Source organism: Sphingomonas sp. UV9 (assembly GCF_004101245.1).
In the GTDB taxonomy this organism is placed as follows: Bacteria; Pseudomonadota; Alphaproteobacteria; order Sphingomonadales; family Sphingomonadaceae; genus Sphingomonas.
Map to the genome: position 1 here is coordinate 713,483 of NZ_SCIN01000001.1, position 57,671 is coordinate 771,153.

The window sequence follows — 57,671 nt, forward strand, 5'->3', positions numbered from 1 at the left end:
ATGTCGACCGCGACGATCTGCGGTTTCGGTTTCTCAGTGCGATCCACAAGGTCGGTCACGACCAGCTGAAGGCGCTGGTCACGGTCGATCACGAGCATGTCGAGAATTTCCTCGCCTTCGACATCGCCAGCGGCCGGATGATCGCGACCGCGATGCTGGCGGCGGACGACACGCTCAGCCGCGCCGAAGTCGCTCTGGCGATCCGGACCGACTATAAGCGGCTCGGGATCAGCTGGACGCTGCTCGATCACGTCGCCGCGTTCGCGCAGGGAAAGGGGATCCAGACGCTCGAGTCGATCGAAAGCCGCGACAATCACCAGGCGATCGATCTGGAGCGCGAGCGGGGCTGGATCGCGTCGGCCTGTCCGGGCGATCCGGCGTCGATGGTCCTCAGGATCACCCTGGCGCCGCCAGCCGCCTGACCCGCGCGACCGTCCATTTCGTCGCCTCCGTGACCATCACGGTGGCGACGGTGGCGGCAAGGCAGAAGCGCAGCGTCCCCGCCGACACCAGCGACGTCCCGAGGACTCCGCCGAGCGGCGGCCACGCCATTGCGGTCGCCTGCAACGCCAGCGCGATGCCGACGCCGAGCAGCAACCACGCGTTCGAGAACAGCGGCTCGCGGACTATCGATCGGCGCTCGCTGCGCATGCACAGCACGTAGACGTTCTGGAACAGCACGGTCATCAGCAACACCGCGTTCTGGATCTCGGCGAGCGGTCGGCCCTCGGCGCGCATCTGCGCCACGAGGTACAGCGCGAGCCCGGTCATCAGCAACGCCGGGGGGATCATCAGCGCGATCGCGCTCCGGTCGAGGATCGGCGCGCTCGGCGGGCGGGGCGGCTGGCGCAGTTCGTCGCCCTCGCCCCGGCCGAAGCCCAGCATCACGTCCTGCGCGCCGTTGGTGACGAGGTTGAGCCACAACAGCTGCACCGCGGTCAGCGGCATCGGCAGGCCGAGCACCACCGCACCGATGAACATGCCGATCTCGGCAATCCCGGTGGCGAGCAGGATGATGACGATCCGCCGGACGTTGGCATAAGTGACGCGCCCCTCCTCGATGCCCGCGACGATCGACGCGAAATTGTCGTCGGCGAGCACGAGGTCGGCGGCGCCGCGCGCGACGTCGGTGCCGGCGAGGCCCATCGCCACGCCGATATGCGCCGCCTGAAGCGCGGGCGCGTCGTTGACGCCGTCGCCGGTGACCGCGACCAGTTCACCGCTGGCCGCCAGGATGCGGACGATCGCCAGCTTCTGCACCGGCTCGATCCGCGCGAACACACGGCCGCCTAGCACCAGCGCGGCGAGCCGTTCGGGCTGGCTTGCAAGATCGGTCATCTGCGCGCCGGTGACGACCTGCTCTGTCGCGACGTCGAGCCCGAGCCCGCGGGCGATCGTCAGGGCGGTGCCCGGATGATCGCCGGTGACCATCCGCACGCCGATCCCCGCCTCGGCGCAGCGCGCGATCGCGGCGGGGACTTCGGGGCGGACCGGGTCGATCAGCCCGATCCAGCCGAGCAGCACCAGGTCGGTCGGCGCGGTCGGATCGGTGGTCGTCGCGCCGTCCGACGCGGCGACCGCGATGACGCGATAGCCTTCGCCGGCCATCGCCGTGGCGGCGGCGAACGCGGCGGGGTCGATCGCGCGACACATCTTTCGGATGACCTCGGGCGCACCCTTGGCGAACACGCGCGCGCCCTGCCCCTCGGCCACCGCGACGGTCGAGAATTTGCGGACCGGTTCGTACGGAAGCGCCGCGGTCCGCACCACCGCATGGAGCGCGGCCAGATCCTCGCCGCCCTCGCCAGCGAACCGGAGCAGCGCGACGTCGACCGAATCCCCGACCGGCGCGCCGTCCGGGCCGATCGATGCCTCATTGCACAGCGCAGCGGCGCGGCGCATGTCCGCCAGACTGTCCGCAGGCCAGTCGGCGCCCGCGAAAATCCGTCCGTCGGCGAGCAGTACCTTTTCCACCGACAGGATGTTCCGCGTCAGCGTGCCGGTCTTGTCGCTGGCGATGATCGTGCACGCACCCAGCCCCTCGACCGCGGGCAGCGAGCGGACGATCACCTTCCGCGCCGCCATCCGCCGCGTTCCCGCCGCCAGCGCGACCGTCACCGCGATCGACAGGCCTTCGGGTATCGCCGACACCGCCAGCGCCACCGCGAGCAGCAGGATCTGGTCGCCGGGCCGCCCCTGCATCAGCAGGACGAGCGCGAACGGGATGATCAGCGCGATCGTCGCGATGCTGATCTGCCGCGCCAGCCGGTCGAGCCGGACGACGAGCGGTGGCGGCGTCGCCTTGGCGGTCCGCAACGACGCGTCGATCGCCCCCAGCGCGGTGTCGGCCCCGGTCGCGACGACGACGCCGGTGCCGCGCCCCTGCTCGATCATCGTGCCCGCCAGCACCATCGTGGTGCGCTCGCCCGGCGGGGTGCGCTCAGGCAACAGCGCCGTCTCGTCCTTCGCGACCGCCACCGACTCGCCGGTGAAGGTCGACTGGTCGACACGCAGCGCGCTGCTCGACGACAGGCGGATATCGGCGGGCACGGCCATGCCACTCTCCAGCGCGACAACATCGCCGACCACGATCGCGCGCGCGTCGACCACCGACATCGCACCGCCGCGCAGGACGGTCGCGGTCTGCCCGATCATCCGGCCGAGCGCGGCGAGGCTGTCAGCCGCCTTGCTCTCCTGCACCGTGCCGATCGCCGCGTTGACGAGCAGGACGACACCGATGAACCCCGCATCGGTGCGATGGCCAAGCCCGAGCGAGATCGCCGCCGCCGCGATCAACAGATAGATCAGCGGACTGTTGAACTGCCGCGCGAACAGCAGCAGCGTCGAGGGCACGGGCGGTGGCGCGAGTTCGTTCGGACCGTCACGGAGCAGGCGCCCGGCGGCGTCCTTCGTGCTCAGCCCCCCTGCGCTTGTATCAAGCAGCCCCATCACGCGTGCAGCAGGCATCGCATGCCATGATCGCGGGGCGGGCCGCTGGTCGTGCAGCTGGTCGATCGGGTGCTCGGCGATCATTGCCCGCTGGCTTCCACGATCGTCACGGGGGTACCGGTGCCGGCACTCGCCAACGTCTCGCGCGTCACCAGCAGCGTCGTGCCGGGCACCGTCACAGTCGCGAGCGCAGCGCGGAAGCCTTCCGCCAGATGCCCCTTGGCGCGGTCCTCCGCGGTCAATTCGGCGGTCCCGGGATCGCCCGCCCGCGCGTCGCCGGGCAATGGCAGCCGCAGCCAATGCTCGCCGTCCGCATCGATCGATTGCAGCGTGAACGCGGAGGTCCGCTCGATCGGCGCGTCGAACGCGATCGCGCCGGAGCCGATCTCGATACCGTTGCGCAACACGACCACCCGCTTGTCGCGCCCGCTGATCACGATCGATACCGGGCCCTTGGGCGACCGCGCCGGATTCCACACGAAGTCCCCGCCGGTCGATCCCGCCGACGTCAGCATGCCCGGCTTGGCGGCCACCACCGGAACGCGCGCGTCCTGCGTGATGACGACGGTGATCCCCAGCCGGGTGATCCCGAACAGCAATTTGGCGAACGCGGGCGGCAGCCGGATGCAACCATGCGACGCGGGATAGCCCGGCAGATTGCCTGCATGCATCGCGATCCCGCCCCAGGTCAGCCGCTGCATGAACGGCATCGCTGCGTCCTTGTAGAGGTTCGACACGTGATCCGCGTCCTTCTGGAGCACGGTGAAGACCCCGGTCGGCGTCGCATGGCCATCGCTGCCGGTCGACACGGTCGAGACCCCGATCGCCACGCCGTTGCGGTAGGCATAGGCCTTTTGCGTGGCGAGGCTGACGATCACCGTCACGGGACCGGCCGGCGCAATCTCGGGCGCCCAGAGATATTCGCCGGGCTTGAGCTGCTCGATCCGGCCGTCGATGCTCGGGGGCATTTGCGCCGAAGCGGTGGCGGCGAAAACAAGGGCGAGCGCGAGGCTGCATGTCAGGCGGCGCATCGTCATGATGGATTCCGATCGAAGAGGTGTCGCCGAACACGGCGGTCGACCGGACGCTAGCGATCGCACCGCGCCGGCATCACCATCGGAAACTACGCACCGAATTGTCACGATCCTCCCCCGCAAGGGGGAGGATCGTTTAGCCGTCCGCCTGATTGCTTTTACACCGCGCCGCCGATGAGCATCCCGATCGCCGCGGTCGCTGTCATCGCGAACGCGCCCCAGAACGTCACGCGGACCGTACCGCGCCAGACGATCGCACCCCCGGTCTTCGCGCCGATCGCACCGAGCAGCGCCAGGAACAGCAGCGAGCCCAGGCCAACCGCCCAAACGAGCAGCCCCGGCGACACCACGAACACCGTCAGCAACGGCAGCGCCGCGCCGACCGTGAAGCTCGCCGCCGACGCGAACGCCGCTTGCACCGGCCGCGCGCGCGTCCCGAGCGGGATGTCGAGTTCGTCGCGGGCGTGCGCGCCAAGCGCATCCTTCGCCATCAACTGCGCCGCGACCGTCGTGGCGGTAGCCTCTTCGACCCCGCGCGCGACGTAGATCGCCGCGAGTTCGGCCAGCTCGCCGCCCGGATCGTCGACCAGCTCGCGCCGCTCCCGCGCGAGTTCGGCATTCTCGGTATCCGCCTGTGCGCTGACCGAGACATATTCGCCTGCCGCCATCGACATCGCGCCAGCGACCAGCCCCGCCGTCCCCGCGATGACGATCGCGCTCGTTTGGTCCGCACCCGACGCGGACGCCGCGGCGACGCCGATGATCAGGCTCGCGGTCGACACGATCCCGTCATTGGCGCCGAGCACCGCCGCGCGCAGCCAGCCGATCCGGTCGACGACATGGCGTTCGCCGTGGCTGGAGATCGCGCGTGCCATCACGCGATTTCGAGCAGATTCTCGACCTTCACCGCGCCCGGCGCTGCCCAGGCGGTGCGCTCGGCGACCATCCGGTCGTGCGGGGAATCGACCGAGCCGGTGAGCCGCACCGTGCCGCCGTCGACCGACACCTTGATCGTGTCGCCGTCGAAGAACCACGAGCGGTGCAGTGCGGTGCGGATATCGTTGCTGACGTCGGTGACGTCGACGCGCGGCTTCAGCGTGATGTGGTTGACCACGCCGACCACCCCCGCGAGCGGCCGCACCGCCGCCTCCGCTGCGTCCCTCTGGAAATGCCAGTGCACCTCGCCGCGCAGGCTGACCCAGCCGTCCTCCACCTGCGCCTTGATGCTATCGTGCGGGACGGTCGTATCCCAGGAAAGCCGCTCGACGATCGCGCTGGCAATCGCCTCGTCGCCGCGCTTGAAGCGGTCCTCCAGCTGGACTTCGATCTGCTCGGCGACCGCTTTCACCCCATCGACGCGCGCCGCGGCCCGTTCGGCGGCGTATTTCGCCGCGTAGCTGCCCGCGTGACCACTCAGCGTGACGACGCCGTTGTTCGCGGTAACGCCGATATGCCCGGCGGGCACGCTCGGATCCCAGTTGAGTTCGGCAAGGACGGCTTTCTGCAATCTTGCGTCGTGGGACATGACACGCTCCTGAAGACAGCGCGGAGAGGCCCGAGCCGATGCCCGCAAGCCTATCGATGCCGCCGATCGCCGACAGCATCGGGAACTACGCATGCCGCCTTACTGCGTATTTTCCGATCCTTTCACGCATCCCCCCGAACGCCGAAAGCACGGCCAAAGAGGGAGACCGCGCATGACCTATTCGACCCTGATGGTGCATCTCGATGGCGGGCGCCCCAACGCTGCCCTGCTCGATGTCGCGGCGACGCTCGCCGACCGGTACGACGCCGCGGTGATCGGCATCGCCGCGTGCCAGCCGGTCCAGATCGGGGCGTGCGACGGCTATCTTGGCGGCGACTATGCGGTGATCGAGCGCGATATCGTCGCCGGCGAACTGGCCCGCGCCAAGACCGAGTTCCACGCACACGAACGGCTTTCCCGGCACACGCTCGAATGGCGCTCGATCCCGACGCTCGCCAATATCGCGCACGTCGTCGCGGAAAATGCGCGGTCCGCGGACCTCGTCATCACCAGCGCAGGACCCGGGTTCGCCGACCTTGCGACGCATGCCGATACCGGCGACCTGATCCTGCGCGCAGGCCGCCCGGTGCTGGTCGTTCCCGACGGCGCCGCCACCGCGACCTTCGAGACGGTCATGGTCGCGTGGACCGACACGCGCGAATGCCGCCGCGCGATCAGCGATGCGCTGCCGATGCTCCATACCGCCGACCGTGTCGTCATCGCCGAAGTCGCGATCGACGCGATCGACGCGCGCGGGCCGATCAACGATGCCGCGGCCTGGCTCGCGCGCCACGGCGTCGATGCGGACAAGATCGTCGCGCGGATGAAGGGCACCAGCATCGATACGCTCGCCGACGAGGTCGAGGCGGATCTCGTCGTCGCCGGCGCCTATGGCCATAGCCGGATCCGCGAATGGGCATTTGGCGGCGTGACCCGGACGCTGTTGCTGCGCGACCGGCGCTGCACCTTGTTGTCGCACTGAGCCATGACCGGCGGCAGCAAGTATTTGCGGCCGTTCGCGGCCGTGAACCCAAGATTAGCGATCGGCGGGACAATCTTGTCGGCGATCACGATCGTCGAAGGAGTATTGGCGTATAGTGGATATTTGGCTTAACATGGGTCATGTTCCGATGTCGGAGGTCGAAACCTCGACGCCCGACGGATCGGAACCGTTCGTAGAACAAGGCCCGCGTCTCAATGACTTGCCGTTTCGTGCCACGAGCAACCGCACCGCCCGCATGATCGCGTCCCAGTCCCCCGACGATGCAGCCATATCCGTCGCGCGCGGCGATGCGATGCTGGCCGAGGAACTGGGGCTGCTGATCGACGGCGCGACGACCTACGCGATCTACATGCTCGATCCGCAGGGCCACGTGACGATCTGGAACCGCGGCGCCGAGCGGATCAAGGGCTGGGCCGAGGCGGAGATCATCGGCCGCGACGTCGCGATCTTCTACCCCGCCGACGATATCGCCGCGGGCAAGCCCGAGGCCGACCTCGCCCGCGCGCATGCCTGCGGCCGGATCGAGGAAGAGAGCTGGCGGGTGCGCAAGGACGGCTCCGAATTCCTCGCCGCCGTCACCATAACCGCGCTCCACGACGAGGCCGGCGCGCTGCGCGGGTTCGGCAAGGTGATCCGCGATATCACGCACGAGAAGGCCGCCGAGGCCGCGATCGTCCGGCGCGAGCATCACTTGCGCTCGATCCTCAATACCGTGCCCGACGCGATGATCGTGATGAACGAGAACGGCATCGTCGCGTCGTTCAGTGCGGCCGCCGAACTCGTCTTCGGCTATGCGGCGAGCGAGGTGGTCGGACAGAACGTCGCGATGCTGATGCCGCAAGCCTATGCGCGCGATCACGACGCGCACCTGCGCAAATACCGCGTTGTCGGCGAGCGTCACGTGATCGGCAACGTCCGCCTCGAACGCGCGATGCGCAAAGGGGGCGAGACGTTCCCGATCGAACTGGCGGTGGGCGAGGCGTCGATCGGCGGCGAGCGGATCTTCACCGGCTTCATACGCGACCTCACCAACCGCCACGCGACCGAGCGCCGGCTGACCGAACTCCAGTCCGAACTCGTCCACGTTTCCCGCGTCAGCGCAATGGGCACGATGGCATCGACCCTGGCGCACGAGATCAACCAGCCGCTGACCGCGATCGCCAATTACCTGGAGGCGACGCGGGCGATGATCGGCGACAGCGATGATCCGTTATTGGCCCCGCTGTTGGCCGATGTAGCCGAGGCGCTGGATCTGGCGGCGGCGCAGTCGTTGCGCGCGGGGACGATCGTCCGACGGCTGCGCGCGTTCGTCGACGGCGGCGACACCGGGTTTCGCGACGAACGGCTCGACCTGCTCCTCGAGGAGGCGACCAGCCTTGGCCTGCTCGGCGCGCACGAGGCGGGGATCACCGTGACCAGGCACGTCGCGCCGGGCGACGTCATGGTGCTGGTCGATCGCATCCAGATCCAGCAGGTCCTGGTCAACCTGATCCGCAACGCGATCCAGTCGATGGCCTGCTCGCCCGTCAAAGTGCTGACGATCGCCACTGCCCCCGAACGCGAGGGCTGTATGCAGATCACCGTCGCCGACACCGGGACGGGCATCGACACCGCCGTCCGCGCACGCCTGTTCGAGGCGTTCGCGACCACCAAGGAGGACGGCATGGGACTCGGCCTGTCGATCTGCCGGACGATCGTCGAAGCGCATGGCGGGCGGATCTGGGCGGAGGGCGTCGCCACCGGTGGCACCGCGTTCCATTTCACCGTGCCGCTCGCCGCATTCCCCGTACCAGACGAAGGCGACACCGATGACTGAGCCAGCCCGCACGGTCCACATCGTCGACGACGACGAGGCGATCCGCCAGTCGGTCGGCTTCCTGCTGCGCAAGGCCGGCTACGCGGTCGAGACCTATCCCGCGGGCACGCATTTCCTCAAGGCCGTGACACGCGAGACGCGGGGCTGCGTGTTGCTCGACGTCCGGATGCCCGATCTCGACGGGTTCGCGGTGCAGGCGCGGCTCGCGCAGACCGGGATCGCGCTGCCCGTCATCATGCTGACCGGCCACGGCGACGTGACGCTCGCGGTTCGCGCGATCAAGGCGGGCGCGATCGAATTCCTCGAAAAGCCGTTCGAGCGCAGCGCGCTGCTGGCGGCGATCGAGTCCGCGCTGGCCCACGCCGCCCGCTCCGACCGCGAGCACCTCGCCGCCGCCGATGCGGTCGTCCGGCTCGCCGCGCTGACTCCGCGCGAACGCGACGTGCTCGACGGGATGGTACTCGGCCGCCCCAACAAGCTGATCGCCTACGACCTCGATATCGCCACCCGCACCGTCGAAGTCCACCGCGCCAACTTGATGGAGAAGCTGGCGGCACGCAGCCTGTCCGACGTCCTGCGCATCGCGTTCGCGGCCGGATTGGGGGAAGCGGCCGAGCCCGCCTGACGCTCCCTCTACCCCTCGCCTTCTACGTACAGACGGGACGAAGTACGCGTGTCATCCACGGTCGGGACAAAGGACCGCCCGATGACCGACCAGCGCACCTACATCCATGACGGCATCGGCGTTTCGCTGGTCGACGGCGACCCGGTGATCCGCCGCGCGCGCCAGATCATGCTGGTTTCCGAACGCTACGACGTCCGCTCGTACGCGACCTGCGCCGCGCTGCTTGCCGACCCGCGATCGCGCGACGTGTCGTGCATCGTCGTCGATGTCGCAGGTGACGGCGAGGACGGCCGCGGCGTCGACGCGCTCCAGGCGATGCGCGCCTCGGGCTGGCGGGGAAAGGCGATCCTGCTCGACAGCGCCCTCCCCCTGCCCGCGCTGATCCACGCCGCCGAACGCCACGGCGACCGCATCCTCGACCGCACCACTGGCGACGCCCCCCTGCTTACCGCGATCGCCGCCTCGATCGATCGCGGCTGGTCCACCTGGAACGCCGAGGGCTGACGGGAAGACCGTCGGTGTGCGGCCCCGCGCGCTAACTGGCGAGCTTGAGCGTGAGGCGAGGCCGGGCGGTCGCTTTGCACCGCGTCGGCGGTGTCACCACACGCTCGACCCGAAACACACGCCGCCGGGTCGCAGCCACCGGTTCGGCGATCGGGCACGGCAGCGTCGCGGCGAGTGCCGCCAGCGTCTCGCCATACAGCCGCGCGAGCGTCTCATGTGCAAGCCGCGCGCACGGCCCGGCCGCGGCATCGGCCATCACCCGGGTGGCGTCGAGGCGGCGCTGGAAATAGAGCATCTCGGTGTGGATAGCGTTCATGGCGAAGTCCCCGCCGGCCAGCCTTCGCCGCCGCACGATGCGGGTATCGAAGGGTTGATCCGTATCAAGACAGTAGCGCGGGTGGACGAAGCCGTCGGGACTCGGAAAGCACGTACCTGGCAACGGCGTCAGGCGAGCGCGGCGGCGTGGAGCGCGATCTGCGCGTCCTCCTGCGAGGGCATGATGCGGATCTCGAGCCCCGGCACCCACGCCAAGCCCGCACGGATCGCCTGGCCGGTCGCCGCATCGTTCTCGCCGATCCCGCCGGTCAGCACGAGCATGTCGGCACCCCCGAGCGAGGCGATCATCGCGGCGACCTGCTTGCACACCGACCGCTCGAACATGCGGATGGCGAGGTCGGCATGGGCAGTTGCGGCGGCGCGGAGAACTCGCATGTCGCCAGACAGCCCGGATACGCCAGCCATACCCGATGCGTGATCGACCAATGTGGCCAGCGCCGCCGCGTCCAGTCCGGACTCGCGCAGGAGATACAGCAGCATGCCCGGATCGATATCGCCGGTCCGCGTCGCCATCATCACGCCGCCCGACGGGGTCAGCCCCATGCTGGTGTCGATCGAGCCGCCATCGCGAAGCACCGCCGTCACGCTCGCACCATTGCCGAGATGCGCGATCACCAGCCGCGGGGGCATGTCCTCGCCGAGCTGGCGGACAATCGACTCGCAGGACAGGCCGTGGAAGCCGTACCGCCGCACCCCGCCCGCCCGATACGCATGCGGGATCGGCAGCGTTCTCGCGACGTCCGGCATCCCCGCATGGAACGCCGTATCGAAACACGCGACCTGCGGCACGCCCGGATAGCGTGCCTCCGCCGCCCGGATCAGTGCGAGCGATGCCGGCCCGTGCAGCGGCGCAAACGCACACGCCGCCTTCAGATCGGCCATCACTGCATCGTCGATCCGACAATGCGCGTCGCGGTGCGGGCCACCGTGGACGATGCGGTGGCCGATCGCCGCCGGCGTCGGCCATCCTCGCAACGCCGTCTCGATCGCGTCGAAGAACCGCGCATGATCGTCGGTGGTCTCGATCGTCCCACCCACAAGCAGGTGCGGCTCCTCAACCACCGAATACAGCCCATATTTAAGCGACGACGACCCACTGTTGAGCGCGAGGACTAGGTTCCCCTCTAGCCCGACCATTGCCAGTCACGCACCTCCGGCAGATCGTCACCCTGTTCGGCGATGTAGAGCTTGTGCCGCTCCATCGTCGTCCAATAGCGCGCCGTCGCGCGCGGGACCCGGTCACGGAACCGGGGGATCCGCTCGATCGCGTCGAGCGCCAGCCGGTACCGGTCGAGATCGTTCAGCACGACCATGTCGAACGGCGTCGTCGTCGTGCCCATCTCCTTGTATCCGCGCACATGGATATTCGCGTGGTTCGCCCGCCGATAGGTCAGCTTGTGGATCATCGCCGGATAGCCGTGAAACGCGAAGATCACCGGTGTGTCGGCTGTGAACAGCGCATCGAACTCGCGCTCGTCGAGCCCGTGCGAATGTTCGGAGCGCGGCTGCAGCACCATCAGGTCGACCACGTTCACCACCCGGATGCGGATGTCGGGCACATAGTCGCGCAACAGCGTCACCGCCGCCAGCGTCTCCAGCGTCGGCACGTCGCCCGCGCACGCCATCACCACGTCGGGCTCGGCGTCGTTGCCGGCCCACTCCCAGATCCCCGCGCCTGCCGTGCAGTGGCGTACCGCCGCATCGATCCCCAGCCATTGCCATTCGGGCTGCTTCCCCGCGACGATCACGTTCACATAGCCGCGACTGCGCAGGCAATGATCGCCGACCGACAACAGGCAGTTCGCGTCCGGCGGAAGGTAAACCCTCGTCACGTCCGCGGTCTTGTTCGCGACGTGATCGATGAACCCCGGATCCTGGTGCGACAGCCCGTTATGATCCTGACGCCAGACATGCGACGTCAGCAGATAGTTGAGCGATGCGATCGGCCGCCGCCACGGGATCGTCCTGGTCGTCTTCAGCCACTTGGCATGCTGGTTGACCATCGAATCCACGATGTGGACGAACGCCTCGTAGCACGAGAACAGCCCGTGACGCCCGGTCAGGAGATAGCCCTCCAGCCAGCCCTGGCACAGATGCTCGCTCAGCACCTCCATCACGCGACCGTCGGGCCCCAGATGCTCGTCGACCGGGTCGACCTCCGCCATCCAGACTTTCCCCGACACGTCGTACACATCGGCAAGCCGGTTCGACGCGGTCTCGTCCGGCCCGAACAGCCGGAAGTTCACCGCCGCCAGGTTGAGCTTCATCACGTCGCGCAGATAGCGCCCGAGCACCCGCGTCGCCTCCGCCTTTACCCTGCCCGGCGCCTCCACCGGCACCGCAAAGCTGCGGAAATCGGGCAACGACAACGGCACCATCAGTTCGCCGCCATTGGCATGCGGGTTCGATCCCATCCGCCGATGCCCGGTCGGCGCGAGTGACGCATACTCCTCCAAAAACTTGCCATCCGCATCGAAAAGCTCCTCGGGCCGATAACTCCGCATCCATGCTTCGAGCTGACGCAGATGCTCGGGATCCCTGAAGTCCGCGATCGGCACCTGGTGCGCACGCCACGTACCCTCGACCGGCTTGCCATCGACGAATTTCGGCCCGGTCCAGCCCTTCGGCGTGCGGAACACGATCATCGGCCAGCGCGGTCGTTCGGGCGTCACGCCCTCGACCCGCGCGGCCGCCTGGATCGACTGGATCTTCGCCAACGCCTTGTCGAGCGCAGCGGCCAGCTGCTGGTGGACCGCCGCCGGATCGCTGCCGCCGACATAATAAGGCTCATGCCCGTAGCCGCGCAGCAACGCGTCGAGTTCATGCCCGTCGATCCGCGCGAGGATCGTCGGGTTGGCGATCTTAAAGCCGTTGAGATGCAGGATCGGCAGCACCGCACCGTCGCGCGCGGGATTGAGGAACTTGTTCGAATGCCAGCTCGCCGCCAGCGCGCCGGTCTCCGCCTCGCCGTCGCCGACCACGCAGGCGACGATCAGGTCGGGATTGTCGAACGCCGCGCCGTACGCGTGGGCCAGCGAATAGCCGAGCTCGCCACCTTCGTGGATCGACCCAGGCGTCTCGGGCGCGACATGGCTCGGGATCCCGCCCGGCCACGAGAATTGCCGGAACAGCCGGTGCATGCCGCTGCGGCTCCGCTCGATCGCGGGGTAGCGCTCGGTATACGAGCCCTCCAGATAGGTGTTCGCCACCAGCCCGGGGCCACCATGGCCCGGCCCGATGACATTGATCATGTCGAGGTCATGCTCGACGATCAGCCGGTTGAGATGGACGTAGAGGAAGTTGAGCCCCGGCGTCGTCCCCCAATGGCCGAGCAGCCGCGGCTTGACGTCGGCGATCGTCAGCGGCCTGTCGAGCAACGCATTGTCGCGCAGATAGATCTGGCCGACCGACAGATAGTTCGCGGCCCGCCAATATGCGTCCATCCGGCGCAGCATATCCGGGGACAGCGGGTGCGCCTTGGTCGGCGCGACAGTTGCAAGCTCGGTCACGGCTGGCTTCCGAAATCGAGGACGACGCGCGAGGCGACCTGGCCGTGTTCGAGGCGGTCGAAGATGGCATTGATCGCCGACAGGGGTTGCAGCTCGATATCCGCCTTCACCTTGCCATCGGCGGCAAACGCCAGCGCCTCGGCCATGTCCTTGCGTGTGCCGACGAACGAGCCGCGCACGGTGATGCAATTGGCCACGACATCGAACAGCGGCAACGGGAAGTCCCCGGGTGGTAGGCCGACGAGCACACAGGTCCCACGCTTGCGGGTCATCGCCACACCCTGGTTGAACGCGGTCAGCGACGGCGCAGTAATCAGGACGCCGTGCGCACCGCCACCCGTGCCGTCCTTTAGCGCGCCGATCGCGTCGCCCTCACGCGCGTCGATCAACAGGTCGGCCCCCAACGCCTTGGCATGCGCGAGCTTGCCCGCGTCGACATCGACTGCGGCGACGCGCAACCCCATCGCCTTGGCATATTGCACTGCCAGATGCCCCAGCCCGCCGACGCCGGAGATCGCGATCCACTCGCCCGGCCGTGCCGCGGTTTCCTTGATGCCCTTATAGGTGGTGATGCCGGCGCAGATGATCGGCGCCGCCTCGACCGCGGACAGACCAGCGGGGATGTGCGCGACATAATTGGGGTCGGCGAGGATGTATTCCGCGAAGCCGCCATTGCGCGTGTACCCACCAAACTGCGCATCGGCGCACACTGTTTCCCACGCGGACAGGCAATATTCGCAGTGCCCGCAGGCGGAGTAGAGCCAGGGCACGCCGACCCGGTCGCCGAGCTTGACGATCGTCACGCCCGCGCCGACCTCGACGACGATGCCGATCCCTTCGTGGCCAGGAATGAAGGGAGGCACCGGTTTCACTGGCCAATCGCCGCGCGCCGCGTGCAGATCGGTGTGGCACACCCCGCACGCTTCGGTCTTGACGAGAATCTGCCCCGGCCCTGCGCTCGGCACCGGCCATTCGCGCAAGGTGAGCGGTTTGCCGAACGCCTCGACGACGGCAGCTTGCATCATACGGGTCATGAAATGTCCTTGAGGATACAGAAAGGGTCAGCGCGCTATTCGGGTGAGGAGCGCAGGGTCGCGCAGCAGCGCCTCGTCCCCGAACACGATCTGCGCGCAGGTCCGCTGCGCCTGCGACGCGACGTCGTACAGATATTGGTCGGCGAACCGCTGGCTCAGCCCCGGCACGATATGCGCGAACCGCCGATGCTCCTGCGATCGCATCCCGAACGCGTGCACCAGATACTGATCGAATACGCTGTTGAGTCCCTGACCTTGACCCTGTTCGTCGAGCCAGACCTTGCTGGCCGCCGATGTCGAGAAACTGAGCAATCGCTTGCCGCCGAGCAGATCGGTGCGCGCCCGCCCCTGGATCGCCTCGGGCTGCACGCCCGCGCCGAAAACGCGTTCGACATAGCCTTTCAGCATCGCTGGCGGCGTCCCGAACCAGATCGGGTAGATCAGCACGAATACGTCGCAGCCCGCGATGTGCTCGATCTCGTCGAGTACGTCCTCGCCGTACGTCGCCGCGACATTGGTCGGCCGCTCCACCGCCTTCAGCACCGGATCGAACCCGATCGCATACAGGTCGCGCAACACGACGTCCTGCCCCGCCGCGCGGACCGCCGCGCAATAGGCGTCGGCGATCGCATGGTTGAAGCTGGCCGGACCGGGATGGCAGAGTATGACCGCGTGCCGCCCCGTCCCCGTCTTTTGCGCGTCACCCATCATCGCCTAGTCCTCTGTCGCAAGCTCGCAGACGGTCTACGCCATGCGGGGTGGGCCCTTGATCCCTCGGAAACTACGCAGCCGATCCGACGCGCTAAGTTTTTCAGCCGACAAAGAAAAATCGACGCGCGCCAAGGATTTGAGGCAACCGCAGCCCGATTGTTAACGTTTCTTACACCTCGCTACTCGCCATGTACGGATTGATGACCGGTCTAATTTCCCGCCTGCGACAGTTGCGACACTCCGACCAGGCGATCGCTGCCCATGTTCGGCATACCCTTGTCGAATCGCTCTACGCATCGCCCCAATCGCTGGTGATCGGGGCGCTGACGAGCGGCACGATAACGGCAATCGTCGCGCTGGTCGGTGGAAGCAGGTCGATGGTCGCCTGTGCCGTGGCCATCGTCGTCGTCGCCGGGATCAGGATCGTCGATGCGCTGCGATTGCGGCGGTCTGGATCGACCCGAAGCACGTTGGCCGGGCGCTGGGCGAACCGGCAGGAATTCCTCTATCGGGCCGGCGCGCTCTGCTTCTCGGCGTTGCTCGGCACGTTCGGCTTACTGACGCTGGTGCACACGAACGACGGCGTGCTGCAGTTGCTCGCGGTGACGACGGCGGTGGGATATGCCGCGGGTATCGCCGGTCGCAATGCCGGTCGACCGTGGATCGCCCTGTCGCAATTGTGTTTCGCGTCGGTCCCGCTGGCGCTGGGATTGTTCGCATCGCTCGAGCCCCTCAAGCTCGTGCTCGGCGTGGTCATCCTGCTGTTCGTCGTCGCCATGATGGATATCACGTTGCAGACCTATGGCGTCATCCTGAGGGCGACGATCGCCTCGCGGGAGAAGGCGGCGCTGGCCGAGCACCATGCTGCCGTCGCGCGTCGCGACGACCTCACCGGGGTTGCCAATCGCACCGCCTTTCGGGAACGGTTCGAAGCGCAGTTGAAGACCGCGGGTGACCGGGATCGCAGCCTTTCGATCCACTGGATCGACCTCGACCGGTTCAAGGAAATCAACGACTCGTTCGGCCACCTTGCTGGCAACGCGCTCCTGGCGGGGATTGCGCGACGCCTTGACGAGGCATTCGGTAGAAGCGGGATCGTCGCCAGATTGGGTGGCGACGAATTTGCCGTCGTCTGCGCGATCGCTCGGCACGACGATGCGATCGAAATCGGGCGCACGATCATAGAACTGGTCGAGCGACCGGTTCACCATGACGGCCATTTGCTGCGGGTCGGCGCGTCGCTCGGGATCGCGATCGCCCCCGCCGACGGCACCGATGCCGATACGCTGCTGAAAAACGCCGATCTTGCGCTGTACCGCGCCAAAGACAGCGGGCGCGGACAAATGTGTTTTTACGAGCCTTTGATGGACGAGAAGATCGAACGTGGCCGCGATCTGGCGGCGGAAATGCAGGGCGCGATGGAACGGGGTGAGTTCCACCTGATGTTCCAGCCGATCTTCGACCTTGCCGGCGAACGTGTGCTTTCGTGCGAGACGCTGTTGCGCTGGACCAACCGCAGGCTTGGCTCGGTTTCACCGGCCGAATTCATTCCGATCGCGGAGGATAACGGCCTGATCGTCGGGATCGGCGGTTGGGTGATACGCGAGGCTTGCCGGATCGCCGGCGATTGGCCTCCGGACGTGAAGATCGCGGTCAATCTCTCGCCGATCCAGCTACGATCCACCAATCTGCCGATGGTGATCATGAGCGCGCTGGCGAGCAGCGGGTTCGCGGCGGACCGGCTCGAACTCGAGGTGACCGAGTCGGTTCTGCTCGACGACATAGACGCGTCGCTCGCCGCGCTCGACGCGATCAACCGGCTTCACGTCCGGACCACGCTCGACGATTTCGGCACCGGCTATTCGTCGCTGAGCTATCTCACCAAATTTCCGTTCCAGACGCTCAAGATCGACCGCTCGTTCATCAGCGATCTGGAGCAGAGCCCGGCATCGGTAGCCATCGTCCAGACCGTGATCGACCTTGCCGCAAAGCTGGGGATGCGGACGGTCGCCGAGGGCGTCGAGACGCGGGCGCAACTCGATCAGTTGCGCCGGACGCGCTGCGATGCGGTGCAGGGGTTTCTGCTAGCGCACCCCATGCCGGCAAGCATGATCGCGACCATGCTTGCCGAGAATGGGATCAGGGCGCAGCGGCTTTCCTGATCAGCAGGACGCCACCCCTGCTTTGTTGAGCAATCGGGTCTGGGCACCGACCAGACGTCGCATGAGCTTGAGATCCGCATCGCTTAGCCTGAGGGCTGCATCCGCCCAGAGATCGACGACGGCCTCCAACTCGCCGAGCGGCAGCGGGTTGACCGATCGCGAGGCCTCGTAGATCGCGCAATGGCCGCTATGGCGTCGACGGTTCTGGCGAATGTAGTTTTCGACCTCCGCCCGGCCCATGCCCGGATTGGCCAGCGCGTGAACGATGCCGAGGTCATATAGTTCTTCGGCACTGTAGCTTCGTCCGCTCAGGATCATCTGTTCGGCCCGCGCCGCGCCAACCCTGCGAGACAGGAAGCAGTGGGCCCCCATGCCTGGGAAGAGCCCGAAATTGGTCTCCGGGAGGCCGAAATTCGTGCCGCGCTCGGCGATGACGACGTTGAACGACAGCAACGCCTCGAACCCGCCGCCGAGCGCATCGCCTTCGACCAGGCCGATCGTGATGATCGGTCGATCGAGACTGAGCATGTTGCGATGCAGGATGCGGACGCAGGCGCGCCCATAGGCAGCCAGCGCATCGCGATCGCCGTTACGGATATGCTCGGAAAACAAATCGAGATCGCCGCCCAGCGAGAACACACCTGGAAAGCGCGACCCGAGCACGACGTATCGGATCGGCATGTCGCCCGACGAACAGGCCTGTGCGATGTCGGCCTGCCAGTGTCCGAATTCGGCGAGCAGGCCCGGATTGAAACTCGGTCGGACGCGTTGCCGCATATAGGTCCACAGCGTGTCCATTCCCGGGTCGAACTGCGTTTCCAGGTCCGTAAAGGCGAACGGCTGCCGCGGCTGCGATGGAGCCGGTATTTCGATCGACGGCTGATGGCGTTGCTTGGTGCGATCGGCGGGTATGACGGGAGGATATTCGAGACTCATGGCGACGTCCTTGTTCACTCGCAGCGTTTTTGCTGCGAGAGACGCCTAGGTCGCATTTTATCGCGAGAGCGCTCGCTGGAAAAGCGTGCCGAACTGCCGCCGATCTTCACCTGCGATTGACGCCGCAAGTCGCGATTCTCCCCCTGTTGCCCAGATACACCAAACCCCGCTACGCCGGTAGGGCGTCGCGGGGTCATGGGCTTGATTGGGCGAATTGGCGGCCAAAGGGGCAGCAGCTCCGCCCGATCAATATGCCGTCGAGAGTGGTCTAAGTCTAACCGTCACGCGGGAGGCAGCCGCGACTTGCGCCGCCTCCCTGCCCGCTCAGCGAACCGCACCGCGGCGAAACATGTTGACGATCGCCAGCAGGATCACCGCGCCGACCAGCGAGATCAGGATCGACTGGATGTTGAGCGCGCCGTCCATGATCGAAGCCCCCCCGATTAGCGGGGTAATAAGGAAGCCGGCGAGCAAAGCGCCGACGATGCCGACGATCACGTTGAGGAAAACGCCCTGTTGTGCGTCGGTGCGCATGATCATGCTGGCGACCCAGCCGATGAGACCGCCGACGACGAGAAGGATGATGAGGTTCATGATGAGGTTCCTGGAGAATAGTGGTACAGGAGCATAAACAGACACGGCCCGCATTCCGTTCAGTTTCGACGCGGTCCGGCGATTTTCGCATTGGTGCGCAAACACCTTGAGCGTTGGTATAATTATCACTGCATCCGCGGAACCCAGGGCATCGGTCCGACGCTGAGCGGTGATGACAAGTTCCCCCGGAAAGCCGCTGCACGCCCCGACCTTGCATCATCTGGAACAGCTGATGACGGGGCTGTTGGAGGGTGTGATCCTGATTGATCCGACCGGGACCATCCTCAGCGCCAACCCCGCCGCGCTCAAGATGCACGGCGTGCGCGCGGTCGAGGATCTGGGTCAGACCGCGGAAGACTATGCGGCGCGGTTTACGCTCCGCTACCGTGACGGGCGCACGTTGCCGCGGCGCGAATATCCGCTGGTACGGCTGCTCGCCGGGGAGAGCTTCCCGGACCTGATGGTAGAAGTCACACCGGCCGATCCGGACGAACCGCGCTGGGTGCACCAGGTCCGCGACATCGTCATGGACGAGGATGGCGGCGAACCCGACTGCCTGGGGCTGGTGATCAACGACGTGTCCGAACGGTTCGATGCCGAGAACCGGTTCGAGGCGATGTTCCATGCCAACCCCGCCCCCGCCCTGATCGTCCGCATCGCCGACCAGCGCTATGTCCTCGTCAACCAGGGCTTTCTCGACCTGTCTGGTTACGACCGCGACCAGATCATCGGCAAGACCATGTTCGATCTCGATTTTCTCGCGCAGGTCGAGCGTAAGGCGTTCGTCAAGGACCGCGTCGTTAACGGCCAGACGATACCGCAGCTCGAGGCGGAATTGCCGCTGGCGATTGGCGAGACCAAGCTTGTCATCCTCGCTGGGCAACCGATCGAGCTCGCCAACCAGAACTGCCTATTGTTCACCTTCGCCGACCTGGAGCCGAGGCGCCGCGCCGAACATGCACTGAAGGCGAGCGAGCGCCACTTCGCCTCCGTGTTCGAAATGGCGCCGGTCGCGATGGTGGTGACGCGGGGGGAGGACAACCGCATCGTCCAGGTCAATGCCGCGTTCAAGGCGCTGTCGGGGTATGCGGACGAGGCGGTGATCGAACGGGTCGCGGACGATCTTCAACTGTGGAACGACGGCGCACAACGGCAGGGGCTGGAGACCGAGATCCGCGACCGGGGCGGGTTTCGCGGGCTCGACGTACAATTGCTGCACCGGAACGGCGAGCCACTCGACTGCCTGGTTTCCGCCGAGCGCGTCAGCATCGACGGCGATCCGTGCGTGCTGTGGTTGTATCAGGACATCTCTGCCCGCCGGCGCGGCGAACTCGAACTGGTCGAGGCGATCGACGCGGTTATGAAGGACGCCAACTGGCTTAGCCGCTCGATCATGGACAAGCTGGCGACCTTGCGAAATCCACGGACGAGCGCAGGTGCGAGCGCGCCCGTGATCGACCTCAGCAAACGCGAGCGCGAAGTGCTCGAGCTGATCTGCCAGGACCTCGATGACGCGGCGATCGCCGACCGTCTCGATCTGTCGCGCAACACGGTGCGCAACCATGTGGCGCGACTCTACGCGAAGATCGGCGTGAACCGGCGCAGCGCCGCGGTGGTCTGGGCGCATGAGCGCGGGGTCGGTGCCTGAGGTCGGTCAACAGATCAGCGCTCGCCGAAGAGCTCGCGTTGCGATTTTTCGAGTTCTTCGGCGTAGCGGCGTCGTACGAAGGATTCTGACAAGATGCCGAGCACGGTGCGGCTTTCGTCGAGGACCGCGAGTTCGTCGGCGCCGGACGCGTCGAAGCGGCGCATGACCTCCGCAATGTCCATCGTCGGCGTCAGCGCGGCGTCGGTGTTGACGCCAAGCGCACCGACCGGCGACGCGGGATCGAGCCCCTCGGCATAGGCGGTCGGGGTCTGGACGATTCCCGCATAGCGATGCTCGGCGTCGACCAGCACGGTGCGGCTGGTCGCCCCGAGCGGCACCCGCCGGCGGAACGCCGCGATCGTGGTCGCGGCGGGCATCGCCTTGGTCTCGCGGCGCATCATCCGCCCGGCGGTCAGCGTCCGCACCCAGCCGACGTCGCGCGCGCTCTTGATCGTCTCGCCGCGCAGATGGAGCCGCCAGGTCGAGAAGCTGTAGCCGAACGTCTCGCGGACGATCGTCGACGACACGAGCGCCGCCGCCAGCACCGCGCCGGTCAGCGCGAAGTCGTGGGTCGCCTCCAGCACCAGCATCGCCATCGTCATCGGCCCACCGACCACCGCGACCGCGAGCGCCGCCATGCCGACCAGCGCGGCGTTGCGCGGATCGAGCACCTCCTGCCCGACCACCGCGGCGAGGCTGCCGGCGAACAGATGCCCGACCAGCGTGCCGAGGAACAACGACGCGAAGAACAGCCCGCCGCGAAACCCGAACCCGAGCGACACGATCGATGCCGCGCATTTGGCGAGGAAGATGGTCGCGATGAACGCCAGCGGTGCACCGAGCGCTAGATCGGCGTGGAGCGCGCCATGCCCCGCGGACAGAACCTGCGGCGAGATAAGGGCGACCGGGATCAGGAACAGCCCGCCGATCGCCGGACGCAGCCAGTCGGGCATTCTGGCGCGGCGCGTCCCCCTCTCGACCAGCGCGACCGCATGCATCAACGCGATCCCGATCCCCGCACACAGCGCTCCAAGAGCGGCATAGAGCAGGTAATGATGCGTCCCGGTCGGCATCGTCGAGACCGAGTCGATCACATAGGGCTGGATCCCGAGAAGATGCGCGACCAGCGTGCCGGCCAGCGCGGCGGCGACCACCGGCGCGAGCGCGGTCGGCGTATAGGCGCCGATGACGATCTCGAACGCATAGAACGCCCCGGCGAGCGGCGCACCGAAGGCCGCGGCGATCGCCGCACCGGTGCCGGCGCCGACGAGGTTGCGCAGATCGGCGCGGCGCAGGTTGAACGCCGCCCCCGTCACCGACCCGATCGCGCCGCCGAGCTGCGCATAGGCCGCCTCCAGTCCCACGGATGCGCCGAAGCCGTTGGACAGGATCGTCTGCCCGGAGATCACCAGACTGTCGGGCACCGACATGCGGCCGCCGTGCAGCGCATTCGCCTCGACCGCATCGACCATCCGCCGTTTGCGCGCGCGCGTGGCCCAGGTGAAGATGGCGAGAACGATTCCGCCGATCGGCAGCACCACCAGCGACGCGAGCGGGAGCGAGGGCAACGCACTGAGCCGCGCGGCGGACGACAGGCCGAACAGGATATGCTGCATCGTCCGTGCAGCCGCACCCTGCAGCACGCTGAGCAACCCTGCCCCCGCTCCGACGAGAGTCGCCAGCACGATGAACGCGGCTTCACTCGTCCGGACTCGCCGGCGAAACCATTTGAGGGCGGACAGAGGTTGCAGGATCAGGCACCCAATCGCGACGGTCGATATCTGCCTCTACGTCGTGGCGCGCGTTTTGCCACCGCGCTTTTGTCGAGACCCGGCCCGTCTCGTACGCCAAGCGTCGCCGCGCCGTACGCCTCGTCATGCAGTATCGGCAGCCAATTGCATGCGCCGCCGAGCGTACCGGATTCGGGCGACGAAACAGTGCATTTTCCGACCCAAGGGCCTGCATGGATGATATCGGTATCATCCTTGCGTCAATTTTGCAGGTACGGGTTTGCGATCGGGCAGCATGCCGCCCTTCGCGTGTTGGTCGCGCGGATACCGCGTTCTATGCGCCAGTTGATTTATCAGATCAATCGCGCTTAATGCCTTTTTGTAGACGGCGATCCCGCAAACGGACAGGTCGCGGCGCGATATAATGCGGGGGGCTTGACGAGCCCGCTGGCTCGCATAGGGTAACGCTAACAATATGGAGAGGGATATCGTGGAGATCGCATTCGCATCGGCGTGGGCGTTGCCTGCTGACTGGGACCAAGCCGTTTTGCTGGGCCGGATCGACAGCGGCGAAGGCCCAACCCCGGTGATCGTTCGGGGCGGTCGCGTCTACGATATGTCCTATGTCGCACCGACGGTCGCCGATCTGGTCGCGTCGGGCAATTTCGATACGAGCGCCGGCACCGATCTGGGCCAACTCGACGATCTGAACCTCTCACCCGACCCTGACGCCAAGATTCGCCTGCTGAGCCCGATCGACCTTCAGTGCGTCAAGGCGTCGGGCGTGACCTTCGCCGTGTCGGCGCTGGAACGCGTGATCGAGGAGCGCGCGCGCGGCGACGCGTCCGCCGCCGTCGCGGTCCGCGCTCGCCTGGAGGAGCGCGTTGGCGGCAGCATCCGTTCGGTCGTCCCCGGCTCGCCCGAAGCCGACGCCCTGAAGGCCGCGTTGATCGAAGACGGCATGTGGTCGCAATATCTCGAAGTCGCGATCGGCCCGGATGCGGAGATCTTCACCAAGAGCCCGACGCTGTCGACGATCGGCTGGGGTGGCGAGATCGGCATCCGATCCGATTCCACCTGGAACAACCCCGAGCCCGAAGTCGTGCTGGTCGTCGATCGCACCGGCAAGACCGTCGGCGCGGCACTCGGCAACGACGTCAACCTGCGCGATTTCGAGGGGCGTTCGGCGCTCCTGCTCGGCAAGGCGAAGGACAATAACGCGTCCTGCTCGATCGGCCCCTTCATCCGGCTGTTCGACGATAGTTTCGGCATGGACGACGTCCGCGCCGCGCAGATCGCGCTGACGATCGAGGGCGCCGATGGCTACCGCCTAGAGGGCAGCAGTTCGATGGACCAGATCAGCCGCGATCCCGAGGAACTCGTCCGCCAGGCGATGAGCGAGCATCAATATCCCGACGGTTTCGTGCTGTTCCTCGGCACGCTGTTCGCGCCGACGCAGGACCGCGACGAGCCTGGCCGCGGTTTCACGCACGCCGTCGGCGACGTCGTCACGATTTCGAACGCGAAGCTCGGCGCGCTGGTCAATCCGGTGACGACGTCGAAGGACGCCGCACCGTGGAATTACGGGATCGGTGATCTCATGCGCAATCTTGCGGGTCGTGGCCTGCTCGCGCACACCAAGAAACAGGGAGCGTAACCACGTGCTGCAGAAGACCCAAGCCGCCGACCAGACGGCGATCTACCCCAGCCTCAAAGGCAAACGCGTCCTGATCACGGGCGGCGCGTCGGGGATCGGCGCCGGCCTGGTCGAGGCGTTCGCGCGGCAGGGCGCGCACGTCGCGTTCGTCGACATGGCCGAGGACGCAGCGAACACGCTGATCGAGACGCTGACGCCCGACGTCGCGACCGCACCGATCTTCCTGCCGCTCGACCTGCGCGATATCGATGCCCTCAAGTCCACGGTCGCTCGAATCGAAGACCGGCTCGGCGGGATCGATATCTTGATCAACAACGCCGCCAACGACGACCGCCATACGATCGAAGAGATCACGCCCGACTATTGGGACGAGCGGATGGCGACCAACCTGCGCCATTTGTTCTTTACAGGTCAGGCCGTGGTGCCGTCGATGAAGCGCGCCGGCGGCGGCGTGATCCTCAATTTCGGCTCGATCTCGTGGCATCTCGCGCTGCCCGAACTGCTGATCTACCAGACCGCAAAGGCCGGCATCGAGGGCATGACGCGCGCGATGGCGCGTGATCTGGGCGGCGACGGCATCCGCGTGAACACGATCGTCCCCGGCAACGTCGAGACGCCGCGCCAGCTGAAATGGTACACGCCCGAGGGCGAGGCCGAGATCATCGCCGCGCAGTGCCTGAAGACCCGTGTCCAGCCCGCCGACGTCGCGGCGCTGGTATTGTTCCTCGCGTCGGACGATGCGCGGATGTGCACCGGCCATGATTATTTCGTCGATGCAGGCTGGCGCTAGGATGCCCTGCGAAAATCAGGCCGAAAGCATCTGCGAGGTCGGCGCGACGCTTGGGGAAGGTCCGATCTGGATCGAGCGCGACGCCGCCTTGTGGTTCGTCGATATCAAGGCGCCGTGCGTGTACCGCTTCGATCCCGAGACCGGCACGCTCGATCGCTGGGACGCGCCCGACCAGACCGGCTGGGTGATTCCCGCCGACGATGGCGGTTTCCTGGCGGGCGTGCGTGGCGGCCTGCACCGGTTCGATCCGGCGACCGGCGCGTTCGAGCATCTCGCCGCCGTCCACCCCGAGACTCCCGGCAATCGCCTGAACGACGCCGCGCGCGATGCCGCGGGCCGCGTCTGGTTCGGGACGATGGATAACGCCGAATTCGACGAGACCGGTCACGTCTATCACTGGCACCAGGGCGCGCTGACCAAGACCGACATCCCGCCGGTCGCGATCACGAACGGCCCGGCGATCGCGCCCGATGGCCGCACGCTCTACGCGGTCGACACACTCGGCAAACGGATCGATGCGTATCCAGTCCACGCCGACGGCACGCTCGGTATGCCGCGCGTCTTCCTGACGGTCGGCGCCGGTGACGGCCATCCCGACGGCGCGATCTGCGACTCCGAGGGCGGCGTCTGGGTCGGGTTCTTCGGCGGCTGGGCGGCGCGCCGCTACGCACCCGACGGCAGCCTGACCGATATCGTCCGCTTTCCTGTCGCGAACATCACCAAGATCGCGCTCGGCGGCCCCGATGGCCGCACCGCCTATGCGACGACCGCGGCCAAGGGCCTCGACGACGCCGCCCGTGCCGCTCAACCGCTCGCCGGCAATCTGTTCACCTTCCGCGTCGCCATTCCCGGCGTGCCCGTCGAACCCGTCACCCTATAAATTGCCAACGATGCCGCCAGAGCATCGTCCCGGAGAGGAAAACAAATGACCATTGCGGCAGATTCCGGCCAACATGTGAACCGAGCGCTCATCGCGATGATCGTCATCGTCGCGACGATCGGCGGGTTCATGTTCGGATACGATTCGGGCGTCATCAACGGCACGCAGGCGGGGCTCGAAAGCACGTTCGCGCTGTCGTCGCTCGGCACCGGCTTCACCGTCGGCGCGATCCTGATCGGCTCTTCGGTCGGCGCATTCATGGCCGGCAGGCTCGCCGACAATCTAGGCCGCCGCAACGTGATGATGATCGCCGCGGTGCTGTTCATCGTCAGCGCGCTTGGCGCGGGTGCGGCAACCTCGGCGACGATGTTCGTGATCGCGCGCATCATCGGCGGGCTCGGCATCGGTGCCGCCAGCGTGCTCGCGCCGGTCTACATTTCCGAAGTCGTGCCCGCGAACGTCCGTGGTCGGCTGTCGAGCGTGCAGCAGATCATGATCATCACCGGCCTGACCGGTGCGTTCGTCGCCAACTGGTATCTCGCGCGCATCGCCGGCTCGTCGACCGCCTTGTTCTGGCTCGACTATCCGGCGTGGCGCTGGATGTTCTGGATGCAGGTCATCCCCGCCGCGATCTATCTGGTGACGCTGTTCCTGATCCCCGAAAGCCCGCGCTTCCTGGTGCTCAAGGGGCGTTACGACGAAGCCGAAACCGTCCTCACCCGCCTGTTCGGAGCCACCGAAGCCAAGCGGAAAGTCGCCGAGATCCGCGGTTCGCTGTCGGCCGACGCGCATCGTCCGAAGCTGTCCGACCTGATCGACAAGGCCAGCGGCAAGATCCGCCCGATCGTCTGGACCGGCATCGGCCTCGCGATCTTCCAGCAGTTCGTCGGCATCAACATCGTGTTCTATTACGGCTCGGTGCTGTGGCAGTCGGTCGGCTTCAGCGAGAGCGATGCGTTGCTCATCAACATCCTGTCGGGCTCGCTGTCGATCATCGCCTGCCTGCTCACCGTCGCGCTGGTCGACAAGGTTGGGCGCAAGCCGCTGCTGCTGATCGGGTCGGCCGGCATGACCGTCACGCTCGCGATCGTCGGCATCTGCTTCGCCAGCGGCGCGATCGTCGAGGGTTCGCTGCGGCTGTCCGACCAGAACGGCCTGATCGCGCTGATCGCCGCCAATGCGTACGTCGTGTTCTTCAACCTGAGCTGGGGCCCGATCATGTGGGTGATGCTCGGCGAGATGTTCCCGACGCAGATCCGCGGGTCGGGGCTTGCGGTGGCGGGCTTCGCGCAGTGGTTCGCCAACTTCGCGATCTCGGTCAGCTTCCCGTCGATGGCGATTTCGCTCGGCCTGTCGCTGACCTACGGCTTCTACGCGCTGTCGGCGTTCGTCTCGTTCTTCTTCGTGTGGAAGATGGTCTCCGAGACGCGCGGTCGCGAACTCGAGGACATGGAGGGCTGATGCTGCATCTGGAAGCCGGGGACTGGCGGCTCGCGCTCCAGCCGGACCTGGGCGGGACGATCGCCGCCCTCACCTATCAGGGCCGCGATGTGTTGCGCCCGACGCCGGTGGGCGCGACCAACCCGCTGGAGACCGCGTGCTTCCCGCTGGTGCCGTATGCCAACCGCATCGCTGGCGGTCGGTTCGTGTTTGCGGGGGAGTCGTATGTGCTCCCGCGCAACATGGAGGGGCAGGATCATCCGCTCCACGGCGTCGGCTGGCTGCGCGGCTGGGCGGTGGAGGCGTCGGAGGCGGGCTCGGCGGTGCTGGTCCATACGCACGAGGCGGATGCGAACTGGCCTTGGTCCTACCGCGCCGAGCAGCATGTTACGATGGACGAGTCCGGGCTGCGCGTGTCGCTTTCAGTGCGGAACGACAGCGACCGGGCGATGCCGGCGGGGCTTGGGTTCCATCCGTATTTTCCCGCTGGCGAGGATACGCGGCTGCGCTTCGACGCGGGATCCGTGTGGCTGGCCGACGACGCGATGCTACCGACCGAGCGGACCGGGGCGACGCACTTCGCGGATTGGTCGGAGGGCGATACGGTCGTGCGGTCGTCGCTGATCGACAACGCCTATGAAGGCTGGAGCAAAGTCGCGACGATCGCGACGCGCGACGACACGATTGTGCTGACCGGCGAGGGCACGCCCTATCTCCACGTCTTCACGCCGCCGGGCCTCGGCTTCGTCTGCGCCGAACCGGTGAGCGACATGCCGAACGCACTGAACCTGGCGGACCCGACGATCCTGGCGCATGGCGAGACGCGGACGATCGCGATGTCGGTGACGATCGTTCGGCCTTAGTCCGCACCGTCTCCACCTAAACCGTCACACGAACGAAATCAGGACAGAGTAGCTGGGCACGGCGCGTGTGGCTCTGGATCCTGGGTCGAGTCCAGGATGACGGAGGAGAGGACGTCGCACATTGCGCGCGCCCCCTCCAAACCTCAGTGGTTATGCCGGGGGGTTTTCGCTGAAATTCCGCGATACTTTACCGCGAAGTCGAGGACGCCGCCTTCGGCCAGCTGTCCGGTCTTCTCGCGGTAGAGTTCCTCCCACGGCGTGTTGCTCTGCGGTACGGGCGGGAGCCCCTCGCCCCGCCGCCGCGCGATCTCTTCGTCGGACACCAGCGCGTCGCAGGTGCCCGCGATCAGGTCGATCCGCACCACGTCACCCGTGCGGATCCACGACAGGCCGCCGCCGACCGCACTCTCCGGCGACACGTTCAGGATCGACGGACTGTCCGACGTCCCCGACTGCCGCCCGTCACCGAGCGTCGGCAGCGCGAGCACGCCGCGCTGGATCAGCGCGTCGGGTGGCTGCATGTTGACGACTTCCGCCGAGCCCGGCCAGCCGATCGGCCCCGCCCCGCGGATGACGAGGATACAGCCCTCGTCGATCTCCAGCGCGGGATCGTTGATCCGGTGGTGGTAATCGTCCGAGCCCTCGAACACGATCGCCCGCGCCTCGAACCGGTCCTCGGCGCCCGGCGTCGACAGATAGCGTTCGCGGAACGCCGGCGAGATCACCGACGTCTTCATGATCCCGAAATCGAACAGGTTGCCCTTGAGCACCAGGAACCCGGCGCGCTCCATCATCGGCGCGTCGAACGGCTTGATCATCTCGCGGTCGCGCGTCTCGCGGCCGGCGATGTTCTCGCCGATCGACCGCCCCGTTACCGTCTGGCAGCTGGTGTCGAGCTTCCCGCCCGCGATCAGTTCGTGGAGCACGGCCGGCACGCCGCCTGCCCGGTGGAAGCGTTCGCCGAGATACTTGCCCGCCGGCTGCATGTTGACCAGCAGCGGCAGATCGTAACCGTGATCCGACCAGTCCTCCGGGTAGAGCGTCACGCCGGCATGTTGCGCCATCGCCATGATATGCGGTTGCGCGTTGCTCGACCCGCCGATCGCACTGACCACGCGGATCGCGTTCAGGAAACTCTCGCGCGTCAGGATCTTGGACGGGCGAAGATCCTCATACGCCATCTCGACGATCCGCCGGCCGGTCTCGTACGCCATCTGCCCGCGCTCGCGGTACGGCGCCGGGATCGCCGCGCAGCCGGTCAGCGAAAGCCCCAAGGCCTCGGCAACCGCGTTCATCGTCGAGGCCGTCCCCATCGTGTTGCAATGCCCGGCCGACGGCGCGCTGTCGGTGGCGCGGTTGAGGAATTCCTCCTCGTCGATCTCGCCCGCCGCCAGCTTCCGCCGGCTGCGCCAGATCACGGTGCCCGAGCCGACCAGCTCACCATCATGCCAGCCGTCGAGCATGGGCCCGCCCGACAGCACGATCGCCGGGATGTCGACGGTCGACGCCGCCATGATCCCCGACGGCGTGGTCTTGTCGCACCCGGTAGTCAGCACGACCGCGTCGATCGGATAGCCGTACAGCGTCTCGACCAGCCCAAGATACGCGAGATTGCGATCGAGCGCGGCGGTCGGCCGGCGGCAATTCTCGAAAATCGGATGGACCGGAAACTCCATCGCGATGCCGCCGGCGTCACGGATGCCGTCGCGGGTCCGCTTGGCGAGTTCGAGATGGATGCGGTTGCACGGCGACAGGTCGCTGCCCGACTGGGCGATGCCGATGATCGGCCGCCCCGAACGCAGCTCCGCCGGGGTCAGCCCGTAATTCATGAAGCGTTCGAGGTAGAGCGCGGTCATGTCCGAGCGGGCGGGATCGGCGAACCAGTCGCGCGATCGGAACGGCTTCACCGGTACACGGTCCACTGCAAACTCTCCTGAACGCGACGATTTATCTTGTGGGAGCGCTACCTTGGCAGGCGGGGCTCGGTCAAGCGCGGACGCGTGAGGGCGGCCGTCGCCGTGGGGCCGCATCCGACTGGCGTCGTACCAGCGTGTAGTCGAGCACGACGTGCCGGTTGGCGTCCTTGCCGCCGCCGCGCCGATGCACGATCGCCGAGACGAGCAGGTCGACCGCGGCGCGCGACATGTCGGCGATCGGCTGATGGATGGTCGTCAGTTCGGGCCAGATCGTCGTCGCCAGTGCGCTGTCGTCGAACCCGCACACCGTCAGGTCGCCCGGCACGTCGAGCCCGCGCCGATGCGCGACCGCGACGCTCGCGGCCGCCATGTCGTCGTTGCTCGCGAAGATCGCCGAGGGTGGATCCTTCGCGTCGAGCAACTGCTCCGCCGCATCGAGGCCCGATCGATAGGTGAACAGGCCGCCGACGATCAGCGAGGGATCCTCGGCCAGCCCCGCATCCGCGATCGCCGCGAGATAGCCCTCGTGGCGCTGGCGGCTGGCGGTCTGGTTCGGGTTGCCGATGATGAAGCCGACGCGCGCATGGCCGAGCCCGATCAGATGCCGGGTCATCGCCCGCGCCGCCTCGAAATCGTCGATCGTCACCGCCGCGGTATCGGCGGGGGGCGAGCCGGTCGCGACGACCACGGTCGGCACGCCGGCGGCGATCAGCACGTCCAGCACGCCCCGCGAGTCGCATAGCGGCGGCGGCAGGATCACGCCGTCGACACCGCTGCGGATCATGTGTTCGGCCACCTCGATCTCGTGATCGCCGATGTCGCATTTCTCGACGACCAGCTGCACGTCGCTGCGGCTCGCCTGTTCGAGGCTGCCGACGAGGAACTCGCTGAGATAGGCCGAGCTGGGATTGCTGTAGAGCAGGCCGATCCGCATCTGCCCGCCGCCCGCCAGGCTGCGCGCGGCGCGGTTGGGCGCGTAATGCAGCGTCGCGATCGCGGCGTTGACCGTCTCGCGCGTCGCATCGCGGACCTTGGCCTCGCCGTTGATGACGCGCGAGACGGTCATCGGCGATACGCCGGCGAGCGTCGCCACATCGGATATCGTCGGTGCGCCGCTCCGGCGTCCGGTTGCGGTGCGCGGCTTGCGCGGTTCTGTCCCCATGCCGGATGTTTAGCAGGGGATTACGACAGAATCAGCCTGCAATCGTTGTCCCGTGATTTTGTCTGCCCGGGGTCTGCCCAAGATCGACATCTGCCGGACCCGGACTTGCGTGTTACCGCTCCCAACATTAGTCGTATATAACGTCCAAGCGTCCCGGCGTGGATACGGGACAGGACGGTCCAGGGGAGGATAAGCGGATGAAGACGGATCTGGTACGCGGGCTTCTGCTCGCGAGCGCGCCGCTAGCAATTCCGGTTGCGGTGATCGCGCAGACCTCCCCCGTCGTCGCACCGAAAGCCAAGGCCGATTCAAATGCTCTGGCCGATTCAAAAGCTGGGCCCGGCTCGGCGGTCGGCGTCGCGCATCCCACGCTGTGGCCGAAGGCGCAGAGCCCGGGCCTGATCGATCCCCGGACCGAAAAGTTCGTTACCGACCTGATGGCGAAGATGACGCTTCGCGAGAAGGTCGGCCAGATGATCCAGGGCGATATCGGCGCGATCACGCCCGAGGATCTGCGTAAATATCCGCTCGGCAGCGTGCTGGCCGGCGGCAGTTCCGCGCCGATCGGCGCCAAGGACCGCGCGCCCGCCCCTGCCTGGATTGCGACGGCGCGCGCGTTCAACGCGGTCGCGATGACCGCCCGGCCCGGCCATGTCGCGATCCCGCTGATGTTCGGCGTCGATGCGGTCCACGGCAACAACAACGTCGTCGGCGCGACGCTATTCCCGCACAACAGCGCGCTCGGGGCCGCGCACGATCCCGATCTGATCCGCCGGATCGGTGCCGCCACCGCGCAGGAGACCGCCGCCGCCGGGATCGACTGGGCGTTCGGCCCGACGCTGGCGGTGCCGCAGGACGATCGCTGGGGTCGTACGTACGAGGGCTATTCGGAGGATCCTGCGATCGTGCGCAGCTATGCCGGCGCGATGATCGAGGGGCTTCAGGGGAAGATGGGGACGGGCACGATCCAGACCGGGCACGTCGCGGCGAGCGCCAAGCATTTCCTGGGCGACGGCGGGACCAAAGGTGGGCTCGACCAGGGCGATGCCGACGTCTCGGAGCAGACGCTGATCGACGTTCACGCGGCCGGATATCCAGCCGCGATCGATGCCGGCGCACTGACCGTCATGGCCTCGTTCAGCAGCTGGCAGGGCCAGAAGATGCACGGCAACAAGAGCCTGCTGACGGACGTGCTGAAGGGGCGGATGGGGTTCGACGGCTTCATCGTCGGCGACTGGAACGGCCATGGCCAGATCCCCGGCTGTACCAACACCGATTGCCCGGCGACGTTCAACGCCGGGCTCGACATGGCGATGGCACCGGACAGCTGGAAGGGCCTGTTCGACACGACGCTCGCCGCCGCGGAGAAGGGCACAATCCCGATGGCGCGGATCGACGACGCTGTCCGCCGCATCCTCCGCGTGAAGGTGAAGATGGGACTGTTCGACGCCGCGCGTCCCTATGAGAGCAAACCCGGCACGATCGGCGCGCCCGAGCACCGTGCCCTGGCCCGCGAGGCGGTCGCCAAGACGCTGGTGCTGCTGAAGAACCAGGGCGTCCTGCCGATCAAGGCGAGCGCCAACATCCTCGTCGCGGGCGACGCCGCGGACGATATCGGGCGCCAATCGGGCGGCTGGACGCTGAGCTGGCAGGGCGACGGCAACACCAATGCCGACTTCCCCAACGCGCAGTCGATCTATGCGGGCATCGCGGCAGTGATGAAGGCCGGCGGCGGCAGCGCCACGCTCAGCGCCGATGGCAGCTTTACCAAAAAGCCCGATGCGGCGATCGTCGTGTTCGGCGAACAGCCCTATGCCGAGATGCGCGGCGACTTGCGCACGCTCGAATTCCAGCCCGGCGAGAAGCAGGCGCTTGCGTTGCTGAAGACACTCAAGGCGGCGGGCATTCCGACCGTCTCGGTCTTCCTGTCGGGGCGGCCGATGTGGGTGAACCCCGAACTCAACGCCTCGGATGCGTTTGTCGGCGCATGGTTCCCCGGTACCGAGGGTGGCGGCATCGCCGACGTGCTGATCGGGACGCCCGACGGCACGCCGCGCAAGGATTTCGCCGGTCGCCTGTCGTATAGCTGGCCCAAGACCGCGGGGCAGTTCGTGCTGAACAAGGGCCAGCCTGGCTACGATCCGCTGTTCGCGCTCGGCTATGGCCTCAGCTACGCGAAGGGCGGCAGCGTCGGTACGCTCGGCGAAGTCTCCGGCGTCGACGCGAGCCTCGCCAATACCAGCCTGTTCTACAGCCGCGGCAAGGTGCCGGCGCCGTTTGCGTTGAAGGCGGATGCCGGAATCGTGCAAGCGCCGGTCGACGGCCCGCAGACGCAGGAAGGCGCACTATCTCTGACTTGGCCGAAGCAGGCCACCGCGACTGTCAGGATCGCCGGGCCGACGCTCGACCTGTCGCGGGAGACCAACGCCGATCTGGTGTTGCAGCTCACCTACCGCGTGACGCAGCCTGCGACGGGCCCGGTAACGCTTGCGATGGGCAGCGGCGGTACCGGCGTTACCGTCACATCCTTGTTCAAAACCGCGGGTACGGACTGGAAGACGGTCCGCGTCACGCTTAAATGCTTTCGTAGCCACGGCGCCGACATGACGAAGGTCGCCGCGCCGTTCGCGATGACGGCGACCGGACCGTTGGGCTTCGCGCTCGCGGACCTGAGAATTGCGACCGACCCTGCGGGTGCGGTCTGCCCTGATTGATTTGGAGAACTGACATGGACGGCACCTTCCCGATCGGCGCGCGCGCCGTTGACAGCGACATCACGTTCCTGGCGATCGACCCGTCGACCGACGCGAAGATCGAGCCCGCCTTCGCGGTGTCGAGCGAGGCAGACGTCGCCGACGCCTGCAAGCTGGCTGAAGCCGCGTTCGACACCTTCCGCGAGATCGATCCGGAAGCCCGCGCGGTCTTCCTCGAGACGATCGCCGACGAGATCGAGGCGATCCACGAGCCGCTCGTCGCGCGCGCGATCCAGGAGAGCGGCCTGCCCCGCCCTCGCCTGGAGGGTGAGCGCGGTCGTACCACCGGCCAGCTTCGGTTGTTCGCCAAGCATCTGCGCGCCGGCACCTGGGCGTCGGTGGTGATCGACCAGGCGCAGCCCGAGCGCAAGCCGATGCCGCGCTCCGACCTGCGCCAGCGCCGGATCGCGGTCGGCCCGGTCGCGGTGTTCGGTGCGTCGAACTTCCCGCTCGCCTTCTCGGTCGCGGGCGGCGACACCGCCTCCGCGCTTGCCGCCGGTTGCCCGGTCGTGGTGAAGGGGCATCCCGCGCATCCCGGCACGTCGGTGATGGTCGGCAAGGCGGTCCAGGCCGCGGTCGCCAAATGCGGTCTTCCCGAGGGCGTCTTCTCGCTCGTCCAGGGTCCCGCCAACGAACTCGGCGCGGCGCTCGTCACCGATCCGCGGATCAAGGCGGTCGGCTTCACCGGGTCGCGTGGCGGTGGGCTCGCGCTTGTCGCGCTCGCCGCGGCACGTGCCGAGCCGATCCCCGTCTATGCCGAAATGAGCAGCATCAACCCGGTGATCCTGTTCCCGGCGGCCCTGGCGGCGCGCGGCGAAGCGCTCGGCAAGGCGTATGTCGGGTCGCTGACGATGGGCTCGGGGCAGTTCTGCACCAACCCCGGCATCGTCGTCGCGGTAGACGGTCCCGACCTCGACACCTTTGTCGACGCCGCTGCCGCCGCGCTCGGTGAAGCCGCGCCGCAGGTCATGCTCACCCCCGGCATCCACGCCAGCTACGACAAGGGCGTCGCGGCGCTGGCCGGCAACAGGGCGGTCGAAACGCTCGCCCGCGGCACGGAGGCCGAGGGTGCAAACCGCGGTCGTGCGGCGCTGTTCTCGACCACGGGCAAGGCGTTCGTCGCTGACCCTGCGCTGTCGGACGAAGTGTTCGGCGCAGCCTCGATCATCGTCCGCTGTGGCGACCTCGCCGAAGTCCATAGCGTCCTCGAGAAGATCGAGGGCCAGCTGACCATCACGCTGCAGATCGACGAGGGCGATTACGCCGACGCCGCCGTGCTGCTGCCCGTGCTGGAGCGCAAGGCCGGCCGCATTCTCGCCAATGGCTGGCCGACCGGCGTCGAAGTCGCCCCGGCGATGGTCCATGGCGGTCCGTTCCCGGCGACGTCGGATCCGCGCACGACCTCGGTCGGCACCGCGGCGATCGAGCGCTTCCTGCGTCCGGTCTGCTACCAGGACCTGCCCGATGCGCTGCTCCCCAAGGCGGTCAAGCACGGCAACCCACTGGGCCTGCCGCGTACCGAAGGCTGACTCCAGTAAACGACAAGGTGGCGGGAGCCGGTCGGTGGAAATCGCCGGACGCCCCCCGCCCCCGTGTTCTCCCATCTCAGCCCATCGGCCACCACCCCGGCGAAGGCGGGGGTGGTTTGGGAGTTTTGGCGGCATGTAACCTGCAACCCCCAATCCCCCTAACCACGCGTATTCATTGACACGCGGGCCCCACAAACCCACTAGTCCGGGATGACAAATCCAGGCTCGTCGCTCCTCTCGTCGCGCACCGTCTCCCTGCCCTCCGACCTCGGCAGCTACATCGACGAACTCGCCGCCGCCGGCCACGGCGATGCCACCGCGATCGTCCGTACCGCACTTGAACAGATGCGCGCGCATGACGCTCTGCAGAAGCCAACCGAAATCCTGATCGGCGGCGGCGAATGCGGCACGCTCGTCCGCCAGCGCGACTGGGCTGCGACGTCGCTCGGCCCGATCGACTCGTGGCCCGCCGAACTGCGCGTCACGCTCGCCAATATCCTCAACTCCCCGGTCGCCAAGGTCGTGATGTGGGGGCCCGAGCACATCATGCTCTACAACGACAGCTATCGCGCGGTGGCCGGCGATCGCCACCCCGCCGCGCTCGGCAGCCCGGTCGGCACGGCGTTTCCCGAAGTCTGGGACTGGAACCGCACCGTCCTCGACGCCGCCTCGCGCGGCGAGACCGTCGCCTATCGCGACCAGCCGATCCTGTTCCAGCGCAACGACGGTCCCGAACTGCTGACGCTCGACCTGTTCTACACCCCCGTCTACTGCGCCGGCGGTACGGTCAGCGGCGTCCTGTGCACGATGGTCGACAATAGCGGCCGGGTCGAAGCCGAGCACCGCCTCGCCGCCAGCGAAGCCGAACTGCGCCGCGTCACCGACGCCGTGCCGATGCTGATCGCGTATATCGACCGCGACCATGTCTATCGCCTCGCCAACGCGCAGTACGAGGAGTGGCTCGGCGTCGCGCCCGAGGCGATGATTGGCAAGCCCGTCCGCGACGTGCTGGGCGACACGGTCTATCAGGATCGCTGCCCCTCGTTCGATCGCGCGCTGGCGGGCGAGAGCTTCATCGCGCAGACCGTCTTCCCGCACCGCGACGGCCGCCCCCGCCGCGCCGAATTCCGCTATGTGCCGCACACCGCCGCGGATGGTTCGATTCCCGGCATCTATGTGCTCGGCATCGACGTCGAGGACCGCGCCGAACGCGAGGCCGAACTCGGCATCAGCAACAGCCGTTTCCGCACCGCGATGGACGCGGTCCACGGCGTGCTCTGGACCAACAGCCCCGACGGCCGGATGATCGGCGAGCAACCCGGCTGGGCGACGCTCACCGGCCAGTCGATCGACGAATACCGGAATTTCGGCTGGGCCGACGCGATCCACCCCGATGACGTCGCCTCGACGATCAAGGCCTGGACCGCCGCCGTCCTCAGCAAGTCGATGTTCGTGTTCGAACACCGCGTCCGCCGGCATTGCGGCACGTGGCGCGCGTTTGCGGTGCGCGGCCTGCCGATCCTCGACGAGGCCGGCGAGGTCATAGAATGGGTCGGCGTCCACACTGACATCACCCACCAGCGCGCCGCGGAAGCCGCGCTGCGCAAACAGGCCGAGGCGCTCGCCCGCCAGGTCCGCCACCGCGAACGCGCCGAGGACCAGCTCCGCCAGCTCAACGAAACGCTCGAAGCCCGCGTCATCCGCGAGATCGACGAGCGTCGCCAGGCCGAGGCCAAGCTCGCCCAGTCGCAGAAGATGGAAACGGTCGGCAAGCTGACCGGCGGCGTCGCGCATGATTTCAACAACCTGCTCCAGGTCGTTTCGGGCAATCTCCAGCTGCTCGGCAAGAACCTCGAGGGCAACGCGCGCGCGGAGCGCTGGGTCGCCAACGCGATGGCCGGCGTCACGCGCGGATCGAAGCTCGCGGCCCAACTGCTCGCGTTCGGGCGTCGCCAGGCGCTCGAACCGAAGGTCGTCAACGTCACGCGGTTCGTGCGCGGGATGGACGACATGCTGCGGCGCGCGATCGGCGAAGGCGTCGAGATCGAGACCGTGGTCGGCGGTGGCCTGTGGAACACCTTCATCGACCCCGCGCAGATCGAGAACGCATTGCTCAACCTCGCGATCAACGCGCGCGATGCGATGGAGGGCCAGGGCAAGCTGACGATCGAACTCGGCAACGCGCATCTCGACGACAGTTATGCGCAGGGCCATGACGAGGTCGAGGCCGGGCAATATGTCATGCTCGCGGTGTCCGACACCGGCACCGGCATGAGCCCGGAGATTATCGAAAAGGTCTTCGAACCGTTCTTCTCGACCAAGAGCGAGGGCAAGGGTTCGGGGCTCGGCCTGTCGATGGTCTATGGCTTCGTCAAACAATCCGGCGGTCATGTGAAGATCTATTCCGAGGTCGGCGAAGGCACCACGATCAAGCTCTATCTGCCGCGCGCGATGGAGAGCGAGGACTTCGAGGTCGTCGCCGATGCCAGCCCGATTGCTGGCGGCACCGAGACCGTGCTGGTCGTCGAGGACGATGACGAGGTTCGTAGCACCGTCGTCGAACTGCTCACCGATCTCGGCTACAGCGTGCTAAAGGCGGTCGACGCTGCGAGCGCGCTGAACGTCATCGAGAGCGGCGTACCGATCGACATGCTGTTCACGGACGTGGTGATGCCCGGCACGCTGAAAAGCCCCGAACTCGCGCGGAAAGCCAAAGAACGGCTGCCCGATATCGCGGTGCTATTCACCTCGGGCTATACCGAGAACTCGATCGTCCATGGCGGCAAGCTCGATGCGGGGCTCGAATTGCTGTCCAAGCCCTACACGCGCGAGGCCTTGGCGCGGAAATTCCGTCAGGTGCTCGCCAACCGCCAGCGTGCGGGCAGCCCCGCCGCGAAGGCCGCGCGCGATGCCCGGATCGATGCCGATCGTCGCCTCGACGCCCCTGCCCGCCGCACCGTGCTGCTGGTCGAGGACGACGCGATGATCCGCGCCAACACCGCCGAGATGCTGCAGGGCAGCGGCTTCGTGGTGGTCGACGCGGCGAGCGCGGAGGACGCGATGACCGCGCTGCAGACCGTGCCGATCGACGCGCTGGTGACCGACGTGAACCTGCCGGGCATATCCGGCCCCGACTTCGCGCGGACGGCGCGGGCGTTGCGGCCGGGCGTCGGCATCGTCTTCGCGACCGGGGATACGGCGTCGGTCGCGGACCAAACCGATGCGATCATGCTGGAGAAGCCGTACGGGCTGGAAGCGCTGGCGGCCGCGGTGCTGGCATCGCTAGGTGAAACGACATTGGCGGATCCGCTTGCGGCTGACGTCGCAGACCGGGTGACCGAAGCGGACTGACTGAGCCGAGCGTAATACCCTCACTGTTCCCCCCGCGAAGGCGGGGGCCCAGGACTACTCGGCGGACCGCTCGTGGTTCCTGGACCCCCGCGCTCGCGGGAGAACAATATTGGTCGTGTAACATTCTTCACAAGACGACATCGGACATGCCGCCGCCGCCGACACCAAGACCCTATCCCCAAGCGCTTTCCCGGCTAAAGTTCTGTCAATAATCCTACACGGCGATCAACGCAGCAGCGAAGGATCGCCCGTGACCTACCAGACCCATATCGCCCAGTTGACCAACCTCATCGCCGACCGGAACGGCACCTGGGATGCGATCTCGCCCGAATCGGTCGCGCGGATGCGGCTGCAGAACCGCTTCACCACCGGGCTCGACATCGCCCGCTACACCGCGGCGATCATGCGCAAGGACATGGCCGCCTACGATGCGGACCCGGCGCACTACACCCAGTCGCTCGGCTGCTGGCACGGGTTCATCGCGCAGCAGAAGATGATCAGCATCAAGAAGCATTTCGGCACGACCGACCGCCGGTATCTGTACCTGTCCGGCTGGATGGTCGCGGCGATGCGCAGCGAGTTCGGCCCCCTGCCCGACCAGTCGATGCACGAGAAGACCAGCGTCCCCGCGCTGATCGAGGAACTCTACACCTTCCTCCGCCAGGCCGATGCCCGCGAACTCGGCATGATGTTCCGCGAGGTCGATGCCGCCCGCGCCGCCGGGAACGCGATCGAGGAACAGCGCCTGCTCAACGCCATCGAGAACCACCAGACCCACGTGGTGCCGATCATAGCCGACATCGATGCAGGCTTCGGCAACGCGGAGGCCACCTATCTGCTCGCGCGCAAGATGATCGAGGCGGGCGCGTGCGCGCTCCAGATCGAGAACCAGGTCAGCGACGAGAAGCAGTGCGGCCATCAGGACGGCAAGGTCACCGTGCCGCACGAGGACTTCCTCGCGAAGGTCCGCGCCTGCCGTTACGCGTTTCTCGAACTCGGCGTCGAGGACGGCATCATCGTCACGCGCACCGACTCGCTCGGCGCGGGCCTCACCAAGCAGATCGCGGTCAGCAAGGACGCCGGCGATCTCGGCGACCAGTATAACTCGTATCTCGATTGCGAGGAGATCGACCCCGCCACCGCGCAGAACGGCGACGTCATCCTGAACCGCGACGGCAAGCTGCTCCGTCCGAAGCGCCTGCCCTCCAACCTGTTCCAGTTCCGCGCCGGCACCGGCGAGGACCGCTGCGTGATGGACTGCATCGCGTCGCTCCAGAATGGCGCCGACCTGCTCTGGATCGAGACCGAGAAGCCACACATCGAACAGATCGCCGGCATGGTCGACCGCATCCGCGCGGTGATCCCGAACGCCAAGCTCGTCTACAACAACTCGCCCAGCTTCAACTGGACGCTGAACTTCCGCCAGCAGGTGTTCGACGCCTGGGTCGACGAGGGCAAGGACATCTCCGCCTATGATCGCGCGCGGCTGATGAGCGTCGATTACGACGGCACTACGCTCGCGGACGAAGCCGACGAACGCATCCGCACCTTCCAGGCGGATTCGGCCAAGCGCGCGGGGATTTTCCATCACCTGATCACGCTGCCGACCTATCATACCGCCGCGCTCAGCACCGACAATCTCGCCAAGGAGTATTTCGGCGACGCGGGGATGCTGGGCTATGTGAAGGGCGTCCAGCGCAAGGAAATCCGCGAGGGCATCGCCTGCGTGAAGCACCAGAACATGTCCGGCTCGGATCTCGGCGACGACCACAAGGAGTATTTCGCGGGCGAGGCGGCGCTGAAGGCCGGCGGCGCGCATAATACCATGAACCAGTTCGCGGCGTGACGCCCAAGCCGGAGCGAAAGCTCCGGCGCGGCTCCGCGTCACGCCCGGCCGGCGGGGCCAAAAGCCCCGTCCGACTTAGCCTGTCCTGAGCGCCTGCCTTCGCAGGCAGTCGAAGGGCGGCTTAGCCGCGGCGCGCCTAGTCATACTAACCTCAGCCCAGTCACCCCGGACTTGTTCCGGGGCCCACCGTTCCGCGCACTCACACGCCGTAGAGTTTGCGGAACGGTGGATGCCGGAACGAGCCCGGCATGACGGGGTGGGTGGTGGCCCGGTTTTTCAACCCAACTCTGGCAACCCGCCGCCTCCCCCGCTACGCACACCGGCATGGACACAGATATCGCCATCGCCCGCAGCGTCGCGCTGCGCCCCATCGCCACCGTCGCGGACGGCCTCGGCATCCCCGACGCGGCGATCGAGCCCTACGGCCGGTTCAAGGCCAAGATCGCGCTCGACTGGCTCGAGACACGGAAGTCGGACGCGAAGGGCCGGCTGATCCTTGTCACCGCGATCAACCCGACCCCGGCAGGCGAAGGCAAGACCACCACCTCGATCGGCCTCGCCGACGCACTCCGCCACACCGGCCGCAAGGCAGTCCTAGCTCTACGCGAACCCTCGCTAGGACCGTGTTTCGGCACCAAGGGCGGCGCGACCGGTGGCGGCCGCGCGCAGGTCGCGCCGATGGAGGACATCAACCTTCACTTCACCGGCGATTTCCACGCAATCACGTCTGCGCACAACCTGCTCGCGGCGATGATCGACAACCACATTCACTGGGGCAACGCGCTCCAGATCGACGTCCGGCGTGTCGTCTGGCGGCGGGTGCTCGACATGAACGACCGTGCGCTGCGCGACATCGTCCAGTCGATCGGTGGCGTCGCCAATGGCTATCCGCGCGAGTCGGGGTTCGACATCACCGTCGCCTCCGAAGTCATGGCTATCCTGTGCCTCGCCAACGACCTCGCCGACATGGAACGGCGGCTTGGTGATATCGTCGTCGCCTACACCCGCGACCGCACGCCGATTACCGCACGCGACCTCAAGGCCGACGGTGCGATGGCGGTGTTGCTGGCCGAGGCGATCAAGCCCAACCTCGTCCAGTCGCTGGAAGGCACGCCCGCGTTCCTCCACGGCGGCCCGTTCGCCAACATCGCGCACGGCTGCAACTCGGTCATCGCCACGCGCGCCGCTTTGTCGCTTGGCGAGTACGTCGTCACGGAAGCCGGTTTCGGTGCGGATCTCGGCGCGGAGAAGTTCTTCGACATCAAATGCCGCCAGGCAGGGCTTGCCCCCGACGCGGTTGTGATCGTCGCGACCGCGCGCGCGCTGAAGATGAACGGCGGCGTCGCCAAGGCCGACCTCGCGCAGGAGAATGTCGAGGCGGTGCGTCGCGGCGCGGTCAACCTCGTCCGCCACATCGAGAACATCCGCCAGTTCGGCGTGCCCGCGATCGTCGCGATCAACCACTTCTACACCGACAGCGACGCGGAGATCGCCGCGATCCAGGACGCCGCGGCCCAGCACGGCTCGCGCGCTATCCTGTGCCGGCATTGGGCGGAAGGCGGCGCGGGCGCGGTCGAACTGGCCGACGCGGTCGCCGAGATTTGCGAAACGCATGGCGGCGGGTTCGCGCCGATCTATGGCGACGAACTCTCGCTGTTCGACAAGATCGACACCGTCGCGCGCCGCATCTACCGCGCCGAGCATGCGGTCGCCGAGCCAAGCGTGCTGGCCCAACTCAAGCGCTGGGAGGATGCGGGGTACGGCCACCTCCCCGTCTGCCTCGCCAAGACGCAGTACAGCTTCTCGACCGACCCGGCCTTGTTGGGCGCACCGACGGGGCATATCGTGCCGGTGCGTGAGGTTCGCCTCGCAGCCGGCGCCGGCTTCGTCGTCGCGATCTGCGGCGAGATCATGACGATGCCGGGATTGCCGCGGGTGCCGGCGGCGGAAGCGATCCGGCTCAACGACGACGGGCTGATCGAGGGGTTGTTCTAGGACCGTACGATCCTCACCCGCCAGGGGGAGGTGGCTGGCACTTGCCAGACGGAGGGGGAGGTAAGCGACCACTGCAGTTGCGTGTCCTCCCCCTCCGTCACCTTCGGCGACACCTCCCCCTGGCGGGGGAGGATCAGAAGTTACCCGAACATCCGCTTCATCGAGCGTTCGAGCATCACGAACTGCCACAACGTGCGGCCGTGCTCGGCGCGGCCCATGCGGTGTTCGTCGGCAATCCGTGCGATCGTCGCCATGTCGAACCAGCCGGTCTCGACGACCGTGCGCGACTTGGCGAGGGCGATCGCCTCGCCCGCCAGCGCTTCACGAAACCACGCGCTGATCGGCGTCACGAAACCCATCTTCTGGCGGTAGAGGATCTCGCGCGGCAGATACGGCTCCATCGCCTTCTTCATCAGCCATTTGCCCTCGCCGTGCCGCAGCCGCATGCTCGCCGGCAGCGTCGCGCAGAACTCGATCAGGCGGTGGTCGAGCAACGGCTCGCGCGCTTCGAGGCCGACCGCCATGCTGGTGCGATCGACCTTGGTGAGGATGTCGCCGGGCAGCCAATGCTTGATATCGGCATATTGCGCGCGGTCGATCGCATCGCGCGCCGGCGCGTTCGCCATCGTCGCGACATAGCGGTCCTCGGCACGATACCCGCCGAGCGTGGCACGGGCACCGGGGGTGAAGAGGCGCGCGCGCAGCTCGGGCGTGGTGACACCGACCGACCGCGCATACGCCTCGCCCCCATCTTGCGCGAGCGCGAGCAACGTCGATTTCGCGCGCAGCGGCCGCGGGGCCCAGTCGGCCTTGGGATACCAGCGCCCGAGCGTACCGAACACGTCCGCGCGCAGATGCGCCGGGAGCAGGCCGCGGACACGCTCCTCGACGGACTGGAACTTGTAGCGACGGTATCCGGCGAGCGCTTCGTCCGCGCCATCGCCCGACAGCGCCACAGTGACGCTCTCGCGGGCAAGCGCGCAGACCTGATACGTGGCCAGCGCGGATGCGTCGGCGAAGGGTTCGTCGAAGCTCGCGACGAGCGTGTCGATCAGCGAGACGTCACCCGACTTCACCAAGCGCTCGCGGTGATCGGTGGCGAAGCGGCGCGCGACGGTGGTGGCGAAGCTGCGCTCGTCATGGCCCGCTTCGTCGAAGCCGATCGTGCAGGTGCGGACCGCCTTGGGGCTAGCCTCGGCCATCAAGGCGACCACCGCGGAGCTGTCGACGCCGCCCGACAGGAACGCGCCGAGCGGGACGTCGGCGACCATCCGCGACCGCACGCCCGCACGCATCCGGTCGACCAGTTCCTCGCCCAGCGCCCTGGCCGAGCCGGTCGCGCGGTTGGAGAAATCGATGTCCCACCATTTGCGCGGTCGGGGGACCGGACGCCCCCGCTCGACCAGCAGGAAATGCCCCGCCGCCAGCTTCTTCACGCCCGCGACGATGCAGGAATCGTCGGGGACATAGCCCAGCGCGAGGTAATCCTCGACCGCGCTCAGATCGGGCACCCGCCGCAACTGCGGATGCGCGAGCAGGCCCTTGAGTTCTGAGGCGAAGGCGAGCGAGCCGTCGGCGAGTTCGACATAATATAGCGGCTTCACGCCCATGCGGTCGCGGGCGAGGAACAGTGTGTGCGCGGCGGAGTCGTGGATTCCGAACGCGAACATGCCGTTCAACCGGTCGAGCATCGACGGGCCCCAGGCGCGCCATGCGTGGAGCAAGACTTCGGTATCGCCAGCGGTACGGAAGATCGCGCCCTTGGCGATCAGTTCGTCGCGCAGTTCGGCGAAATTATAGACTTCGCCATTGTAGGTGATCGTCAGCGTACCGTCCGACATCGGCTGCGGCGAGCCTTCGAGATCGATGATCGACAGGCGGCGATGGCCGAGCCCGACGCCGGGGGCGGTCCAGATGCCGTCGCCGTCGGGCCCGCGATGCGCCAGCGCTGCGATCATCGCGTGGACGCGATTGGGGTCGACCGGCTTTGGCGTACCCGGGTGGAAGATCCCGGCGATGCCGCACATCTAGCGCATCCCCGCTGCATGATCGGCAACGGGACCGATCGGACCGAGAGCAGTGAGGAACCGCGCGATCGGACGCGGGTCGGCGCCCTCGACCGAGAGGTGGATCGCCACCGCGCGTTGCGGGCCGCCGAGCAGCCGCGCCTTCATCGTCTCGATCTTCACCAGCGTATCGTCCTGCGTGGTCGTGTCGCCGACCCGGTACCACGTCGCGACGATCCGCTCTACGGGGCCCGGCGCAGTGATCCGCATCGCCGAGCCGCGTGCCCCCACGCTATCGGAAATACCGGGCAGATCGGCGACGCGGACCCAGCGGTCCTCCTGCCGCAACACGCCGGTGCCAAACGCGATCAGTTCCTTGCCCTCGTGCTGGTTGCCGAACACCGCGATGCTCATGTCGACGGTCGCGCCCGATGCGTCGGCATAGCGGCCGAACAGATAATGGTCCGCGCCGGGGTAATAGGGTGTCCAGGGTGCACGTGTGCTGACCGGCACGCGGTGCCAGCCGGCGATTTCGGGAAGGTCGATATGGGCGGGCAACGCCTGCGCCCGGCTCGCGATCGCCGTGCTCCATGTCGGGAAGACCGCGACCGTCACGAGCGTGAGCGCGGTAGCGATCGGGAGACCCGCGCGGTGGCGGGGTGTCGCCTGGAGCGTCGCCGGATCGAAGGCGGGATCGTCGGGCGCGCGATCGAACCAGCGCCAGCCGATCGCCAGCACGGCGGCCATGACTAGCGCGAAGAAGACCCAGCCATAGACGATATGGTCGAGCCCGGTGGCGGCTTCGATCGAGGTCAGGTTCGCCGCCCAGATCGTTCCGAACGCGCGAAACCCGTTGGCGATGACCGGCACGACGACCGAGACGACCAGGAAGATCGCGCGGCGTTTCCAGGACAGGAAGCAGAGATTGGCGACGAGCACGCCGAACGCCACCATCGCGATGACGAACTTGGCGCCCGAACACGCCTCCGCAACCTCGAAATAATAGCGGCCGGCGTGGATCAGCACGCCATCGACCACCGCGGGTACGCCGACGAGGTGGAGCAGCGGCATGACGATCGCGACCGTGATGGTCTGCAGCGGCGGTTCGAGGCCTTCGCCGAACGGGACGAGGAAGACGGCGTAGGCGAGCGGAAACAGCAGGCCCCGCGCGACATTGGGTCCGAGAATCGTGACGACTGCGCCTTGCAGCATCAGGACGAGCCCGAGATGGCGCGCGAAGCCGACCGAGGCGGCGTCGCCCATCAGCCAGCCGAACCCGCCAAGCGCGACGAGCGCCAGGCCCGGCCACCAGCCGGTCGGGGTGAGTTGAGCAAGCTCCGCGCGGCGCTGCCAGATCAGCCACGCGACGACCGGGCCGATGAACAGACAATGCCCGAAGGTCGTGCTGTTCCACCAGATCTGCGCGAGATCGCGCACGTCGGTGTGGAACGTCAGCAGGATCAGCACGGCCGCGACTGCCAGCGCGATGCCGTGACGACGCCAGGCGGTCATGCGGTCAGGCCGAGCAGGGCGTCGAGCGGCGCGAGGCGGGCGTCCCAGCCATAACGGCGGATAACCTGCGCACGGGCGTCGGCGCCGAGCGTGGCTGCGGTGTCCGGCGAGTCGAGCAGCGCGAGCACCTGATCGGCGAAATCCTGCGTCGTGGCGGCGACGCGGATGGTGCCGGCGTGGTCGATGCCTTCCGCCGCGGCGGCGGAGGCGACGACGGGGCGCGCCATCGCCATCGCCTCGAGCACCTTGTTCTGGATACCGCGCGCGAGTTTGAGTGGCGCGACGCAGACGGCAGCGGCGGCGAGCCAGCCGCGGACGTCGTCGACTTCGCCGGTGACGGTGACGTGGTCGCTGGCGAGCGCCTGCACCGCGGCGGTGGGCGCGCGGCCGACGATCGCGAAGCGCGCGAAGCGGCGGCGGCGGATCAGCGGGAGGATATCGCGCGCGAACCAGGTGACGGCGTCGATGTTGGGGCGGTAGTCCATCTGGCCGGTGAAGACGATGAGGGATTCTGCCCCCTTCCCGTTATCCGCCCCGTCGCGACCTTCCCCCCCGGCGAAGGCCGCGGCCCAATCGGGGGACGTCGATAACGACGGATCGGGCTTCGTTTCCAAAACCTCTCCAATTGGGCCCCGGCCATCGCCGGGGGGGAGAAGGTTCGCGGAAGCGGCGAGCCGTACGGTCGGATCGAACGTCTCAGAATCGATACCGTTCTCGACCGCGAGTGTCCGGCCGGCTGCACCGCCGTCGCGGAACAGCGCGGCTTCGGCATCGCTGACGAACAGGCTGGCCGAAACGCGGGCTGCGACCTGCCGCTCGAAGGCACCGAGCAACCGGGCTTCGCGCCGCATCATCCATCGCATCGGCCCGCGGGCGTCGTCCGCGAAGCCTGCGAACTTGGCGGAGTCGACGTCGACGAAATCCATCACGACCGGCGGGCCGTCGACCGACAGATACTGTGCCATCTGGCCCGAGAAACAATAGACGCCGCCGACCTGCGGCAGGATGCGGTCGACGGCGACCTGCATCGCGGGGCTCGCGAAGGCGGTGAGCGATACCGGCTGGCCGGTGGCGAGCGCTTCGATGGCAGCGCGCTTTTGCGACTTGCTACGGGGCAGTATCGTGCAACTCGCGAGCATGCCGGTGAACACCGCGGGCGGATCGACATCCGCCTCGTCGTCGGCGAACGCCACCAGATGCACGCGCGTGCGCTTCGCCAGATACTGGAGGACGTGGAAGCTGCGGATCTTGTCGCCGCGGTCGGGCGGAAAGGGCACGCGGTGCGCCAGGAAGAGCAGGCTCACCCCAGGCCTCGGGAGATCCACGGTCCTGCAGCGGTCGCGGCCCATAGCGGGAGGCGCTTCCACGTCTTCACCATCAGCGCGTATTTGGGGTTGAGCGGGTTGACCTCGCGCGCCGAGCCGTTGCTGCGCTTGGCATAGAGCCGCGGCTCGGGCGTGAAGCCCCAGTTCTTCTTGAATGCCGCCGCGCCGGTACCGGTCTTCGAACGACCGAAGTCGAACCGCGTACAGCCGCGCGCGCGCGCGTGCGCCATCAGCGCGAAATACATCCGGTCGTTGGCGCGAAGCCCGCGTGCCGCGCCGGTCCCGCCGCCCCAATAAGGGTAGACGGTGCCGTCGAAATACAGGCTGAGTACGCTGGCGACCGCCCTGCCCTTGTGCCGGACGGTAAGAACATCCGCGTCCATCACGCTGGCAACGCTACGAAAAAGCTTTGCGGGAAACACCGGCGTGCCGAGATTCCGAACCGACTCCGCATAGACCCGGTAATGCTCGGCGAGCAGCTTGCGGTCGTTGCCGGTGACGATCTCGAGGTCGAAACCGAGCGAACGACGGACTTCGGCGCGCTGTTTCCGCGGGATCGCGAGCAGTTCGGCATCGTCGTCCGCGGCCAGATCGCGCGCGAAGCCGAGATAGCTGGTGTCGTCGCTATCCCAGCCGTTCGGCGCGGGGCCGCCGCGTAGTTCGACAGAGGGACAATTGGTCCGCAACGCGAGGTTCCATGCCCCCGCCGCGAGCGGTTCGATCGACGCGCCCAAGATGCCGCCATCGACGCCGAACCCGGTCGATACCAGCGCACGCCCGAACAGCGGCGAACGCATCTCGGTCAGCGGCAACACGCCGATAAGGGCACCGCCGGCATCCTCCGACAGCAGATAGCGTGCGCGCTGGCCGCAGCCGTCCTGCACGGCGCGGCTCCATTCGGGGAGATGAAACGGGGTGGCACCGTCGACTTTCGCGACGAAGGCGGCGATCCGCGCGCACTCGGCCGGATCGCGAAGGTCCGCTTCGCGCACGCCGACGGGCATCGGTGCGGTCACGCCAGCCGGGCCGCTTCGCGCGCGACGACCGTATCGACGCGGCCCCATGCGTGGCGACCGAGCAACCCGCGCAACTTGCCCGCCATCGCGCCGAGCCGCGAGTAATGACGGATCTTCGAGCGCATCGGTGCAGCCTCGACACGCGGTTGCGCCGGGTCGATCTCCCATGGGTGGAAATAGAACATCGCCGGGCGATCCTCACGGTTGACCTGACGGACTGCGAAGTCGGTGATCGCGGCGGGAAGCAGGCGGAAGAACCCGCCACCGGTCGCGAGCTTGCGCTCCCCGAACTTGGCGACCGTCACCGGCACCTCGATCAGCGCGCTGTCGGCGAGCGGCTTGAACCCGTAGCGCGGCGCGTCGAGCCAGCCGTAATGATCGTGCTTCACCGGCGCGACGCTGGAGGAATAGGCATAGCCAGCCTCCGCCAGCTCGACATGTGCCCAGGGTGTCCGCTGGTCGAGCGAGAAGCTCGGTGCGCGATAGCCGGTGACCTTCGCGCCCGCCGCATCCTCGATCGCCTTGCGTGCGCGGACGAGGTCGGCGCGGAAGACGTCGGGGGTCATCGTGAAGACGCGCTGATGATCCCAGCCGTGGCTGGCGATCTCGTGCCCGGCCTCGACGATCCGGCGGATCAGCGCGGGATAGCGATGCGCGACCCAGCCGAGCGTAAAGAACGTCGCCTTCGTATCGCGTTCGGCGAACAGCGCGAGGACCGCGTCGGTATTGGCCTCGACCCGGGGCTGGAGCGAATCCCAGTCGGCCTTGTCGATGACCTTCTCGAACGCCCCGACCTGAAACCAGTCCTCAACATCGACCGACATGCCATTGAGAACGGGGCCATTGAGAACGGGCATTTCAGGCGGCATCGTGCCAGGCGGAGACACCGCGGATCGGAGCGTATTCGGGCTTGGCGTCGTCGCTTTCGACCCAGTCGACCAGCAGCGTCAACACGCGGCGCAACGCCTCGTCCTGCAACTCCACCCGTGCCTCCAGCGCCGCGATGCGCGCCTCGGTCGCCGGATCGGCGCGCGGTGCTTCGGCGAGCGCGGCGGGCTGGGCGGGATGAACGGGCCCTTCGACCGGGGCGGTGGCGCCCTTTCCCGTATCCGTAGCAAGCGTCGGCAGGTCGCCTTCGAGGTCGCGCTGCACCGACCGCACGACCGCCGCGTCGATCACCCGCAGATCCTCGATCGCGGCATGGAGCATGACACGCCCGGCGAGCAGGTTCAGGCGCCGCGGCACGCCCGCCGAGCCGGCGTAGAAGGCCGCGAACGCATCGTCCGCGAAATCAGGGTTACCGGTCCAGCCGACGACCGTCAGGCGGTGGGCGAGATACTCGGAGACCTCATGCTGCTCCATCGGATCGAGATGGTGGATCGCGATCACGCGCTGGCGGAGCTGTTCGAGCCGCTCCGAGCCGTGCAGTCGATCGCGGAACTCGGGCTGGCCGAGCAGGACGATCTGCAACAGCGCATGCCCGCCCGCCTGGAAGTTCGACAACATCCGCAGTTCCTCGAGCGCGGATACAGGCAGCGCCTGCGCCTCGTCGACGATCAGCAGCGTCCGCTTGCCGGTACGGGCCACCGCGTGCAGCCCGCGCTCGATCGCGGTCAGCAATTCGGCCTTGGTCAGGCCCGCCGGATCGACGTGCAATTCGGTCGCGACGATCCGCAGCAGGTCGTCCGCCTCGATCGCGGTCGATACCAGCCGGATCGCGTTCAGCCGCTGGTGGTCGATCGTGTCCATCAGATGACCGACCAGCGTCGTCTTGCCCGCGCCGATATCGCCGGTGATGACGATGAAGCCCTCACCCTGCGCCAAGCCATAGCCGAGATACGCCATCGCCTTGCGGTGCGTAGCGGTCTCGAACCAGAATTTGGGGTCCGGGGTGAGCTGGAAAGGCCGACCCGTCAGTCCGTAATGTTCGTCGTACATCTGCTCTCGCCTTCAGAACTGATATCGCGCACCGACCAGCGCCTGCGCCGACCAGTCGCTGTCGAGGTCACCGACCTTGAAGCTGTAAAGTCCGAGCGACGCGGTGGTGCCGAGCCGTCCGAAATTGCGGTAATAGGTGCCGGTCGCGCCATACGACCAGACGCCGTCGTCGCCCGATACGTCCGCCGCCGCGATGTTGGGCACGCCGGGATCGTAATAGTTGACGAACAGGTCGGCGTTAACGCCCGAGACCTGTGTCAGGGTGCGTGCGTAGAACAGCTGGCCGTAATAGCTCTGATCCTCGAGCCCGGTGACGATAAGCCCCGGCGCGACGGTCGGCGAATACAGCTTGCGGTTGGCATAGCCCGCGCCTGCCCCCCAGGTCGATCGACCACGGGTGGCGACGATCACGCCGTCGATCCCGCGCGCGCGGTAGCTCGCGGTCGAGATCGACTGGAACACGTCGTTCAGGCAGCCGCCGGGCTGCGCGCCGCTGGAGCCGAACACGCAGCCGTTGAACTGCTGGCCGAAGCCCTGCTGGTTGCCGGTCAGGAAGCTGGTCGGCAAATTGCCGATGCCGGTGCGGAGCTGGCGGCCGAAGGTCTGGACGCCGTCATACACGTTGACCGCGAGGCCGACCGACCTGGAAGCCTGGTACGTCGCCGTGCCGGTGTAGCTGAGCGAGCCATAGCGCTTGCCGACATGGGCCTCGACCGAGGTGCGACGATTGGGCCGCCAGATCACGCCGGCATCGTAATAGAGGCCGTCGGTCCGGTATGCCACGCGCCGCGGCGAGGCGTCGTTGGTGACGAAGCGACCATCGCGGTCGAGCACCGGCGTCCCCGTGGCATCGACGACCGCGTCCTTCTGGCTCGTCTCGATCTTTTCGTACCCGACGCCCGCGGTCAGCGCGACGTAAGGTGAAATCGGCTGGAGTATGTCGCCGCGGCCGTAATAGCCCTCGTAGCGCTGCTTCAACTGGCTGGCGGTCTCGCGGTCATAGGCGCCGCTGAGCGTGGCGCCGAACGGCGCGACCAGACCGGGCGCGACCGATGCGCGGGCGGTGGCGGTATTGCCGATCGAATCGTCATAATAATCGAGCCGCCGGCCGCCGATGGACGTGTCGCCGAAGGTTGGCGTCTCGACCTTGGTATAGCCCAGCCGGTAGTTCGCGTCGAAAACGACCGGCCCGGCGACGGTGGTGAAGCTGGGTCCGGCATAGACCGCATAGACCTGGCTGACGTTATTGACGTTGCCGACCAGCAGGCCGGGCGCCGCGCCGCGGATATCCGAGCGCGCGCGCGTCGCGATGCCGGCCGCTTCGAGCGTCAGGTTGCGCGTCACGCGAGCATCGACCCGGGCGAGTCCGGAATGGATGTCGTCGTCGCCCAGCCGGTCGCCCCAGCCGAACCGGCGTTCATACCGATAGCTGAGCTGGCCCGTGACACGCTGCGTTGCGATCGCGGCGTCCACACCCGCGGCGAGGCTGGTATAGGTCAGCACGTCGCCGCCGTTGAGGTCGGCGGCAAGCGTCTGGCTGGCCTCGACATACGGTCTGATGGTAACGCGCCGCGCCGTATCCGGCCCCGATGATGGCAGCGTGGGGGGCGGCGTCACTTCGGTCTGCGCGCTCGCAGGCGTGGCGCCGGTTACGACGCCGGCCACGACGACCGTGGCCGCGACGCCTGCCAGGACGCGCGTGCGCACCGTCGCTCCGATGGTCGGCCGAGTCATCACGAGCTCTCCTGGCCGTAATAGCTGCCGAACCGCGCGCCGCCTTGGACGAACGAAACGGCGTTCAGGACGAGCTGGATATGCTCGCACCCGTCGAGGATGTTGACGGCGGCGCGCAGTTCGCTCTCCGGCGTGCGGTCGGCGCGCACGACGAGCATCACCTGGCCAACGCGCATCGCCAGCACCGACGCGGCGGACGCAGCGAGCGCGGGCGGCGAATCGATGATGACGATGCGGCGCGGATTGGCGGCAAGGAGCCGCGCGATCACTGCCTTCGTGCGTGCGCTGGCGAGCAGTTCGGTATCCATCGCGGTCTTGGTGCCGGCGGGCAGGATCGACAGATGCGCCACGTCGGTGTGGATCACCAGATCCTCCACGTCGATCCGCGCATCACCCAGCGCGTCGAGCAGGCCGGGGCCATCGCTCAGGCCCAGCTGCTTGACGATATCGGGCTTGGCGACGTCGGCATCGATGAGCAGCACTTCGGTATCGCGCTCGGCAGCGATCGAAAGCGCGAGGTTGATCGCACAGAACGTCTTGCCGTCCTCGGGCCGGGCCGAGCAGACCAGGATCATCCGCGCCTTGTCGGGGCTGTCGCTCTCGGCGATGCGCGCGCTGGCGATCAGCAACTGGCGCTTGATCAGGCGGAACTCCTCCGCGAGCGGACCGACCGGTGCGCCGGGCACGATCATGCCGTTGGCGGCGAGCATCCCGCGATCGATCCGCGCGGTGTCGTCCGATTCCTCGGGATAGTAGATCTCGTCGACAAACTCGTCGCCGACCGGCGCGCGCAGTTCCTCGGGGATCGCGAGGAAGGTCGCGTCGGTAGGATCGGGCGCCGACTCCGGCACCGCCGTGGCAGGCTCGGGCGAGACGGGCAGCGTGTCGGCCACGGATGCTTCCGGCGGCGCTTCGTGCGGCGCGGGCGGCACGACGCCGGCACGCGCACGCGCGTGCGCGCCGAAATCATAGACCTTGGCTGCGCGCTCGAGCAGCGAGGGTTCGCGATCAGGTTTCGTCACGGCCATTCCCCCTTATGCCGCCAGCCCGCGCTGGAGGATCTCGACCCCCAGCAAAAGGACATAAGCGACGCCCAGCGCGGCAGTGCCGCCCAGGAACAGCTTGAACTTGCGACGGCGCTGGTTCGACTGCACGCGCGTCACGACTTCGCCGATCGATCCGATCACCGGCATCCCCGCCGCCTTTTCGAGCCGCGAACTGGTCGAAAACGTCGTCCGCAACCGCCCCATGGCGAACGCCGCACCGATCCCGCCGGCGAGTCCGACGATCAGCACACCCGTCAATAGCAGCATTCGGTTCGGTGCGCTCGGCGTACTTGGCATGGTCGGGGGATCGATGACGCTGAACTTGACGTTATCGCTCTGCGACTGCGCCTGGCCGACCAGCGCAGTCTGTTCGCGCTGCCGCAGCAACGTGTCGTATTGGTCCTTGAGCACCTGGTAATCGCGATCGATCGAACCCTGCTCGGCGGCGACTTCGGGATCCCCGGTCAGCTTTGAATTGAGCAGATCGAGATCGCTCTGCAACTGGCTCCGCCGCATCCGCAGCGACGCGACGGTGGCGGTGCGATCCGCGACCATCGACTGGAGCGAGGCATAAAGCGGGTTCTGCGCGCTGCCGGCACCGCTGCCGCCGGCGAGAGGCTCGCTGCGAGCGGCCGCCGTCGCCGCGGACAGCTGGCTCTTCAGCGCGACCACATCGGGATGGTTCTCGGTATAGCCGCGCGCACGGGCATCGGCGAGCTGGCCCTGGATCGCCTGGAGGCGTGCACGGGCGGGGCCCGCAGCCCCCGCGACGCCGCCTGCCCCCGCCACGGTAGCGGGCGTTCCCGCCATCTGCCCCTGCACGGCAGCAAGGCTCGACTGCGCGGCGGCGAGATCGCCATCGACCTGCGCCATCTGCGAGCGCGCCGCGCCGATCCGGTCGCTGACCGATCCGGTCCCCGGGAGCGCACCGAGATACCGGTTCTGGAAGTCCGCTCGCTTGGCCTCGGCGTCGGCGAGCTGCTTCTGCCGCGCAGCGAGCTGCTGGTCGAGAAAGGTCAGGCTCTGCGTGGTCTTGGAGCGATCGCCCGCCAGATTCTGCTCGACGAAGAGGTCGATCAGCTTCTGCGTGATCTGGCGTGCCAGCTTCGGGCTCGCCGCGCTCGTCGTGATCTGGAACAGGTTATCCTGCTGCGACGCGATCTTGATGTTGGGCGCGAGCGCAGCGACGCGGTCGGCGACGTCGCGATCGCTCGACACGGTGTTGGCCAGATCGGTGCCGCGCACGACCTTCTCGAGGTTTACCGCGGAGATCAGCGTCGTGCGGATCGTATCGACGGTCATCGGCACGCTCTGCGGCACGCCGTCCATCCCCGCGGGCAGGACCGTCTGCATCTGCACGAACACGCGCGCGGTCGATTCGTAGCGGCTCGGGATTTGCGACACGACCAGCCAGCCGAGCACGCACACGCCCCACGCCACCGCCAGCGCGAGCCAGCGCCGCGTCCAGATCGTGTGCAGCGCGATGCGCCCCTCGTCGAAGATCCCGTTCATCCCGGCGTCCCTCAGAACATCGATTCGGGGATGATGATCACGTCGCCCGGCTCGAGCCGGACGTTGGCCGACGAATCGCCCTTCTTGAGGAGATTGCCGATCTGCAGCCCATATTCGGTCTGCTTGCCGGTGGTGCGATCATAGCGCACCAGCCGCGCCTTGTTGCCCGCGGCATATTGGCTGAGCCCCCCGACCGCGATCATCGCGTCGAGCAGCGTCATGTTGGCGCGGTAGGGGATCGAGGCGGGTTTTTCGGTCGCGCCAACGATGCGGACCTGCTGGCTATAGGTGCCGCTGAAATTCTCGACGATCACCGAGACGATCGGGTCCTTGATATAGGCCGCGAGCGCCTTCTTGATGTCGTCGCTCAACATTGCCGGGGTCTTGCCGACCGCGGGCATGTCGTTGATCAGCGGCGTGGTGATCCGGCCATCGGGACGCACCTGGACCTTCGACGACAGTTCGGGATTGCGCCAGACGAAGATGTTGAGCTGATCGAGCGGACCGATGACATATTCCTCGCCCGGCAGCTCCTGATTCGCGACATAGGCGGCAGGCGGCAGTTCGGGCCGGCCGCCGGTGCTCGTGCACGCGGATAGCGTCGCGCCGACAAGGCCGAGGGTCAGCAGGGATTTCGATACGGGTCCGGAACGCATGGGCACTTTCTCTCCTGGCGCCACACCGGCCGTCGGTTGCCCGGCGGTCGGCTAAACTCAGCCTCGGCTATGCATGGAACAGGTGAAGATAGCGTTAGGAGCGCCCTGTAACCATGCTCCCGACCGGCCATCGCCCCAGATTGGGACAAAGGACCGGTAGGCTATGGAGCAGTAACGATCTCGATCGCCGGTGGATGCCCGAGAAAAGCGCTCGGGCTGGCGCTCGCGCCGTATGCGCCGGCCATGAAGATCGCGATCAGGTCGCCGACCGCGACCGGCGGCAGCGCGATCTTGTCGCCGAGGCGGTCGAGCGGGGTGCAGAGCGGGCCGACGACGGAAACAGTGTCCGAAGCCTCCTGGCCCATGCGTACGGCGACCGCGAGCGGATAGTTGCGGCGGACGACGGTGCCGAAATTGCCGCTGGCGGCGAGCTGGTGGTTGAGCCCGCCGTCGACGATGACGAAGGTCTCGCCTTGGCTCTGCTTGATGTCGATCACGCGGGTGAGATAGACGCCGGCCTCGGCAACCAGCCAGCGGCCGAGTTCGATCGCGAACCGGGTTTCGGCGAGGATCGCGGGACGGGCTGCTAGTGATTCGGCCAGCGCCTCGCCGACGCGGTCGATGTCGAGCGCCACATCGCCCGCGAAATAGGGCACGCCGAAGCCGCCGCCGAGATTGACGAGCGGGGGCGCGACGCCGGCCTCGTCCGCCAGCCGCGCCGCGAGTGCGACCGTCGCGGCCTGCGTCTCGATGATCGCGCCGGGATCGAGCGCCTGGCTGCCGGCGTAGATGTGAAAGCCGCGCCAATCCGCCCCCGCGCCGACGATCGCCTTTACGAGGGCCGCCGCGCGTACCGCGTCGACCCCGAACGGCGATGGTCGCCCGCCCATCCGCATGCCCGACCCGCGGAGTTCGATATCGGGGTTCACGCGCACCGCCATCCGCGGTGTGGCGCCGAGCCGATTGCCGATCGCGAACGCCCGCGCCGCCTCGCCTTCCGATTCGACGTTGAGCGTGGCGCCGGCGGTGATGGCGGCGGCGAGTTCGTCGTCACGCTTGCCCGGCCCCGCGAAACTGATCGAGGCGGCTGGTTTTACGGTCAGCGCCTTGGCGAGTTCGCCTGAGGATGCGACGTCGAGGCCGTCGACCAGCGGCGCGATCGCCGCGAGCAGGTCGGCATGCGGATTGGCCTTGATCGCGTAGTGGAGATCAATCGCCGGCATTGCCGTCCGAAAGCGCGCGATGCGGGAAGCCACAATCGCCATGTCGTAGACGAACAGCGGCGTGTCGCCGGCGTGTGTAGTCCAGTCGTCAGCGGTACGTCCGCCAATGACGAGCTCACCAGACTGTCCGGCAAACTCCGGAGGAAGAGCCCCCATCGGCTTCATCGTGCCACCTCCTTGTTCCCCCGCGCTCGAACCTCAGACGCAATCGCAGACCTGTCGAGCTTACCATTGGCATTGCGCGGCAATTCGTCGCGCCAAAGATAGTCCGCCGGTTGCATGAAGCTCGGCAAAGCCGTCCGCAACCGCGCCCGTAATGCGATCTCACCCGCCGCATCGCCCGCGAGCATCACCACGATCGCCTGCCCCAACCGCTCGTCCGCAACACCCACAGCCACAGCTTCCCGCGCCTCGCCCCCGGCCAGCACGGCCTCCTCGACCTCGAGCGGACTGATCCGATTCCCCGCGCTCTTGATCATCTCGTCATCGCGTCCGACGAAGCGCAACAGCCCGTCTTCGCCCTCGACCACGGTATCGCCCGACCACACCGCCATGCCGCGACCGTCCGGCGCGGGCCGAAACCGCTGCGCCGTCCGCTCCGCGTCCTGCCAATAGCCTTGCGCGACGAGCGGCCCGGCGTGCACCAGTTCCCCCGCCTCACCCGGCGCGGCGCGCGTGCCGTCGGGCTTCACCACCGAAACTTGCGCAAACGGGATCGCCCGCCCCATGGCATCGGGCTTCGAATCGATCAGCGCCGGGTCGAGATAGGTCGACCGGAACGCCTCGGTCAGCCCGTACATCGCGTAGATATCGGCCGTCGGAAACCGCTCACGAAGGCCGCTCACCAGCCGCGACGTCAGCGCGCCGCCGGAATTGGTCAGCCGTTTCAACCGCGCCGCAGTCTCCGGGGGCCAGTCCGCTTCGAGCAACTGCGTCCACAAGGGCGGCACGCCTGCCAGCGTCGTCGCCCCGACCCGCTCGACCGCCTTCACGACGTCGCGCGCGACCAGATAGTCGAGCGGCGCTACCGTGGCGCCTGCCGCCCAGGTCGAGAACAGCTGGTTCTGGCCGTAATCGAACGACAAGGGCAGCACGCCGAGCACGCGATCGTGCGGCTCCAGCTTCAGATAATGCGCGACGGAGATCGCCCCTAGCCAGAGGTTCGCGTGGCTGAGCATGACACCCTTCGGCCGACCGGTGGAGCCCGACGTGTACAGGATCGCTGCAAGCGAGTCCGGATCGGCATCCGACGGCCCGATCACCTTACCGTTCGCCCGCGAAGGCGGGGGCCCAGGAACCACGGACGCTGCGCTCTGTAACCCTGGACCCCCGCCTTCGCGGGTGAACGGGGAAAGCTCAGTCTCGTCTACGATCTCACAGGCCTCCGGAACATCGCTGCCCTCCA

At 67.3% G+C, this 57,671-nt stretch carries 43 protein-coding genes (2 of these 43 running past the window's edge); 17 read left to right on the plus strand and 26 right to left on the minus strand.

The window, feature by feature from the left end; all coding sequences use genetic code 11:
- Nucleotides 1–422 carry the 3' portion of a GNAT family N-acetyltransferase gene (locus tag EQZ23_RS03000; RefSeq protein WP_240663156.1) on the plus strand. Its footprint begins 145 nt before the window's first position, so only the last 422 of its 567 coding nucleotides appear in the window; its start codon lies beyond the left edge, outside the window; it ends in the stop codon at nt 420–422.
- Here the strand turns inward: EQZ23_RS03000 and EQZ23_RS03005 are convergent.
- From EQZ23_RS03005 to EQZ23_RS03020, 4 genes are all read right to left on the minus strand, one after another.
- Complete coding sequence (locus tag EQZ23_RS03005) at nt 397–3,033, minus strand: HAD-IC family P-type ATPase (protein WP_128452962.1); 2,637 nt, start codon at nt 3,031–3,033, stop codon at nt 397–399. The genes EQZ23_RS03000 and EQZ23_RS03005 overlap by 26 nt on opposite strands.
- Nucleotides 3,030–3,986 carry a L,D-transpeptidase gene (locus EQZ23_RS03010; RefSeq protein WP_240663159.1) on the minus strand — a complete coding sequence of 319 codons (957 nt, stop codon included), beginning with the start codon at nt 3,984–3,986 and terminating at the stop codon, nt 3,030–3,032. The genes EQZ23_RS03005 and EQZ23_RS03010 overlap by 4 nt, the downstream gene beginning before the upstream one ends.
- A 155-nt stretch (nt 3,987–4,141) precedes the next feature.
- Nucleotides 4,142–4,858: a VIT family protein gene (locus EQZ23_RS03015; protein ID WP_128452963.1), complete on the minus strand. Its 717-nt coding sequence runs from the start codon at nt 4,856–4,858 to the stop codon at nt 4,142–4,144.
- Nucleotides 4,858–5,508 carry a BON domain-containing protein gene (locus EQZ23_RS03020; protein ID WP_128452964.1) on the minus strand — a complete coding sequence of 217 codons (651 nt, stop codon included), beginning with the start codon at nt 5,506–5,508 and terminating at the stop codon, nt 4,858–4,860. The genes EQZ23_RS03015 and EQZ23_RS03020 overlap by 1 nt, the downstream gene beginning before the upstream one ends.
- 172 nt (nt 5,509–5,680) lie before the next feature.
- Between EQZ23_RS03020 and EQZ23_RS03025 the strand changes: the two genes are divergently transcribed.
- From EQZ23_RS03025 to EQZ23_RS03040, 4 genes are all read left to right on the plus strand, one after another.
- Nucleotides 5,681–6,490, plus strand: a complete 810-nt coding sequence (locus EQZ23_RS03025) for a universal stress protein (protein WP_128452965.1) — start codon at nt 5,681–5,683, stop codon at nt 6,488–6,490.
- 256 nt (nt 6,491–6,746) lie between these two features.
- Entirely contained in the window at nt 6,747–8,327 is a 1,581-nt protein-coding gene (locus EQZ23_RS03030; protein WP_164913367.1) for a PAS domain S-box protein, read from the plus strand.
- On the plus strand, nt 8,320–8,952 hold the full coding sequence (locus tag EQZ23_RS03035; RefSeq protein WP_128452966.1) for a response regulator: 633 nt from the start codon (nt 8,320–8,322) through the stop codon (nt 8,950–8,952). Before EQZ23_RS03030 ends, EQZ23_RS03035 begins: the two co-directional genes overlap by 8 nt.
- Before the next feature lie 81 nt (nt 8,953–9,033).
- A complete protein-coding gene (locus tag EQZ23_RS03040; protein ID WP_128452967.1) occupies nt 9,034–9,456 on the plus strand; it encodes a hypothetical protein in 423 nt (140 codons plus the stop codon).
- Between the two features lie 31 nt (nt 9,457–9,487).
- Here the strand turns inward: EQZ23_RS03040 and EQZ23_RS03045 are convergent, their stop codons facing one another.
- From EQZ23_RS03045 to EQZ23_RS03065, 5 genes are all read right to left on the minus strand, one after another.
- Nucleotides 9,488–9,772, minus strand: a complete 285-nt coding sequence (locus EQZ23_RS03045) for a hypothetical protein (RefSeq protein WP_128452968.1) — start codon at nt 9,770–9,772, stop codon at nt 9,488–9,490.
- Nucleotides 9,773–9,900: 128 nt separating this feature from the next.
- Nucleotides 9,901–10,929 (minus strand): acetate kinase, encoded by a 1,029-nt coding sequence (locus tag EQZ23_RS03050; RefSeq protein WP_128452969.1) that lies wholly within the window; start codon nt 10,927–10,929, stop codon nt 9,901–9,903.
- Nucleotides 10,917–13,247 (minus strand): phosphoketolase family protein, encoded by a 2,331-nt coding sequence (locus EQZ23_RS03055; RefSeq protein WP_128453567.1) that lies wholly within the window; start codon nt 13,245–13,247, stop codon nt 10,917–10,919. Before EQZ23_RS03055 ends, EQZ23_RS03050 begins: the two co-directional genes overlap by 13 nt.
- Before the next feature lie 50 nt (nt 13,248–13,297).
- Nucleotides 13,298–14,335: an alcohol dehydrogenase AdhP gene (gene adhP / locus EQZ23_RS03060; RefSeq protein WP_128452970.1), complete on the minus strand. Its 1,038-nt coding sequence runs from the start codon at nt 14,333–14,335 to the stop codon at nt 13,298–13,300.
- Nucleotides 14,336–14,362: 27 nt separating this feature from the next.
- Nucleotides 14,363–15,046 (minus strand): NAD(P)H-dependent oxidoreductase, encoded by a 684-nt coding sequence (locus EQZ23_RS03065; RefSeq protein ID WP_240663162.1) that lies wholly within the window; start codon nt 15,044–15,046, stop codon nt 14,363–14,365.
- Nucleotides 15,047–15,246: 200 nt separating this feature from the next.
- On the opposite strand from EQZ23_RS03065, the gene EQZ23_RS03070 reads away from it, so the two are divergent.
- On the plus strand, nt 15,247–17,208 hold the full coding sequence (locus EQZ23_RS03070) for an EAL domain-containing protein (RefSeq protein WP_164913368.1): 1,962 nt from the start codon (nt 15,247–15,249) through the stop codon (nt 17,206–17,208).
- Here EQZ23_RS03070 and EQZ23_RS03075 read toward each other — a convergent pair whose 3' ends face one another.
- Both EQZ23_RS03075 and EQZ23_RS03080 read right to left on the minus strand, forming a co-directional pair.
- Complete coding sequence (locus tag EQZ23_RS03075) at nt 17,209–18,144, minus strand: crotonase/enoyl-CoA hydratase family protein (protein WP_128452973.1); 936 nt, start codon at nt 18,142–18,144, stop codon at nt 17,209–17,211.
- A gap of 324 nt (nt 18,145–18,468) precedes the next feature.
- Complete coding sequence (locus EQZ23_RS03080; protein ID WP_128452974.1) at nt 18,469–18,738, minus strand: GlsB/YeaQ/YmgE family stress response membrane protein; 270 nt, start codon at nt 18,736–18,738, stop codon at nt 18,469–18,471.
- Nucleotides 18,739–18,910: 172 nt separating this feature from the next.
- Between EQZ23_RS03080 and EQZ23_RS03085 the strand changes: the two genes are divergently transcribed.
- Complete coding sequence (locus tag EQZ23_RS03085) at nt 18,911–20,386, plus strand: helix-turn-helix transcriptional regulator (protein WP_128452975.1); 1,476 nt, start codon at nt 18,911–18,913, stop codon at nt 20,384–20,386.
- A 14-nt stretch (nt 20,387–20,400) separates the two neighbouring features.
- On the opposite strand, the gene EQZ23_RS03090 is transcribed toward EQZ23_RS03085, so the two are convergent.
- Nucleotides 20,401–22,140 carry a chloride channel protein gene (locus tag EQZ23_RS03090; protein ID WP_128452976.1) on the minus strand — a complete coding sequence of 580 codons (1,740 nt, stop codon included), beginning with the start codon at nt 22,138–22,140 and terminating at the stop codon, nt 20,401–20,403.
- Nucleotides 22,141–22,591: 451 nt separating this feature from the next.
- Between EQZ23_RS03090 and EQZ23_RS03095 the strand changes: the two genes are divergently transcribed.
- Genes EQZ23_RS03095 through EQZ23_RS03115 form a run of 5 tightly spaced genes read left to right on the plus strand, consistent with a single transcriptional unit; the run spans nt 22,592 to nt 27,746 of the window.
- On the plus strand, nt 22,592–23,773 hold the full coding sequence (locus tag EQZ23_RS03095) for a fumarylacetoacetate hydrolase family protein (RefSeq protein WP_128452977.1): 1,182 nt from the start codon (nt 22,592–22,594) through the stop codon (nt 23,771–23,773).
- A 4-nt stretch (nt 23,774–23,777) separates the two neighbouring features.
- Entirely contained in the window at nt 23,778–24,563 is a 786-nt protein-coding gene (locus EQZ23_RS03100) for an SDR family oxidoreductase (protein WP_128452978.1), read from the plus strand.
- A gap of 1 nt (nt 24,564) precedes the next feature.
- Nucleotides 24,565–25,443 carry an SMP-30/gluconolactonase/LRE family protein gene (locus EQZ23_RS03105; protein ID WP_128452979.1) on the plus strand — a complete coding sequence of 293 codons (879 nt, stop codon included), beginning with the start codon at nt 24,565–24,567 and terminating at the stop codon, nt 25,441–25,443.
- A gap of 51 nt (nt 25,444–25,494) precedes the next feature.
- A complete protein-coding gene (locus EQZ23_RS03110; protein WP_128453568.1) occupies nt 25,495–26,904 on the plus strand; it encodes a sugar porter family MFS transporter in 1,410 nt (469 codons plus the stop codon).
- Nucleotides 26,904–27,746, plus strand: a complete 843-nt coding sequence (locus EQZ23_RS03115) for an aldose 1-epimerase (RefSeq protein WP_128452980.1) — start codon at nt 26,904–26,906, stop codon at nt 27,744–27,746. Before EQZ23_RS03110 ends, EQZ23_RS03115 begins: the two co-directional genes overlap by 1 nt.
- Nucleotides 27,747–27,889: 143 nt before the next feature.
- Here the strand turns inward: EQZ23_RS03115 and EQZ23_RS03120 are convergent, their stop codons facing one another.
- Nucleotides 27,890–29,668, minus strand: a complete 1,779-nt coding sequence (locus EQZ23_RS03120; protein WP_128452981.1) for an IlvD/Edd family dehydratase — start codon at nt 29,666–29,668, stop codon at nt 27,890–27,892.
- A gap of 64 nt (nt 29,669–29,732) precedes the next feature.
- The gene (locus tag EQZ23_RS03125; protein ID WP_128452982.1) at nt 29,733–30,824 is read right to left on the minus strand and encodes a LacI family DNA-binding transcriptional regulator; all 1,092 of its coding nucleotides are present in this window, start codon (nt 30,822–30,824) and stop codon (nt 29,733–29,735) included.
- A gap of 197 nt (nt 30,825–31,021) precedes the next feature.
- Between EQZ23_RS03125 and EQZ23_RS03130 the strand changes: the two genes are divergently transcribed.
- The 5 genes from EQZ23_RS03130 (at nt 31,022) to EQZ23_RS03150 (ending at nt 42,298) form a co-directional block, all read left to right on the plus strand.
- Nucleotides 31,022–33,538, plus strand: coding sequence for a glycoside hydrolase family 3 protein (locus EQZ23_RS03130; protein ID WP_128452983.1), 2,517 nt, complete (start codon nt 31,022–31,024; stop codon nt 33,536–33,538).
- A 14-nt stretch (nt 33,539–33,552) separates the two neighbouring features.
- Complete coding sequence (locus tag EQZ23_RS03135; RefSeq protein WP_128452984.1) at nt 33,553–35,106, plus strand: aldehyde dehydrogenase (NADP(+)); 1,554 nt, start codon at nt 33,553–33,555, stop codon at nt 35,104–35,106.
- A 210-nt stretch (nt 35,107–35,316) separates the two neighbouring features.
- Nucleotides 35,317–38,457, plus strand: coding sequence for a PAS domain-containing protein (locus EQZ23_RS03140; RefSeq protein WP_128452985.1), 3,141 nt, complete (start codon nt 35,317–35,319; stop codon nt 38,455–38,457).
- A 250-nt stretch (nt 38,458–38,707) separates the two neighbouring features.
- Nucleotides 38,708–40,303, plus strand: coding sequence for an isocitrate lyase (locus EQZ23_RS03145; protein ID WP_128452986.1), 1,596 nt, complete (start codon nt 38,708–38,710; stop codon nt 40,301–40,303).
- Between the two features lie 324 nt (nt 40,304–40,627).
- Complete coding sequence (locus EQZ23_RS03150; RefSeq protein WP_128452987.1) at nt 40,628–42,298, plus strand: formate--tetrahydrofolate ligase; 1,671 nt, start codon at nt 40,628–40,630, stop codon at nt 42,296–42,298.
- A gap of 140 nt (nt 42,299–42,438) precedes the next feature.
- Here the strand turns inward: EQZ23_RS03150 and EQZ23_RS03155 are convergent, their stop codons facing one another.
- The 12 genes from EQZ23_RS03155 to EQZ23_RS03210 all read right to left on the minus strand — a co-directional run.
- Complete coding sequence (locus EQZ23_RS03155; RefSeq protein ID WP_128452988.1) at nt 42,439–44,325, minus strand: XrtA/PEP-CTERM system amidotransferase; 1,887 nt, start codon at nt 44,323–44,325, stop codon at nt 42,439–42,441.
- On the minus strand, nt 44,326–45,816 hold the full coding sequence (xrtA, locus tag EQZ23_RS03160) for an exosortase A (RefSeq protein WP_128452989.1): 1,491 nt from the start codon (nt 45,814–45,816) through the stop codon (nt 44,326–44,328).
- Complete coding sequence (locus EQZ23_RS20150; RefSeq protein ID WP_240663164.1) at nt 45,813–47,120, minus strand: glycosyltransferase; 1,308 nt, start codon at nt 47,118–47,120, stop codon at nt 45,813–45,815. The genes xrtA and EQZ23_RS20150 overlap by 4 nt, the downstream gene beginning before the upstream one ends.
- On the minus strand, nt 47,117–48,157 hold the full coding sequence (locus EQZ23_RS03170; protein ID WP_128452990.1) for a FemAB family XrtA/PEP-CTERM system-associated protein: 1,041 nt from the start codon (nt 48,155–48,157) through the stop codon (nt 47,117–47,119). The genes EQZ23_RS20150 and EQZ23_RS03170 overlap by 4 nt, the downstream gene beginning before the upstream one ends.
- A complete protein-coding gene (locus tag EQZ23_RS03175; protein ID WP_240663167.1) occupies nt 48,154–49,014 on the minus strand; it encodes an XrtA system polysaccharide deacetylase in 861 nt (286 codons plus the stop codon). The genes EQZ23_RS03170 and EQZ23_RS03175 overlap by 4 nt, the downstream gene beginning before the upstream one ends.
- A 1-nt stretch (nt 49,015) precedes the next feature.
- Nucleotides 49,016–50,095 carry an AAA family ATPase gene (locus EQZ23_RS03180; RefSeq protein ID WP_128452992.1) on the minus strand — a complete coding sequence of 360 codons (1,080 nt, stop codon included), beginning with the start codon at nt 50,093–50,095 and terminating at the stop codon, nt 49,016–49,018.
- A gap of 12 nt (nt 50,096–50,107) precedes the next feature.
- The gene (locus tag EQZ23_RS03185) at nt 50,108–51,829 is read right to left on the minus strand and encodes a hypothetical protein (RefSeq protein ID WP_128452993.1); all 1,722 of its coding nucleotides are present in this window, start codon (nt 51,827–51,829) and stop codon (nt 50,108–50,110) included.
- Complete coding sequence (locus EQZ23_RS03190; protein ID WP_128452994.1) at nt 51,829–52,857, minus strand: AAA family ATPase; 1,029 nt, start codon at nt 52,855–52,857, stop codon at nt 51,829–51,831. Before EQZ23_RS03190 ends, EQZ23_RS03185 begins: the two co-directional genes overlap by 1 nt.
- A 6-nt stretch (nt 52,858–52,863) precedes the next feature.
- Entirely contained in the window at nt 52,864–54,387 is a 1,524-nt protein-coding gene (locus EQZ23_RS03195) for an XrtA system polysaccharide chain length determinant (protein ID WP_128452995.1), read from the minus strand.
- A gap of 11 nt (nt 54,388–54,398) precedes the next feature.
- The gene (locus tag EQZ23_RS03200; protein ID WP_128452996.1) at nt 54,399–55,043 is read right to left on the minus strand and encodes an XrtA/PEP-CTERM system exopolysaccharide export protein; all 645 of its coding nucleotides are present in this window, start codon (nt 55,041–55,043) and stop codon (nt 54,399–54,401) included.
- 161 nt (nt 55,044–55,204) lie between these two features.
- Nucleotides 55,205–56,431 (minus strand): pyridoxal-dependent decarboxylase, exosortase A system-associated, encoded by a 1,227-nt coding sequence (locus EQZ23_RS03205; protein WP_128452997.1) that lies wholly within the window; start codon nt 56,429–56,431, stop codon nt 55,205–55,207.
- Nucleotides 56,428–57,671: the 3' portion of an acyl-CoA ligase (AMP-forming), exosortase A system-associated gene (locus EQZ23_RS03210; protein WP_206364151.1), read on the minus strand. The gene runs 349 nt beyond the window's last position; the window shows 1,244 of its 1,593 coding nt (coding positions 350–1,593); its start codon lies beyond the right edge, outside the window; the stop codon is at nt 56,428–56,430. Before EQZ23_RS03210 ends, EQZ23_RS03205 begins: the two co-directional genes overlap by 4 nt.

Coding starts and splice junctions, on each gene's coding strand:
- EQZ23_RS03005 (WP_128452962.1), bottom strand. CDS start 3,033: ATGATCGCCGAGCACCCGATCGACCAGCTGCACGACCAGCGGCCCGCC.
- EQZ23_RS03010 (WP_240663159.1), bottom strand. CDS start 3,986: ATGACGATGCGCCGCCTGACATGCAGCCTCGCGCTCGCCCTTGTTTTC.
- EQZ23_RS03015 (WP_128452963.1), bottom strand. CDS start 4,858: ATGGCACGCGCGATCTCCAGCCACGGCGAACGCCATGTCGTCGACCGG.
- EQZ23_RS03020 (WP_128452964.1), bottom strand. CDS start 5,508: ATGTCCCACGACGCAAGATTGCAGAAAGCCGTCCTTGCCGAACTCAAC.
- EQZ23_RS03025 (WP_128452965.1), top strand. CDS start 5,681: ATGACCTATTCGACCCTGATGGTGCATCTCGATGGCGGGCGCCCCAAC.
- EQZ23_RS03030 (WP_164913367.1), top strand. CDS start 6,747: ATGATCGCGTCCCAGTCCCCCGACGATGCAGCCATATCCGTCGCGCGC.
- EQZ23_RS03035 (WP_128452966.1), top strand. CDS start 8,320: ATGACTGAGCCAGCCCGCACGGTCCACATCGTCGACGACGACGAGGCG.
- EQZ23_RS03040 (WP_128452967.1), top strand. CDS start 9,034: ATGACCGACCAGCGCACCTACATCCATGACGGCATCGGCGTTTCGCTG.
- EQZ23_RS03045 (WP_128452968.1), bottom strand. CDS start 9,772: ATGAACGCTATCCACACCGAGATGCTCTATTTCCAGCGCCGCCTCGAC.
- EQZ23_RS03050 (WP_128452969.1), bottom strand. CDS start 10,929: ATGGTCGGGCTAGAGGGGAACCTAGTCCTCGCGCTCAACAGTGGGTCG.
- EQZ23_RS03055 (WP_128453567.1), bottom strand. CDS start 13,247: ATGCTGCGCCGGATGGACGCATATTGGCGGGCCGCGAACTATCTGTCG.
- adhP (WP_128452970.1), bottom strand. CDS start 14,335: ATGACCCGTATGATGCAAGCTGCCGTCGTCGAGGCGTTCGGCAAACCG.
- EQZ23_RS03065 (WP_240663162.1), bottom strand. CDS start 15,046: ATGATGGGTGACGCGCAAAAGACGGGGACGGGGCGGCACGCGGTCATA.
- EQZ23_RS03070 (WP_164913368.1), top strand. CDS start 15,247: ATGACCGGTCTAATTTCCCGCCTGCGACAGTTGCGACACTCCGACCAG.
- EQZ23_RS03075 (WP_128452973.1), bottom strand. CDS start 18,144: ATGAGTCTCGAATATCCTCCCGTCATACCCGCCGATCGCACCAAGCAA.
- EQZ23_RS03080 (WP_128452974.1), bottom strand. CDS start 18,738: ATGAACCTCATCATCCTTCTCGTCGTCGGCGGTCTCATCGGCTGGGTC.
- EQZ23_RS03085 (WP_128452975.1), top strand. CDS start 18,911: ATGACAAGTTCCCCCGGAAAGCCGCTGCACGCCCCGACCTTGCATCAT.
- EQZ23_RS03095 (WP_128452977.1), top strand. CDS start 22,592: ATGGAGAGGGATATCGTGGAGATCGCATTCGCATCGGCGTGGGCGTTG.
- EQZ23_RS03105 (WP_128452979.1), top strand. CDS start 24,565: ATGCCCTGCGAAAATCAGGCCGAAAGCATCTGCGAGGTCGGCGCGACG.
- EQZ23_RS03115 (WP_128452980.1), top strand. CDS start 26,904: ATGCTGCATCTGGAAGCCGGGGACTGGCGGCTCGCGCTCCAGCCGGAC.
- EQZ23_RS03125 (WP_128452982.1), bottom strand. CDS start 30,824: ATGGGGACAGAACCGCGCAAGCCGCGCACCGCAACCGGACGCCGGAGC.
- EQZ23_RS03130 (WP_128452983.1), top strand. CDS start 31,022: ATGAAGACGGATCTGGTACGCGGGCTTCTGCTCGCGAGCGCGCCGCTA.
- EQZ23_RS03135 (WP_128452984.1), top strand. CDS start 33,553: ATGGACGGCACCTTCCCGATCGGCGCGCGCGCCGTTGACAGCGACATC.
- EQZ23_RS03140 (WP_128452985.1), top strand. CDS start 35,317: ATGACAAATCCAGGCTCGTCGCTCCTCTCGTCGCGCACCGTCTCCCTG.
- EQZ23_RS03150 (WP_128452987.1), top strand. CDS start 40,628: ATGGACACAGATATCGCCATCGCCCGCAGCGTCGCGCTGCGCCCCATC.
- EQZ23_RS03155 (WP_128452988.1), bottom strand. CDS start 44,325: ATGTGCGGCATCGCCGGGATCTTCCACCCGGGTACGCCAAAGCCGGTC.
- xrtA (WP_128452989.1), bottom strand. CDS start 45,816: ATGACCGCCTGGCGTCGTCACGGCATCGCGCTGGCAGTCGCGGCCGTG.
- EQZ23_RS03175 (WP_240663167.1), bottom strand. CDS start 49,014: ATGCCCGTTCTCAATGGCCCCGTTCTCAATGGCATGTCGGTCGATGTT.
- EQZ23_RS03180 (WP_128452992.1), bottom strand. CDS start 50,095: ATGTACGACGAACATTACGGACTGACGGGTCGGCCTTTCCAGCTCACC.
- EQZ23_RS03185 (WP_128452993.1), bottom strand. CDS start 51,829: ATGACTCGGCCGACCATCGGAGCGACGGTGCGCACGCGCGTCCTGGCA.
- EQZ23_RS03190 (WP_128452994.1), bottom strand. CDS start 52,857: ATGGCCGTGACGAAACCTGATCGCGAACCCTCGCTGCTCGAGCGCGCA.
- EQZ23_RS03195 (WP_128452995.1), bottom strand. CDS start 54,387: ATGAACGGGATCTTCGACGAGGGGCGCATCGCGCTGCACACGATCTGG.
- EQZ23_RS03200 (WP_128452996.1), bottom strand. CDS start 55,043: ATGCGTTCCGGACCCGTATCGAAATCCCTGCTGACCCTCGGCCTTGTC.
- EQZ23_RS03205 (WP_128452997.1), bottom strand. CDS start 56,431: ATGAAGCCGATGGGGGCTCTTCCTCCGGAGTTTGCCGGACAGTCTGGT.